The 57671-nt window shown below is 68.0% G+C and carries 49 protein-coding genes and 2 pseudogenes (2 of these 51 cut by a window edge); 20 read left to right on the top strand and 31 right to left on the bottom strand.

The window, feature by feature from the left end; genetic code table 11:
* Together BLW84_RS22705 and BLW84_RS22700 are read right to left on the bottom strand one after the other, a co-directional pair.
* Positions 1 to 875, bottom strand: the 5' portion of a protein-coding gene (locus tag BLW84_RS22705; protein WP_093268425.1) for an ABC transporter permease. Its footprint begins 49 nt before the window's first position; the window shows 875 of its 924 coding nt (coding positions 1–875); its start codon is at positions 873 to 875; its stop codon lies off the left edge, out of view.
* Positions 875 to 2173: an ABC transporter substrate-binding protein gene (locus tag BLW84_RS22700; RefSeq protein ID WP_245761315.1), complete on the bottom strand. Its 1299-nt coding sequence runs from the start codon at positions 2171 to 2173 to the stop codon at positions 875 to 877. The genes BLW84_RS22705 and BLW84_RS22700 overlap by 1 nt, the downstream gene beginning before the upstream one ends.
* 17 nt (positions 2174 to 2190) lie before the next feature.
* Here BLW84_RS22700 and BLW84_RS22695 point away from each other — a divergent pair, with 17 nt between their 5' ends.
* On the top strand, positions 2191 to 2976 hold the full coding sequence (locus tag BLW84_RS22695; protein WP_093268420.1) for a GntR family transcriptional regulator: 786 nt from the start codon (positions 2191 to 2193) through the stop codon (positions 2974 to 2976).
* A 76-nt stretch (positions 2977 to 3052) separates the two neighbouring features.
* On the opposite strand, the gene BLW84_RS22690 is transcribed toward BLW84_RS22695, so the two are convergent.
* From BLW84_RS22690 to BLW84_RS22650, 9 genes are all read right to left on the bottom strand, one after another.
* Complete coding sequence (locus BLW84_RS22690; RefSeq protein ID WP_093268417.1) at positions 3053 to 3247, bottom strand: hypothetical protein; 195 nt, start codon at positions 3245 to 3247, stop codon at positions 3053 to 3055.
* A gap of 44 nt (positions 3248 to 3291) precedes the next feature.
* Positions 3292 to 4098: a tRNA-dependent cyclodipeptide synthase gene (locus BLW84_RS22685; protein ID WP_093268415.1), complete on the bottom strand. Its 807-nt coding sequence runs from the start codon at positions 4096 to 4098 to the stop codon at positions 3292 to 3294.
* Positions 4099 to 4771: 673 nt separating this feature from the next.
* On the bottom strand, positions 4772 to 5635 hold the full coding sequence (locus BLW84_RS22680) for a class I SAM-dependent methyltransferase (RefSeq protein WP_093268412.1): 864 nt from the start codon (positions 5633 to 5635) through the stop codon (positions 4772 to 4774).
* A gap of 155 nt (positions 5636 to 5790) precedes the next feature.
* A complete protein-coding gene (locus tag BLW84_RS22675; RefSeq protein ID WP_218157426.1) occupies positions 5791 to 6036 on the bottom strand; it encodes a hypothetical protein in 246 nt (81 codons plus the stop codon).
* Positions 6037 to 6082: 46 nt separating this feature from the next.
* Positions 6083 to 7354 (bottom strand): serine hydrolase domain-containing protein, encoded by a 1272-nt coding sequence (locus BLW84_RS22670; RefSeq protein ID WP_093268410.1) that lies wholly within the window; start codon positions 7352 to 7354, stop codon positions 6083 to 6085.
* Between the two features lie 154 nt (positions 7355 to 7508).
* Complete coding sequence (locus tag BLW84_RS22665) at positions 7509 to 7835, bottom strand: DUF1048 domain-containing protein (protein WP_093268407.1); 327 nt, start codon at positions 7833 to 7835, stop codon at positions 7509 to 7511.
* A 1-nt stretch (position 7836) separates the two neighbouring features.
* Positions 7837 to 8193, bottom strand: coding sequence for a DUF1048 domain-containing protein (locus BLW84_RS22660; RefSeq protein ID WP_093268404.1), 357 nt, complete (start codon positions 8191 to 8193; stop codon positions 7837 to 7839).
* The gene (locus BLW84_RS22655) at positions 8190 to 8516 is read right to left on the bottom strand and encodes a PadR family transcriptional regulator (protein ID WP_093268402.1); all 327 of its coding nucleotides are present in this window, start codon (positions 8514 to 8516) and stop codon (positions 8190 to 8192) included. Before BLW84_RS22655 ends, BLW84_RS22660 begins: the two co-directional genes overlap by 4 nt.
* Positions 8517 to 8675: 159 nt before the next feature.
* Positions 8676 to 9392, bottom strand: coding sequence for an AraC family transcriptional regulator (locus tag BLW84_RS22650; protein ID WP_245761314.1), 717 nt, complete (start codon positions 9390 to 9392; stop codon positions 8676 to 8678).
* A 144-nt stretch (positions 9393 to 9536) separates the two neighbouring features.
* Here BLW84_RS22650 and BLW84_RS22645 point away from each other — a divergent pair, with 144 nt between their 5' ends.
* The 5 genes from BLW84_RS22645 to BLW84_RS22625 all read left to right on the top strand — a co-directional run bounded on the left by BLW84_RS22645 (position 9537) and on the right by BLW84_RS22625 (position 14001).
* Positions 9537 to 10703: a 4-hydroxybenzoate 3-monooxygenase gene (locus BLW84_RS22645; RefSeq protein ID WP_093268397.1), complete on the top strand. Its 1167-nt coding sequence runs from the start codon at positions 9537 to 9539 to the stop codon at positions 10701 to 10703.
* Between the two features lie 716 nt (positions 10704 to 11419).
* Positions 11420 to 12511 (top strand): M4 family metallopeptidase, encoded by a 1092-nt coding sequence (locus tag BLW84_RS22640; protein ID WP_218157424.1) that lies wholly within the window; start codon positions 11420 to 11422, stop codon positions 12509 to 12511.
* A complete protein-coding gene (locus BLW84_RS22635; RefSeq protein WP_093268395.1) occupies positions 12487 to 12822 on the top strand; it encodes a protealysin inhibitor emfourin in 336 nt (111 codons plus the stop codon). Before BLW84_RS22640 ends, BLW84_RS22635 begins: the two co-directional genes overlap by 25 nt.
* 352 nt (positions 12823 to 13174) lie before the next feature.
* Positions 13175 to 13543, top strand: coding sequence for an RNHCP domain-containing protein (locus BLW84_RS22630; RefSeq protein WP_245761313.1), 369 nt, complete (start codon positions 13175 to 13177; stop codon positions 13541 to 13543).
* 29 nt (positions 13544 to 13572) lie between these two features.
* On the top strand, positions 13573 to 14001 hold the full coding sequence (locus BLW84_RS22625; RefSeq protein ID WP_093268390.1) for an RNHCP domain-containing protein: 429 nt from the start codon (positions 13573 to 13575) through the stop codon (positions 13999 to 14001).
* 113 nt (positions 14002 to 14114) lie between these two features.
* On the opposite strand, the gene BLW84_RS22620 is transcribed toward BLW84_RS22625, so the two are convergent.
* From BLW84_RS22620 to BLW84_RS22605, 4 genes are read right to left on the bottom strand one after another with little or no spacing between them, the layout of a single operon-like run.
* Positions 14115 to 15197 carry an HAD-IIIC family phosphatase gene (locus BLW84_RS22620; protein ID WP_093268388.1) on the bottom strand — a complete coding sequence of 361 codons (1083 nt, stop codon included), beginning with the start codon at positions 15195 to 15197 and terminating at the stop codon, positions 14115 to 14117.
* Positions 15190 to 16311 carry an acyl-CoA dehydrogenase family protein gene (locus tag BLW84_RS22615; RefSeq protein ID WP_093268385.1) on the bottom strand — a complete coding sequence of 374 codons (1122 nt, stop codon included), beginning with the start codon at positions 16309 to 16311 and terminating at the stop codon, positions 15190 to 15192. Before BLW84_RS22615 ends, BLW84_RS22620 begins: the two co-directional genes overlap by 8 nt.
* Positions 16304 to 16570 carry an acyl carrier protein gene (locus tag BLW84_RS22610; protein WP_245761312.1) on the bottom strand — a complete coding sequence of 89 codons (267 nt, stop codon included), beginning with the start codon at positions 16568 to 16570 and terminating at the stop codon, positions 16304 to 16306. The genes BLW84_RS22615 and BLW84_RS22610 overlap by 8 nt, the downstream gene beginning before the upstream one ends.
* Positions 16567 to 17430 carry a 3-hydroxyacyl-CoA dehydrogenase family protein gene (locus BLW84_RS22605; protein WP_245761311.1) on the bottom strand — a complete coding sequence of 288 codons (864 nt, stop codon included), beginning with the start codon at positions 17428 to 17430 and terminating at the stop codon, positions 16567 to 16569. Before BLW84_RS22605 ends, BLW84_RS22610 begins: the two co-directional genes overlap by 4 nt.
* Positions 17431 to 17898: 468 nt before the next feature.
* Here BLW84_RS22605 and BLW84_RS22600 point away from each other — a divergent pair.
* The 5 genes and pseudogenes from BLW84_RS22600 to BLW84_RS49940 form a co-directional block, all read left to right on the top strand.
* Positions 17899 to 22560, top strand: a pseudogene (locus BLW84_RS22600) (type I polyketide synthase); the annotation flags it as partial.
* A gap of 232 nt (positions 22561 to 22792) precedes the next feature.
* Entirely contained in the window at positions 22793 to 26290 is a 3498-nt protein-coding gene (locus BLW84_RS49235; protein WP_093268378.1) for a type I polyketide synthase, read from the top strand.
* Positions 26291 to 26300: 10 nt separating this feature from the next.
* Entirely contained in the window at positions 26301 to 26963 is a 663-nt protein-coding gene (locus BLW84_RS22590; RefSeq protein ID WP_093268375.1) for an O-methyltransferase, read from the top strand.
* 31 nt (positions 26964 to 26994) lie between these two features.
* Complete coding sequence (locus BLW84_RS48440; protein ID WP_218157423.1) at positions 26995 to 27138, top strand: hypothetical protein; 144 nt, start codon at positions 26995 to 26997, stop codon at positions 27136 to 27138.
* A gap of 381 nt (positions 27139 to 27519) precedes the next feature.
* Positions 27520 to 27648 carry a hypothetical protein gene (locus BLW84_RS49940; protein WP_281247434.1) on the top strand — a complete coding sequence of 43 codons (129 nt, stop codon included), beginning with the start codon at positions 27520 to 27522 and terminating at the stop codon, positions 27646 to 27648.
* A gap of 808 nt (positions 27649 to 28456) precedes the next feature.
* On the opposite strand, the gene BLW84_RS22580 is transcribed toward BLW84_RS49940, so the two are convergent.
* The gene (locus BLW84_RS22580) at positions 28457 to 29425 is read right to left on the bottom strand and encodes a LysR family transcriptional regulator (RefSeq protein ID WP_093268372.1); all 969 of its coding nucleotides are present in this window, start codon (positions 29423 to 29425) and stop codon (positions 28457 to 28459) included.
* 142 nt (positions 29426 to 29567) lie between these two features.
* Here BLW84_RS22580 and BLW84_RS22575 point away from each other — a divergent pair, with 142 nt between their 5' ends.
* The gene (locus tag BLW84_RS22575; RefSeq protein WP_093268370.1) at positions 29568 to 30728 is read left to right on the top strand and encodes an iron-containing alcohol dehydrogenase; all 1161 of its coding nucleotides are present in this window, start codon (positions 29568 to 29570) and stop codon (positions 30726 to 30728) included.
* A gap of 36 nt (positions 30729 to 30764) precedes the next feature.
* A complete protein-coding gene (locus BLW84_RS22570) occupies positions 30765 to 32282 on the top strand; it encodes a CoA-acylating methylmalonate-semialdehyde dehydrogenase (RefSeq protein WP_093268367.1) in 1518 nt (505 codons plus the stop codon).
* A 388-nt stretch (positions 32283 to 32670) separates the two neighbouring features.
* Here BLW84_RS22570 and BLW84_RS22565 read toward each other — a convergent pair whose 3' ends face one another.
* Complete coding sequence (locus BLW84_RS22565; RefSeq protein WP_093268365.1) at positions 32671 to 33426, bottom strand: TetR/AcrR family transcriptional regulator; 756 nt, start codon at positions 33424 to 33426, stop codon at positions 32671 to 32673.
* Between the two features lie 249 nt (positions 33427 to 33675).
* Here BLW84_RS22565 and BLW84_RS22560 point away from each other — a divergent pair, with 249 nt between their 5' ends.
* The 3 genes from BLW84_RS22560 to BLW84_RS22550 all read left to right on the top strand — a co-directional run bounded on the left by BLW84_RS22560 (position 33676) and on the right by BLW84_RS22550 (position 37358).
* A complete protein-coding gene (locus BLW84_RS22560; RefSeq protein ID WP_093268362.1) occupies positions 33676 to 35070 on the top strand; it encodes an NAD(P)/FAD-dependent oxidoreductase in 1395 nt (464 codons plus the stop codon).
* A gap of 192 nt (positions 35071 to 35262) precedes the next feature.
* Positions 35263 to 35871, top strand: coding sequence for an IS607 family transposase (locus tag BLW84_RS22555; protein ID WP_093268360.1), 609 nt, complete (start codon positions 35263 to 35265; stop codon positions 35869 to 35871).
* Complete coding sequence (locus BLW84_RS22550) at positions 35868 to 37358, top strand: zinc ribbon domain-containing protein (RefSeq protein ID WP_093268357.1); 1491 nt, start codon at positions 35868 to 35870, stop codon at positions 37356 to 37358. Before BLW84_RS22555 ends, BLW84_RS22550 begins: the two co-directional genes overlap by 4 nt.
* A 69-nt stretch (positions 37359 to 37427) precedes the next feature.
* On the opposite strand, the gene BLW84_RS22545 is transcribed toward BLW84_RS22550, so the two are convergent.
* The 4 genes from BLW84_RS22545 to BLW84_RS22530 form a co-directional block, all read right to left on the bottom strand.
* Positions 37428 to 39116: an amidohydrolase gene (locus BLW84_RS22545; RefSeq protein ID WP_093268354.1), complete on the bottom strand. Its 1689-nt coding sequence runs from the start codon at positions 39114 to 39116 to the stop codon at positions 37428 to 37430.
* A gap of 29 nt (positions 39117 to 39145) precedes the next feature.
* Positions 39146 to 40660: an APC family permease gene (locus tag BLW84_RS22540; protein ID WP_093268351.1), complete on the bottom strand. Its 1515-nt coding sequence runs from the start codon at positions 40658 to 40660 to the stop codon at positions 39146 to 39148.
* Between the two features lie 435 nt (positions 40661 to 41095).
* Positions 41096 to 41329: a hypothetical protein gene (locus tag BLW84_RS22535; protein ID WP_093268349.1), complete on the bottom strand. Its 234-nt coding sequence runs from the start codon at positions 41327 to 41329 to the stop codon at positions 41096 to 41098.
* 364 nt (positions 41330 to 41693) lie between these two features.
* Complete coding sequence (locus tag BLW84_RS22530; protein WP_093268346.1) at positions 41694 to 43127, bottom strand: gamma-aminobutyraldehyde dehydrogenase; 1434 nt, start codon at positions 43125 to 43127, stop codon at positions 41694 to 41696.
* 218 nt (positions 43128 to 43345) lie between these two features.
* Here BLW84_RS22530 and BLW84_RS22525 point away from each other — a divergent pair, with 218 nt between their 5' ends.
* The gene (locus BLW84_RS22525; protein ID WP_093268343.1) at positions 43346 to 44746 is read left to right on the top strand and encodes an aspartate aminotransferase family protein; all 1401 of its coding nucleotides are present in this window, start codon (positions 43346 to 43348) and stop codon (positions 44744 to 44746) included.
* Positions 44747 to 44935: 189 nt separating this feature from the next.
* Positions 44936 to 45193, top strand: a pseudogene (locus tag BLW84_RS22520) (Lrp/AsnC family transcriptional regulator); the annotation flags it as partial.
* 171 nt (positions 45194 to 45364) lie between these two features.
* Here the strand turns inward: BLW84_RS22520 and BLW84_RS22515 are convergent.
* Positions 45365 to 46033: a response regulator gene (locus tag BLW84_RS22515; RefSeq protein ID WP_093268338.1), complete on the bottom strand. Its 669-nt coding sequence runs from the start codon at positions 46031 to 46033 to the stop codon at positions 45365 to 45367.
* The gene (locus BLW84_RS22510) at positions 46030 to 47208 is read right to left on the bottom strand and encodes a sensor histidine kinase (RefSeq protein ID WP_093268336.1); all 1179 of its coding nucleotides are present in this window, start codon (positions 47206 to 47208) and stop codon (positions 46030 to 46032) included. The genes BLW84_RS22515 and BLW84_RS22510 overlap by 4 nt, the downstream gene beginning before the upstream one ends.
* A gap of 832 nt (positions 47209 to 48040) precedes the next feature.
* Between BLW84_RS22510 and BLW84_RS22505 the strand changes: the two genes are divergently transcribed.
* Entirely contained in the window at positions 48041 to 48967 is a 927-nt protein-coding gene (locus tag BLW84_RS22505; protein ID WP_093268333.1) for a LysR substrate-binding domain-containing protein, read from the top strand.
* 24 nt (positions 48968 to 48991) lie between these two features.
* Here the strand turns inward: BLW84_RS22505 and BLW84_RS22500 are convergent, their stop codons facing one another.
* The 8 genes from BLW84_RS22500 to BLW84_RS22465 form a co-directional block, all read right to left on the bottom strand.
* The gene (locus BLW84_RS22500; RefSeq protein ID WP_093268330.1) at positions 48992 to 49987 is read right to left on the bottom strand and encodes an amidohydrolase family protein; all 996 of its coding nucleotides are present in this window, start codon (positions 49985 to 49987) and stop codon (positions 48992 to 48994) included.
* 2 nt (positions 49988 to 49989) lie between these two features.
* Complete coding sequence (locus tag BLW84_RS22495) at positions 49990 to 50511, bottom strand: 3-hydroxyanthranilate 3,4-dioxygenase (protein ID WP_093268328.1); 522 nt, start codon at positions 50509 to 50511, stop codon at positions 49990 to 49992.
* 153 nt (positions 50512 to 50664) lie between these two features.
* Positions 50665 to 51078, bottom strand: coding sequence for a RidA family protein (locus BLW84_RS22490; protein WP_093268325.1), 414 nt, complete (start codon positions 51076 to 51078; stop codon positions 50665 to 50667).
* On the bottom strand, positions 51075 to 51842 hold the full coding sequence (locus BLW84_RS22485) for a 2-keto-4-pentenoate hydratase (RefSeq protein ID WP_093268323.1): 768 nt from the start codon (positions 51840 to 51842) through the stop codon (positions 51075 to 51077). The genes BLW84_RS22490 and BLW84_RS22485 overlap by 4 nt, the downstream gene beginning before the upstream one ends.
* Positions 51839 to 52870 carry a 4-hydroxy-2-oxovalerate aldolase gene (dmpG, locus tag BLW84_RS22480; protein ID WP_425441736.1) on the bottom strand — a complete coding sequence of 344 codons (1032 nt, stop codon included), beginning with the start codon at positions 52868 to 52870 and terminating at the stop codon, positions 51839 to 51841. Before dmpG ends, BLW84_RS22485 begins: the two co-directional genes overlap by 4 nt.
* The gene (locus tag BLW84_RS22475) at positions 52867 to 53817 is read right to left on the bottom strand and encodes an acetaldehyde dehydrogenase (acetylating) (RefSeq protein ID WP_093268317.1); all 951 of its coding nucleotides are present in this window, start codon (positions 53815 to 53817) and stop codon (positions 52867 to 52869) included. Before BLW84_RS22475 ends, dmpG begins: the two co-directional genes overlap by 4 nt.
* Positions 53814 to 54626, bottom strand: coding sequence for a 2-keto-4-pentenoate hydratase (locus tag BLW84_RS22470; RefSeq protein WP_093268315.1), 813 nt, complete (start codon positions 54624 to 54626; stop codon positions 53814 to 53816). The genes BLW84_RS22475 and BLW84_RS22470 overlap by 4 nt, the downstream gene beginning before the upstream one ends.
* A complete protein-coding gene (locus BLW84_RS22465) occupies positions 54623 to 56098 on the bottom strand; it encodes a 2-hydroxymuconic semialdehyde dehydrogenase (RefSeq protein ID WP_093268312.1) in 1476 nt (491 codons plus the stop codon). The genes BLW84_RS22470 and BLW84_RS22465 overlap by 4 nt, the downstream gene beginning before the upstream one ends.
* Before the next feature lie 310 nt (positions 56099 to 56408).
* Between BLW84_RS22465 and BLW84_RS22460 the strand changes: the two genes are divergently transcribed.
* A protein-coding gene (locus BLW84_RS22460; protein ID WP_218157421.1) for an MFS transporter crosses the window boundary here: on the top strand, positions 56409 to 57671 show its 5' portion. The gene runs 21 nt beyond the window's last position; the window shows 1263 of its 1284 coding nt (coding positions 1–1263); the start codon lies at positions 56409 to 56411; its stop codon lies beyond the right edge, outside the window.

Here is a 57671-nt window from a genome sequence, read left to right as displayed (position 1 = left end):
ATGACGATCCCGGCCACGATGATCATGTTCATGCCGAGCGCGAGGGCGACATTGCCCTGGCCCACGAGGACGTCACCAGTCAATGCCGAGGCGATCTTCACGGTCACCAGGGGGATGGAGCTCCCCACCATGGCGGCAGCCGTCGCGTAGGCGCTGAAGGCGCTGCCGAACAGCAGAACGAAGCCGCTGAGCAGCGTCGGGAACAGGATGGGGAAGGCCACATGCCGCCAGTACTGGAAGCCGGTGGCGCGGTTGTTCTGCGCGGCCTCCCGCCATTGGGGTTTGAGGCCGTCCAGTGCCGGCGTCAAGGTGAGCACCATGAGCGGGATGAGGAAGTACAGGTAGACGATCGCCAGTCCCCAGAAGGAGTACAGGCTCCAGCCTTTGTCCGCGAGACCGAAGTATCCGGTGAGGACGCCGGCATTGCCCAGGGTGGCGACGAAGGCGAAGGCGAGGGGTACGCCGCCGAAGTTCGCGATCACGCCGGAAGCCGAGAGCACCGCTTCACGCAACCCACGGAAACGCGAGGTGACGATGGCATAGGCGATCGGCAGGCTGACGACGGTCGCGATGAAGGCGGAGAGCGCGGAGAGCTTGACGCTTCCCAGCAGGCTCTCCAGATACGGACCGTCGAAGGAGGCGGCGAAGTTGGCTCCGGTGAACTCGGTGGCGCCGGTGTCGGTCGTGATGGTGACTGAGCCGACGGCCATGGCCGCCACAGGCAGGCCGAGCACGATCACGGCGAAGGCCATCAGAGGGGCGACGCCGAGCCAGCCGGTGGCAGGCCTGCGGCCTCGGCGCCGGGGCGCCTGGGGCTCCTGGCGCCCCGACACGCTGGGCGCATCGGCGATGACGGTGGGTGTGGCAGTCGTCATCAGGAGACGGCCTTCGCCCAGTCATTGGACACTGCGGTCTTGGCCGCCTGGCCCTGAGCCTCCGTCGGGAAGGAAACCTTGTCCTCATTGACCTGAGGCAGGCGGTCGAGCGAGCTCTTGTCCACCGTGCCGTCGGCGACCATGACGGGCAGCAGCACGGGGCGGGCGTAGCCCTTCAGCCAGAGATTCTGCCCCTCGGTGCTGTACAGGAATTCCTGCCACAGGCGAGCGGCGGCCGGGTGCGGCGCCCACTTGACGATCGCCTGGGAGTAGTACTGCGCGAAAACTCCGTCTTCGGGGATGGCGACCTTCCACTCGATCCCCTTGGCCTTCAGCTCATCGGAGTAAGCCGCGTTGCGGTAGTCCCAGACGACGGCGATGGGCGTCTCGCCCTTTTCCATCGTCGCGGGTGTCGCCTCGACAGGGTTGAAGTTGCCGACCTGCTTCAGCTTCGCGAAGAAGTCGATGCCGGGCTTGATGTTGTCGAAGGACCCGCCGTTCGCGAGAGCGGCGGCGAACACGGCACCGAAAGCGGAAGCGGACTCCACCGGGTTGCCCGTGAGCGCGATCTTGCCCTTGTACTGCGGGTCCAGGAGCTCCGAGAACTTGGTGGGGCACTTCGCCACGCGACCGGCATCGCAGCCGATGGAGACATAGCCGCCCATGTCGTTGTACCAGAGACCCGTGGCCTCCTTCTGCGAGTCCGGGATCTTGCCGAAGGACGTCACCTTGTACGGGGCGAGCAGGCCTTGTTTCGCAGCAGCGACGTCGAAATCGTGCCCGACGTCGATGACGTCCGGCGAGCGTTCCTGGCCCTTGCGGGAAGACACCGCGGTGATCTCGTCCTGACTGGAGGCATCCGGGTTCTCGACCTCGACCTTGACGCCGTACTTCTTCTCGAAGGTGGAGATGACCTCGCCGTAGTTGGCCCAGTCCTTCGGAAGCGCGATGGCGTTCAGCTTCCCTTCCTTCTTCGCAGCGGCGATCAGGGCATCCATGCCGCCGCCTTCTTCGACCGAAGTCACGGTGCGCCAGTTAGTGGCGCCATCCATTGAATCCGAGGCGCCATTCCCGGACGAACACGCAGCCAGCCCGGACAGCAGCAGGGCCGCGGCACCGATGGCGCTGACGCGGCGGAGGGTCGCCTTCATCCAAGTCTCCCAAAGTTGGCTATACAAGTTGCAGCTCCCACTGTCGCCGGGCCGGGTGTCATGCCGGTGAACGGATGGGTGCGAGAGGAGGAACTGTCGGCGGGCAGTCGATGGAAAAACGTGCATCCGCAAGGCAAAGAGACACAACGGGGTACCTTGGGCGGATGGTCAGCGAAACAGCCGAAGGGAACGGCAAGCGGAGCGAGGCAGGTGCCGTTCGGTATCAAAAGTTGGCAGCCGACATGCGTCGCGCGATTGAGGCAGGAAAGTTCGGCAACGACGGGCGCCTGCCCAGCGAGGAGAGTCTCGCGGAGCAGTACGGGGTCTCCCGCGGCACCGTTCGCAATGCCCTGGCGCTGCTTCGAGCGAATGGGCTGGTCACCTCCCGCAGGGGAACCCGGCGGGTGATCCTGGGGACCGCGCGTACCCAGAGCTTCCATGAACTGCTGAGTTTCACCAACTGGGCACGCTCCCTGGGCGAGGAACCCAGCGCCCGGACCATCCATGCTCGCGTTCGCGCGGCGACTGCGGTTGAGGGAGAGCGCCTGCAGCTCGATCCGGGGAACGACATCACCGAAGTGCTCCGTCTCAGGTTCCTCGGACGCGTTCCGGTCATGCTTGAACGCACCGTCTACCCGGTACGGGTCGGTGAGGTCATCGAAACCCTGGCGCCGGATTCGCTCTCGCACACCGGCGCCCTCGATGCGTCCGGCGTCGTCTTCGCCGACAGTGAGCACACCATCGACATCGTCGCTGCCGATGAGACCGACGCCCGCCTGCTGGGCTGCGCCGAGGGCGCCGGCCTTCTCCGCGAAGTCCGCCGGGCCACCGACCCCACCGGCACACCCCTGCTGTGGTCGGAGGACCGTTTCCTCCCCGGAACCGTCTCCTTCACCGTCCACAACTCGGCCACGGTCAGCTCCCTCGCCCGACGCAGAGCACCACGCTGACCGTCAGCCGGCAGATACCCCTGTACCGCTCGAAAAGTCGTGGCGCCTGGTCAGGCCCGGGTCCTCAATGGACTCATCAACGAGTACCGGTACGCGGCTTGACGTGCAGCGATGACTTTTCGAGCGGTACCGGGTTCGAGGCCACTGCCGACCTGCTCGCCAGGTCGGATCGGACCGGTGGTTTGCGCGTCGCAGCGGGCGCCTGGGGGGCCGCCAGCAGGCCGGCGATGCCCGCCCCGATCACGACGGCGTGGTCGTGCCTCGCGCCCATCAGGCCTCCTCGATCCAGCGCCCCGACCGGCGGGCGCACCGCGTCTACGCACCGCTGACCGCCCCGGCCGCGCGGGGTTGGGCCATCGCGGCCCCGCCCGGGCCGCCGTCGGCGCCCTCCAGCGCGTCCAGGGCCTCCAGGAGCATGAACCCTTGGTGGTCGGGGCTGACGCCGCCGCTCGGGTAGAGATACGGGGCGAAGGCGGGCACCACCCGGTAGACCATGACCGACTCGGCCACGCCCAGCACGCCCGGGGTGTCGGCGAACCAGGGCAGCTCCATGTCCAGGTACTCCGCGCCGGCCGCCAGCTGCGCCGGGTCAGGTTGCCAGCCGTCGGGCATGCGGGCGGTGAGCACGTCGAGCACCATCCGGCGGCAGGTGGCCGCGAACGCGGGGTCGTCCCGCCGCGCCCGGGCGATCTCAGCGCGGACCCGCGCATAGCCGGGTTGGCCGATCGCGTGGTCGAAGTAGCGGACCCGCACGGCCGCGCCGTGGTGGTCGACGCGGGCGAGGGCACGGCCGATCCGGTTCTCCATCTGCCGCACGTCCCGCTTGGCCCGTTGCCGCGCGTGCCTCTCCGCATAGCCCCGGCCGAGGTAGGTACAGGCCACCATCGGCACATCGGCGGTGACCAGATCCACCGCGCGGAACCGCGCGCAGCCCCACTCGACCATGCTCACGATGCGGTCTTCCGAGAAGTACCCGTTGCCGGGCGACACCGCGAACGCCAGGTGCCGGCCACGCTCGATGAGGCGGGCGCAATTGCCGGTGAACGGCCGCCACCGATGACAGCCGTCCTCCTCAACCGGCAGCGCCGAGTCGTGTTCCGGGGCGAGCCTCCAGTCCCTCATCGCGTCAGCCCGGCGGATACGTCTTCGGGCCCCCACGAGCTGCACTTGCCGGGGAAGGTGACCGCGGTCTCCAGGTTGCCGCGGCTCGGCCGCTGAAGGACCGCCGAGTAGTCCGTGCCGCCATCGACACAAATTTCCACATTGCCAGTCGCAGGCGCGGCAGATGCGGTGGCAGTGGCTCCGGCCAGGACAACACCGGCGGCAACGGCGCCCACAATGAGCTTCCTCGGCATGAACGTTTGTTCCTCTCGGAAGTGTGGAGAATCAACACGCCGAGCGTCGCGAGTGCGCCGCCGCGCGGGCAAGCGGCGCCCGCATATAGGTCCCGCCGGGTCGACATGCTGCCCGAATTTCTCGCTCCCAGACCCGTGCCGACGCGCTGGGCGAGGTCCGTGGCGAGGTGTTCCGCGGCGACGCCGCCAGCGCGGACGACGTGCGCCGCGCCGTCGCGGGCGTGCAGCGGCTCTTCCTCACCTACCCGTTGTCCTCCAGCAGGACGTCCAAGCTGCCGACGACCGTCACAAGCGGAGGCAGGCCACGCAGGCCACCACAGACCGGAGAGATGTCCGCGGCGGAGCGGTCGCAGCGATTACGCGCGGCCACGGCCCCTTTCTGGCATATTCGTGCTAGCCGTCGCGACAGATGTGGTGCAAGTAGGCGCGGCAGGCAATCCTCAGCGGCTCGCGCGCAGTATGCGGATCGCGCGCAGTGCGCGGGGTGGTTCGCCCTCGAATCCTGCGGATCCGTGGAGGTAGCCGGCGACGAGGTCCGGGGCGGAGTGGTCTTCGATACCGGTGAACCCGAGGGCGTGCAGCTGTGCGGCGATGTCGTCCGGTGTGGAGTAGCTGAACAAGGGTTCGCCGGCGCCGGCCAGCCGATCGGCACGTGCCCGCTGGTACGCACGATCCTCGTCGGTGGCCGCAGGCTGCAGGTAGTCGAAGACCACCTCGACCGGCTGGGCTTGACCAGCGATGTATTCGAGGGTGGCGTGGGCGGCGTTCGGGGTCAGGTAGAAGACGACACCGAGCCACACGAATACGGCCGGGTCCGTCCGTTTGAATCCGGCGGATTCCAATCCAGCTGCCAGCGTCCGGGTTTCGAAATCGACCGGCACGAAGGTCAACGTCTCAGGGCGGTCGATCCCGGTCGTAGCAAGGCGTTCGCGTTTCCACGCTTGGGTGGCGGGGTGGTCGACCTCGAAGACGCGCAAGTCCGGGCGCGGATTGCGATAGGCGAAGGTGTCCAGGCCCGCGCCGAGGATCACGACCTGCCGCACACCAGCGGCGATGGCCGCGGCCACGGCGTCCTCGGCGAAGCGGGCACGGGCGGCGAAGAACAGGCGGCGGGGCCGATCGCTTGCCCCGGCACCGAGGAGATCGGTTGTGGACGTGCCCAATTCTGTCAGTTCCTCTGCGGTGACGCCGAGCAGACGTGCCGCCAGGGGGTCGGTGAAGATCTGTGGTCGGTCAGCGATCTGGTGATAGGCGCGGGCGTACGCGGTGACGAGCGCTGTCCGGCTGGGTCCGCCGTTCTCCATGCTCAAGAACCTACTCGCGACCGCGGCGCGGGCTCTATGAACTCACTCACGCCCACTCCACAAAGGAGCACGCGCACACGATCCGTAACACTGACTACAGCTGGCCCTCCTTCGGGGCGGTTGCCACGAGTCGACAGGCGCCGGCTCGGACCCTGCTACCGGGGCTGGGTTGATGTGTTGAACCGGGTCATGAGTTCGCGGTTGGTGGCGCGGGCGGCGGCAAGATCGTCGGCGCGTTCGTCGAGTTGCTGCTGCAGGTCGAGGTTGTGCTGCTCGAGCTGGTTGATGCGCTGGTGGAGCGTGTCGATGTCGGTGGGGGCGCCGAGCCCGGATTCGCGCCAGGTCTGTTCGCCCAGCCCTTCGGACAGACGCTTTTCCAGTTGCTGCTGGACGGTTAGCAAGATCGGAGGTCTGGCGTACTCGGTGTCCCGCCCCACGAGGGCTGTCTCAACCAAGGCAGGACCGGACGGCCTTGGCCAGGTTCGACGCCCGCGGGTCGTCGGACCGGAAGTTCCAGAGGTTCGTGACGTAGCCGAAGCCGACACCGGCATCGGGGTCGGCGAGGGCGATCGATCCGCCGGAGCCCGGGTGGCCGAACGACCCCGGCCCGATCATCGGCACCGGAGGGCATGCTCGCCAGAACCCCAGCGACATGTAGAAGGAGCGGTCGGCCGGGATGTCCAGACCCGGCGGCAGCCCGTACATCCGCGTCTTGTCGGTCTGGACGACTGCCATCCTCTCGACCGTTGACGGATCGAGCAGCCGAACCCCGTCGACGTCGCTGACCGTGGCGGCGTACATCCGCGCCAACGAACGCGCGTCCGCGAGCATGTTCGCGGCCGGGAACTCCGCCGCGCGCCAGGCACGCGTCGACATGTACTCCCCGGACGCGTTGTCCAAGGCACCGCCGAGCTCGGCGGCGCGCATCTGGATCGAGCCCGGGCTCCACATGGATTCGACCCAGGCGGTGACCGTGTCCGCATCGAGCCCAGTGACCTTGATCAGCCCGGCGAGCAGCTCCTCCACGCTGAACGCATCGGTGAAGTGGAGCTGGGACACCCGTTCCTCGTGTTCCTCGGGCAGTCCGATCCAGGCGCTCAGCCCGAGCGGGGCGGCCACCTCCTCAGCGAAGAACGTGCCGAGTGACTTGCCGGTGATCCGGCGCACGACCTCCCCGACCAGAAACCCGTAGGTGACGGCGTGGTAGACGTGCTCGGTGCCCGGCTGCCACAGCGGCTTCTGCGCCTCGAGTGCACGGATGACCGGGTGCCACGCGCACGCCTGCTCGAACGTCAGCGGTCCGTCGACGAGCGGGAGACCGGCCTGGTGCGACAGCAGCCAGCGCACTTTGATCTGTTCCTTGCCGTTAGCGCCGAACTCCGGCCAGTACCGGGCCACCGGGGCGTCCAGATCCAGCTCACCGCGCTGTGCCAGCAGATGGGCGCAGATCGCGGTAGCGCCCTTCGTCGTGGATGCGACCTTGACGATGGTGTTCTTGCGCCACGGTCGGTTCGCCTCGCGATCGGCGAGCCCGCCCCACAGGTTGGCGACGGGGCGGCCGCCCACGTAGACGCTGCACGCCGCGCCGACCTCGCCGGGGGCCTCGAAGTTCGCGCGGAACGCGTCAGCGAGCTTTCCCCAGCCTTCCTCTACACCGTGCTCGAGGTCGTCACCGCCACCGCTCACGGAGGCGTTGTCGCGGCCCTGATCGGTTGTCATTCGGATATCCATTCTCTCGTAACGGTTTGTCGCCCGGGTACCGCCATCGATGGCTCGGCGCGCGCGGCGGCAAGCAGGCTGTCGACGGTCAGGGGCCCGATGTTCTCCTTCGGCTCCCCCATCGAAGAACCCCGCCAGCACCGGTCGACGGGTGTTACTTCTCTGCCGTGCCGAGTTTCCCGCTGACGGACTCCTGATAGATGTCCGCGTAGGTGCGCGAGTCCTTGACCAGGTCGTCGCAGAAGGCAGCGACGTCGTTGCCGATGAGTTCCAGGACTCCCCTGTTGGTCGCGACGCCCTCCTCGAAGAAATCGACAACCCCCGAGAGCAGGGGCCCGTCAGGCAAGTCGATCGGTCCGACCTTGAAGAGGTACCGCTGAATCTCCTTGTAGACGATCTGGTAGTCCGGCGGGAGCGCCTTGACCCGCGCCATGTGCGCCCGCCACTGCTTCTTGCCCTCGATGATGTCCTGGATGCCCACGTCAGCCTCCTAGCCGGCCCAATTTCCTTGCGACGTTCCTGTTCAACTGCTTGCGCCACCGGTCGCGATAGTTTCGAGCCCCTTCTCCGCCGGCCAGCGCCGCGCAGAAGCCCTTGATTTCCTCGCCCAGCACCTCGTGAATGCTCTGCCCATCCGACGCTGTTTCTTCGAGCAGCCCCAGGGCACCGTCGAGGATCGGCATCAGGTTGCGACCCGTGAAGCCCGCGTAGGGAGAGAGGTGAACCTTGATCTGTTCCCACGCCGCCCGGTAGTCGGCCGGCAATACCTCGGCCCGGGCTTCGAACGCCTTCCATTCCCTGGTGAGATCGCTGCCTGTCAGGGTCTCCCAGAAGTTCATTTCCCGCCCTCCTTGAGCTGGTCGATCCGTGATGTGATGTATTCCCATTTCGCCCAGAACGCCGCGAGTTCTTCGCGCCCCGCGTCGTTGAGCGCATAGAACTTGCGCGGCGGCCCCATCCCGGATGGCCGTTTCGTCACCTGGACGAGCCCGTTCTTCTCCAGCCGCAGCAAGATGGTGTACACCGTCCCCTCGACGACGTCGGCGAAACCGAGTTCGTTCAGCCGACGCGTGATGGCGTACCCGTAGGTCTCCTCGCTGCCGATGATTTCAAGCACGCAGCCCTCAAGCGTGCCCTTCAGCATCTCCGTCAGATCGTCCATCGTGGGCCCTCTTCGATCTCCCGGTACTTCGTAGTACCGAGTACCACTACAAAGTATCACAGAGTAGTGAGCCAATATCCAGCGAGCGGCGAGCGCAGACCACGGAAGCGATTCGAACCACCGTCCTGTCGCTGGTCATCCGCCTCGCGCCGACAGGGTTTACGGCGCACCCGTGCGCCGTAGTTCGGCTTGGTAACGGCCGGGTGTTTCACCGACGACGGCGACGAACGCTTCGATGAAGCTAGTGGGATTCGCCCAGCCCAGCCGGGACGAAATGGTGGTCACCGAGTGGCCGTCTCCGAGAAGGACGAGGGCGTGCTGGACGCGGAGCATGCTCCGCCACTGCCGGAAGCTCACGCCGAGCTCGTCCTGGAAAAGCCGGCTGAGCACCCTCTCGCTGGCGCCGGCGGTCCGCCCGAGTTCGCGCAACGTCGCGGAACTCCCCGGGTCGGCGTGGAGCAGTGAGGTCACCACACGCAGCCGGTCGTCGGCCGGCTCGGGCAGGTACAGCTCCTGCGGCGGGGCGCCGGTGAGCTCGTCGATGATCAGCCCGCGGAGCCGGTGACGGGGCCCCGGACCGCGAGGGTGCCCATCGCTGAGCGCCAGGAGTGCCTCGCGCAGCAGCGGTGTCACGGCGAAGACGGACGGTCGAGCAGGGAGGAAGCGGCAGAACCGGGTAGGCAGGTCGATGCGCCTGATCTCGGTCTCGCCGAAGGCCCTGTGGGAATGCTCGAACCCCGGGGGCGTCCAGGTGATCCGGTTCGCCGGGGCGAGCCAGGTGCCCCGCTCCGTCGTGGTCGCGAGCGCGCCCGCAGCGGGGTAAAGCAGCTGTCCCTGGGCGTGGGAATGCGTCCCCACCACCTGCCCGTGGGCCATGGATCCCCGAACCGCGAGAAGATCGGCGACGCCGGACGGCGGATGTTGGCGGGATTCCAGCATAGAGCGTCAGGATACCGGTAGTACGAAGTCGCGAGCTCGGTGAGACTGAAGATGATCATTGCTTCGCCGAGGAGAAATGCCATGTCTACTGCAAACGAGCACAAGTCCATCGTGATCGTGGGAGCCGGCGTGTCCGGACTCGCGCTCGGCAACTTCCTGCTGAGCGAGGGAATCGACTGTGTCGTTGCCGAACGGCGCAGCCGCGAGTACGTCGAGCAACGGCAGCGCGCCGGGGTCATCGATACCCGGGCGGCCCGCGTGTTCCGGAAACGAGGCCTCGAAGACCGGGTCATCGGCGGCGCCCCCGTCGAGCCCAGGCTCGGCTTCCGCGTCGACGGGGAGATTCGGCAGCTGGAGTTCGCCGCGGACGACCACCGGGACGGGCGGTTCTGCCCACAGCAGGTGCTGGTCCGGAACCTCATCACCGTGTTCGAACAGGACGGAGGCGACCTGCGGTTCGATTCCGAGGTGTCCGTGGAGGACATCGATGGCGAACGCCCGCGCGTCCGGCTCAGCGACGGGTCGATCATCGAATGCGACTTCGTCGCCGGGTGCGATGGTGACCGTGGTGCGACCCGGGCTGCCATCCCCGGGGACCGGATCACCCGCCACTCGCACGAATACGGATACGGGTGGCTGGTCGTCTTGGCGGACGCACCGGGCAACCACCAGGCGATGATGGCGATCCACTCGCGCGGGTTCGCGGGCCAGTTCGCGCGCGGACCGCGGGCGAGCCGGTTCTACCTCCAGTGCCCGCTCGACGACACGACCGCGGATTGGCCGGACGAGCGCATCTGGAGCGAGCTCGAGGCGCGGTTCGGCGAACCGCTGGCCACGAAGGGCACGATCATCGAGAAGCAGGTGGTGCCGCTTCGGAGCGAGGTGTACAGCCCGCTGAGCCACGGCCGGCTCCACCTGCTCGGCGACGCCGCGCACATCGTCCCGCCGATGAGCGCGAAGGGCATGAACCTCGCCCTGCACGACGCCGACGTCTTCGCCGACGCTGTGGTCCACTACTACAAGAACGGCGATCCGAGCCTGCTCGACGGCTACTCCGCCACGCGCCTGCGCGACGTGTGGAACTACCAGGCCTTCGCGGCGTGGTGGACCGACACCGTCCACGACGCCGGTGACCCGACCCACCGAGGGGAGTTCCGGCATCAGGTGGCGCGCGCCGACTTCGAGCGCCTGTTCACTTCGAGTACGGCGAACCGCCTGCTCGGCGAGTTCATGGCCGGCCTGAACTGATCAGCCGCGCGGCCGCGACCGGATCGCGGCACGACGAGGGCCGCGCGTGGATACCCCTGGCGGCAGGCCGGTCCGAGACATTCGTTCCTCGTACACTGTGGACGCCTCTGATCCAGCGCGGGGCCTGCGTGCCGAACTTACCGACCGCACGCTGATCTGGAATCTGCCCCACCTGATGCGACTGCTCCGCGAGTACGAAGATTTTCATAACCCGCACCGCTCCCACCGCACACTTGGACAGGCCGCGCCTCTGAAACCACGGCCCGCCAACGTGATCGACTTCGAGGCGTTCCGCATGCGGGAACGCGATCGCCTCGGAGGTCGGCGCTGCACAAAGCCAGCAAAGAGGGCTGTGTTGCGCAGCGGCGGAATCCCGGCCCGGGGACGTTCGCCCCTGGTTGGGCACCTGCGCCGCCGACCACCCTGAAATCAGCGCCAGAGCGAGACGCAGCCCCGGCGGTGGACAACCGAGCAGCTTCCCGCACTCACCGCAAGGAAGAGGATATTGGCGCTGGAGGTTCTTCGCGTGATGGCACGGTAATTGCATGGGGTTCCTCGCACTTGAGCGTTCAGGAACGAGCCTGGCAGCCCCGACGACGCACCCCCAGCGCGTACTTCGGCGGACTGCTGCTCAATACCGTGGACAACGACTTCGGGCACGGTCCGTGACCGGTACAGCCGAGAGTTTCGGGCTTCGCAACCGAAGGAGCACAGCAATGAGACGAACCAGCCACCACACCGGCGCGCCATGCAGCATCCTGCCACAGTACGTGCTCGCCGACCTCGCGATGCGTGGCGACGAGGAACTGCGGGAGACCGCGCTGCGCACCATCGGGACATCGATCGCGATGCGCACGAAACGCACCGTCATCACGCAGATGTTCCAGCAACTCGGCATCACCTCGACGGACCTCGCCTCGCTGAACCCCACGACGAAGGAACGCAAAACCGTCTACGACGTGCAGCACGGCGGGCACGAAGACCTCCCCGGCGTCCTCCGGCGCAGCGAAGGCGGTCAACTCGTGGACGACGATGCCGTGAACCAAGCGTTCGACAACGCCGACCACACCCACGACTTCTATCGCGACGTGTACCAGCGCAACAGCGTCGACGGCGAGGGCATGGAGCTCATCTCGAGCGTCCACTTCGGAACCGACTTCGACAATGCGTTCTGGAACGGGCTGCAGATGGTCTACGGTGACGGCAGCGGCCTCATCATGGCCAAGGGCAGCCTGACCCGGGACATCGCGGTGGTGGCGCACGAGATCACCCATGGCGTCGTGCAGTTCACCGCTGGTCTGCGCTACAGCAAGCAGTCAGGTGCGCTCAACGAGTCCACCGCCGACGTGTTCGGGTCGATGGTCAAGCAGTACATCGCCAAGGAGACCCCGGACGAGGCCGACTGGCTGGTCGGCGAGGGCATCCTGGGCAGCGAACTGCGAGGCAAGGCGCTGCGGTCGTTGAAGGCGCCAGGCACGGCCTTCGACAACGATGGCCAACCCGCACACATGGACCAGTACGTCGACCTGCCCGACGACAACGACCCACGGCACGACCACGGCGGGGTGCACATCAATTCGGGCATCCCGAACAAGGCATTCTTCCTGGTGGCCACCAGGCTCGACGGGTACTCCTGGGAGCAGGCCGGACACATCTGGTATCACGCGCTGACCACGCAGATGCGGCCGAACACCAACTTCAAGGAGGCCGCGGAGGCGACCACGAACTCGGCGGTGGAGCTCTACGGTGCCGGGCACGACGCGGAGAAGGCGGTGCGCTCGGCATGGAAGGAGGTCGGGGTCCGCTGAGAGTCTCGATCGTACGCGGCGGTGGGCTGGCCGGTCTGGTCATCACCACCGTCGTCGACACGTCGGCGCTCACCGAGGAGGACGCCGCGACGCTGCGGAACATGGTCCGCGCCGCCGACCTGGAAAACGTTCCTCCGAGCACGACAACGGCGATGCCGGACGCCCAGTCCTACGAAATCACCGTCGAGAGCGGGGAAACCAGCAGGACGGTCGTGCTGACCGAACGGGACTTGCCGACTGCGGTGCGCTCCCTCATCACCTGGATCGAGTCCGTCCCAGGACACGAGCGCAACATCCGGCCACCCGGCTGAACCGGGACCCGGCGGCGCACGGATGCGATGACCGACGGCCAGCTGCGCCAGACCTGGCCCGACCCCTAAAAGAACTGGACCTCGCCCGGTGGCCGCGTGTTACGTTGCGGAAGTCCAGCTGACTACTTTTGTTCCGCCTTGCCCTGGAAGAGGTGTTTTTGTGCCCCGGACCGCGCCGAGCGCGCCTCGCCGCACCGCGTAGCCGTCCCCGATGCCGTGACGCCACGGCGTCCTACCGGGACGGAATCCCGGTGCCTTGCTCCAACCCGTATCCACAATGGATTGCGGGTGCTCCGAGGCCGCTCGGCCTGCTCTTGCTGTCATCTCGTACCTCTCAGCAAGGAGCATCCGGGTGTCCAGCGACGACATCAATCACCACCAGAGCACCATCAACACCTTCACCTGCGTACGGTGCGGACTGACCGTATCGACCCTGGTTCCTGACGGCGGCCGGCGCAACCACTGCCCGGCCTGCCTGCACTCACGGCACGTCATCGACCAGGTCGAGGGCGGCCCGTCCGACTGCGGCTCGCGGATGAGCCCGATCGCCATCGCGGTGCTGCGCACCGGCGACTGGATGCTCATCCACCGCTGCGCGCGCTGCGACGAGCTCACCTCGAACCCGGTGTGCGCGGACGACAACCAACTCATCCTGATGCGCATGGCCGTGCGCCCCCTGGCGCAGCCTCCGTTCCCGCTCGAAGCGTTCGGCACGCTCTGAACGCCCGCTACGGAAAGGAGGCTTCAGCCATGCCACGCCGCACACAACCGAGCAGCCGCAGGCAGCGGCACCGTCCGCAACGGCACAAGGACGTGCTGCACGGCAATGGCGGTCACCGGGCGCATGACTTCCGGTGCGTGGGCTGCCGGCTCGACGTATCCCTCGTCGCGCCTGGTACCGCGCACCGCAACCATTGCCCGCACTGCCTGGTCAGCCGGCACGTCGACCACCGCATCCCGGGCGATCGCGCGGCCGGCTGCCACGGGCGCATGGAGGCCCTGAGCCTGACCGTCCGCGCGGACGGCGAATGGATGATCATCCACCAGTGCCTGTCCTGCGCCGAGCTCAGCGCCAACCGCATCGCCGGTGACGACAACGCGCTCGCCTTGATACGCCTGGCTCTCAGGCCGCTTCAGGACAACCGTGCCACGGGCAGCACCCTGCTCGCCGCACTGTGACACCGCGACCGCGACCCGCGTAGTGCCGGGGCGGATTCCTCCGCCCCGGCACTCAATACTCGCCCCCTTTTGTGGGGACTACCCGAAGGCTCCGTAGGCCGGTCGGCGGGCGGTCACGTGGTCGACAGGTCCTCCGTGATCAGCCGCATGGTGCCCGGCTCGTTTCGCCGGTCCGGTACCAGGTGCATTCGCTGGATGTCCGCGTTCGGCGGCAGACCGGAGGCCGCCAGGCAGGCGCACGGGTCGGTGGTGAATCCCGCGAACCGGTAGGCGATTTCCATCATCCGGTTGCGATCGGTCGGCCGGAAGTCCGCGACGAGGTGGACTCCTGCCGTGTGGGCCTGGGTGATCAGCCAGTTCAGGATCACGGCACCGGCGCCGAACGACACCACCCGGCAGGAGGTGGCCAGCAGCTTCAGATGCCAGAACCCGGCGTTTCTCGCCAGCAGCAACACTCCCACGGCACCGTGCGGACCGAACCGGTCGGCCATGCTGATCACCAGGACGTCGTGCGCGGAGTCCTCACACAGGTCGCGCAGCACCGCGTCGGAGTAGTGCACGCCGGTCGCGTTCATCTGGCTGGTGCGCAGGGTCAGTTCCTCGACCCTGGCCAGGTCCTCCTGCTCGGCACGGGCGATCCGCATGACCAGGTCCAGCGAACGCAGGAAGTCCTCGTCCGGGCCGGTGAAGGCGGCCTGCGCGGCTTCCCGCCGGAAGTTCGCCTGGTACATCCGGCGCCGCTGCCGGGAGTCCTCGGTCACCGTGGCTGGTGCGAACTCGGGCAGGACAGACAGGTCGAGCAGCTGCTCGGGCGAATAGCAGCGCACGTCGGGCAGGTGGAACGTGACTTCCGCGTGCTCAGCGGGCAAGTCGTCGATGAAGGCGATCGTGGTGTGCGCGAACCGCAGCTGGTCGGCGATCCGTCGCACCGAATCGGACTTCGGCCCCCAGCCGATCTCCGGCAGCACGAAGTACTCGGCGACACCGAGTTGCTCCAGCTTCTGCCAGGCCATGTCGTGGTCGTTCTTGCTGGCCACCGACTGGAGGATGCCGCGCGAGTCGAGCATGGCGAGCACGTCGCGCACCTCGTCCGGCAACCGGACCTCATCGCCTTCCAGCAGGGTTCCCTGCCACAGGGTGTTGTCCAGGTCCCAGACGAGGCACTTCACCGGTACCGGTGGCGTCCGGTCAGTCACGACTTCTCCCGCTGCCGGCCATCGCGTGCTGAGCCAGCACGATCTGGCAGATCTCGGTGGTGCCTTCGATGATCTCCATGAGCTTGGCGTCCCGGTACGCGCGCGCGATCACGGTGCCGTCGTGCGCGGCGCGGGAAGCCAGTAGTTGCATCGCCGACGCGGCGCCCTGGGTCGCGTTGCCCGAGCTGACGTGTTTGGCGAGGATCGCTTCCACCGCCAGGTCGGGGTCGCCCGAGTCCCAGCACGCGCTGGCGTGTTCACAGGTCCGAGTGGCCACCCGTTCGGCGACCAGGAGTTCAGCGAGGCGCCTGGCCACGAGTTGGTGTTCGGCGAGTGGTTTTCCGAACTGCACGCGGGTTCCCGTGTGGACGGTGGCTTCACGCAGGCAGGCACGCAGGATGCCGACGCATCCCCAGGCCACCGACATCCGCCCGTACGTCAGTGCCGTCGTGATCACCATCGCCAGTGACTGCCTACCGCCCCCGAGCACCGCGCTCGCGGGCAGGCGGACCGAGTCGAAGCGGACGTCGGCGTGGCCAGCGGCCCGGCAGCCGACCGGGTTCGGGACGCGCTCAACGTGCACGCCCGCCGCTGTGCTGGGCACCACGACCACCGCCGCATCCGTCCCGAATCGGCCGACGACCACGATCAGATCGGCGTAGGCCGCGGCGGTGATCCACACCTTCCGCCCGGTCACGACGACCTCGTCGCCGTCGGGTTCGATGCGGGTCCCGACGGCGGACAGGTCGCTGCCCGCGTCCGGCTCGCTGAAGGCCATGGCCGCGAGCCCACCGCTCGTCAGCTCGGTCAGGTAGGCGCGTCGTTGCTCGGCGGTGCCCAACCGGCCGATCGTCCAAGCCGCCATCCCCTGCGAGGTCTGCACACTTCGCACGGAACTGCACAGGCTGCCGGTGTGTGCGGTGAGTTCGCCGTTGTCCGCGCTGGTCAGGCCGAGCCCGCCGCAGTCGGGAGACACCTGCGCGCACAGCGCTCCTCGGGCACCCAACTCGCGTAGTACCGGGAGCGGCAGGTGGCCTGCCCGGTCCCAGGCGTCCGCCCGGTCGCCGACGAGTTCATCGACCAGTGCACGGGCGTCGGCAAGGTGTTCAGCCATCGCTGCCGTCTCGCAGCGTCCGCACGAGCGCAGCCATCGACTGGATCGTCCGGAAGTTGTCCAGCCGCAGGTGTTCGCCGATGATCGCCACCTCGAACGTCTTCTCCAGGTAGACGACCAGCTCCATCGCGAACATCGAGTTCACCAGGCCGGACGCGAACAGGTCCTGGTCGACGAGCACGTCGGCCTTGAGCCTGTCCGTCAGGTACGACCTCAACACCTCCTCCGCGGCCGAGTCCGTCTGCTGCTCTGCGGTCACAGTGCCTCCCCGTAGTCGTAGAAGCCGCGGCCCGACTTGCGGCCGAGGTCGCCATCGCGCACTTTCGCCAGGAGTTGTTCGCATGGTCGGTAGCGCTGCTCACCGGTCCGCTCGTACAGCGCTGCCAGCGAATCGACGAGGTTGTCCAGACCGATCAGGTCGGCGGTGCGCAGCGGCCCGGTCCGGTGCCCGAGGCACCCCACCATCAAGGCATCGACGTCCTCCGCCGTGGCCACTGCCTCGCCGACCAGTCGCGCGGCGTCGTTGAGCATCGGGTGCAGCAGCCTGCTGGTGACGAATCCGTGGGAGTCGCGTACCACGACTGCGCGGCGGTTCAGGTCCGTCAGCAACGAGGTCAACCCGGTCACCGTCGCCTCGTCCGTGCGCGGTCCCCTGATCACCTCGACCAGGTCGATCAGGTACGCCGGGTTCATGAAGTGCGTGCCGATCAGCTGGCGCGGCCGGGGCAGGGCGTCGGCGAGTTCGTCGATCGGGATGCCCGACGTGTTGGAGATCAAGGGGGTGCTCGGGTCGACGACGGCGGCCACCTCGGTGAGGACCTCGGCCTTGGTCGCCTGGTGTTCGACGACGGCCTCGATGACAGCGCGAGCCCCGGCCAGCGCACGCACCGAGGTGGTGGTGACGAGCCGGCCCGGCGTGCGGTCCGGTGGCAGCGCGTCCATCATCCGCGCGTGCCGCAACTGCAGTTCGATCGTGCGCTCGGCCCGGTCCAGCGCGGCGCGGTCGATGTCCAGCAGCACGACCGGCAGACCGCTGCCCAGCACAGTTGCCGCAATGCCCATCCCCATCACACCGGCACCCACCACCGCGACCGGACATTCCTGACGATCAGCCGCCACACGCAACTCCCTACGTTTTGGTTTACCACCATTACAGGAGTGGGTTAGCGCAACGCTAGCAGCAGCAGAGGCGGATGGACCGGTCGCCGGCTCGCCTGCACCTTTATGCTTTGACGCTGCACTTTCGCGCACTGTACGCAAAGCGTGGTGATTCTTGCCGAGGATGCGCGGTACGACTGTTTGACGTGATCGCTATTTGCTGGCAGACCGGGCCCGAGGACACCGGGATTGTTCACTCAGCGAGTTCACCTGCGCCGACATCCCCCCTGTGCATGGGCATGGGATCGCCGCGGTCATCGACCACATTGGATTCTTCGCTGCGGCGCGCGTGCGAGACGGAGGTCAAGGCACTGGGACTTTCACCAGTCGACCGCAGGCCACGCCGGTCACATCGCGGCGTCGAATTCTTTTGCGCGTGAAAACTGTGCGGCAACGGCACAGCGACAACGCTGCCAATGTCTCGCATCCGTGGCGTGGGTGTTTTGTTCGCATTTTCCGAGGAGGGCCCGGATGGTAGGCAACGACAAACTGCTTGACTATCTCAAACGGGTCACCGCGGAACTCGATCTGACCACCGAACAGCTCCGGGCGACCGAGGACCGCCAGCGCGAACCGATCGCGATCATCGGTATGAGTTGCCGTTTCCCCGGCGGAGTGAACTCACCGGAAGACCTGTGGCGGCTGGTGGCCGAGGGCCGGGATGTCGTGACGGACTTCCCGAGCGATCGCGGCTGGCGGTTCGCCGCTTCCGGTGCCGCCGCCCAAGGCGAACCCGCGACTGCGTACATCCGCCGTGGCGGGTTCCTGACCGGTGCCGACGAGTTCGACGCGGACTTCTTCGGCATCGCACCGCGCGAGGCGCTCGCGACGGATCCCCAGCAGCGGTTGCTGCTGGAAATTGCCTGGGAGGCCTTCGAACGAGCGGGCATCGACCCCGACTCGCTGCGCGGCAGCCGCACCGGGGTGTTCGCCGGGATGGGCGGCTCGGACTACGTCCTGTCCGGGCTCCCGGTGCCGACCGCACTGCAGGGGCACCTCGTCACCGGCATCTCGGGCAGTGTCGCTTCCGGGAGGATCTCCTGCACCTTCGGACTACGCGGTCCCTCGATGACGGTGGACACCGCGTGTTCCTCGTCCTTGGTGGCGTTGCACCTGGCGGCGCAGTCGCTGCGTGCGGGTGAGTGCGACCTGGCGCTGGCCGGCGGTGTGTCCGTGATGTCCACTCCGGCCACTTTCACCGTGTTCGCCCAGCACGACGGCCTCGCGGCGGACGGGCGTTGCAAATCCTTCGCGGCCGCGGCAGACGGGACCGGCTGGAGTGAGGGCGTCGGAGCGCTGCTGGTGGAACGGCTGTCCGACGCGCGACGCAACGGACACCGGGTGCTGGCCGTAATTCGCGGCTCGTCGGTCAACTCCGACGGCGCGTCCAACGGCCTGACGGCTCCGAGCCGGACGGCGCAGCAGCACGTCATCGACACGGCGGTAGCCGCGGCGGGCCTGTCGGTGCACGAGGTCGACGCGGTGGAGGGGCACGGCACCGGCACCAGGCTCGGCGACCCCATTGAGATCCAGGCGCTTCAGGCCAGCTACGGCCGCAACCGGCCCGCCGACCGGCCGCTGTGGCTGGGTTCGATCAAGTCGAACCTGGGGCACGCGCAGGCGGCGGCGGGGGTGGCCGGCGTGATCAAGATGGTGCTCGCGATGCGGCATGGCGTGCTGCCTCGCACGCTGCACGTGGACGAACCCAGCGATCAGGTGGACTGGTCCGGCGACGCGGTCCGCCTGCTCACCGAATCGCGGCCATGGCCGGAGGTGAACCGGCCGCGGCGGGCCGGGGTGTCGTCGTTCGGGGTCAGCGGCACCAATGCGCACGTCGTGCTCGAACAGGCGCCGACGGACCGTGCCGAGGAACGGCACGCGCCGGATGTCGCTGTGCCGGTGGTGCTTTCGGCTCGATCCCCAGCGGGATTGCGCGCCCAGGCGGAGCGTCTGCGTGCGCATGTGCTCGAGCACGACCCGCGCCCGGCCGATGTCGGCCATTCGCTCGTGGTCACCCGCGCGGTCCACGACCACCGCGCTGTGGTCGTCGGGTCCGGCCGATCGTCCATTTCGGATGGTCTGGGCACGTTGGCCGGGCAGTCCGGGCCTGCCCGCAACGTGGTCTCGGGTCGCCGGACGGATGCGGCGCGGCGGCTGGTCATGGTCTTTCCCGGCCATGGCACGCAATGGACGGGCATGGCCCGCGAACTACTGGACACCGAACCGGTGTTCGCCGACCGGATGGCCGAGTGCGCGGACGCACTCGGCAGGCAGGTCGACTGGTCGTTGCCGGACGTGCTGCGGGGTGTTGCCTGCGCGCCGGGACTGGATCGGGTGGACGTGGTTCAGCCGGTGCTGTTCGCGGTCATGGTGTCCCTCGCCGAGCTGTGGCGCTCGTACGGCGTGACGCCATCGGCCGTTGTCGGGCACTCGCAGGGGGAGATCGCGGCCGCATGCGTGTCGGGTGCGTTGTCGCTGCAGGACGCCGCGCACGTGGTCGCGTCGCGCAGCAAGTCGCTGCGCCGGTTGTGCGGCCTCGGCGGGATGCTGTCCGTAGTGGCGTCGGTTGCCGAGGTCACGGATCTGCTGGAGCCGTGGCGTGGCCGTCTGTGGGTCGCGGCGGTCAACGGCCCGGCGGCGGTGACGGTCTCCGGTGACCTCGACGCCCTCGACGGGTTCGAACGCGAACTTTCCCGCCAGGGCATGCTGCGCTGGCGCGTCCCCGGAGCGGACTTCGCCGCGCACTCCGAACGCGTCGAAGAACTCCGAGAAGAGATCGAAGCCTCTCTCACGACCGTCACACCCGGCTCGGCAGCCGTTCCCTTCTACTCCACGGTCACCGGTCGCCGGCAGGACACGACGACTCTCGATGCCGCCTACTGGTACCGAAATCTGCGCGAGCCGGTCCGGATGGACGCCGCCGTGCGTGCCTTGCTCGACGCGGGGCACGGTCTGTTCGTGGAGGTCAGCCCGCAGCCGGTGTTGACGATGGGCCTGCAGGAGCTGATCGACGAGTCCGGCCAGGACGCCGCCGTCACCGGCACGTTGCGGCGCGATCACGGCGGTCGCGAGCAGTTCCTGTCCGCTGTCGCCGAGGTCCACGTGCGCGGGGGTGCCGTCGACTGGCGAGCCGCCTTCACCGACGCCCGAGTCGTCGACCTGCCCACCTATGCCTTCCAGCACAAGCGTTACTGGCTGGCCGACGAGATCGAGCAGGAGGGGACCGCGGCAACGGTTGCGGACGCGGCGGCCCAACCGTTCTGGGGCCCGGTGGACCGCGGCGACGTGGATGCACTGACCCAGCTGCTCGGTGTCCCCGGCGACACCCCGCTGCAAGCGGCTCTGCCCGCCATCGCCGCCTGGCGCCGACAGGCCGAGGAGACGGCCACCGTCGACTCGTGGCGGTACCGAGTCGCCTGGACACCGTTGGCGCTGCCCGGAACGCAGGCGCTGCCAGGCATCTGGGCGGTCATCGTGCCCGAGACGCACGAGCAGGACGAGCGCGTCCACGCGGTTCGCACGCACCTGGCGGCCAGCGGCGCGGACATCCGGACGGTGACGTTGTCGGCGAGCGACGCGGACCGCGACCGAGTCGCCGAACTGCTGCACGGCACGGTGAGCGACACGCGGACGGTCGCCGGGGCGGTGTCCTTGCTGGCCTTGGCCGAGGAGCCGCACCCTGACCACCGGTCGGTTCCCGTCGGTGTGGCGTTGACGCTGGCCCTGGTGCAGGCCATGACCGCGGAGGCGGCGGGGACGGCGAAACTGTGGTGCCTGACCTGGGGCGCGACAACGGCGACCTGCCGGACGCCCTCCCCCGCCCAGGCCCAGGTCTGGGGCCTCGGACTGGCGGTGGCGCAGGAACATCCGAGGTTGTGGGCGGGCCTGCTCGACCTGCCTCCGATGCCCGGCGCCGCCGAGGCGCTGCTGGCCGGCGTGCTGTCGAGCGGGACCGGTGAGGACCAGATCGCGCTGACCGCCTCGGGCGCGCTGGCCCGTAGGCTGGTCAGGGCTGCGGCCCCACGCCGCGGTGGCGCACCCTGGCGCCCGAGGGACACCATCCTGGTAACCGGTGGCACGGGCGCGCTGGGCGCACAGATCGCCCGGTGGGCCGCCCGCAACGGCGCGCGGCACGTCGTACTGCTGAGTCGAAGGGGCGCCGAGGCGCCGGGCGCCACCGAACTGGCCGAGGAACTCACCGAAGCCGGCGTCACCGTCGCGTACGAAGCCTGCGACACGGCAGATCTCGCGGGCCTCACCGGGGTACTCGCCCGCGTCCCCCCGGAATTCCCGCTCCGTGCGGTGGTGCACGCCGCCGCCGTGAGCGGAAAGTACGCCCCGGCCTCCGAAACCACGCTGGCGGAATTCGCCGAGGTGGTTTCGGGCAAGGTCGCGGGCGCGTCGAACCTGAACACCCTGCTGGCGGACGTCCCGCTGGACGCGTTCGTATTCATGGCATCGCTGTCCGGGGTGCTTGGCGGAGCGGGCCATTCCGCCTACAGCGCGGCGAACGCCTACCTCGACGCCCTGGCGGCCGGGCGCCGGGCGGACGGCCTCGTGGCCACGTCGATCGCCTGGGGTGGCTGGACCGAGACCGGGCTGTCGGACACGCCGCACGAACTGCGGGAACTGTTCAGCAGGCTCGGAGTCCGCGCCATGGCCCCCGGACCGGCGATCACCGCACTTCGCCGGGCCGTCGACGACGGCGAGGCGGCCTCGGTGGTGGCGGACGTGGACTGGTCGCTGTTCATCCCCGCGTTCACCGCCCTGCGGCCGAGCCCGTTGCTCGCGAACCTCTCCGGCAGCGACCGGACCGAGGAAGAGGACCGATCGGCGCCGTTGCGGGAGCGGCTGTCCGGGCGCGCACTCGCCGACCAGGAGAACATCCTGGCCGGCCTGGTGCGTGAGCTCGCCGCGGGCGTGCTGAGGCAGCCGGGAACGGACGCGGTCGAGGTCGACCGCACCTTCCGCGAGCTGGGGTTCGACTCGCTGATGGCCGTTGAGCTGCGCAACCGCCTCAACGCCGCCACCGGCCTGCGGCTGCCGGTCACCGTGGTCTTCGAGCACGCGACCCCGCAGGCGCTCGCGCGCAAGCTGCACACCGGATCGAGCCGATCTGGCGGACGTCGCCTTTTCCCTGATCAGCACGCGGTCGGCGTTCGAACACCGCGCGGTGGTGATCGGCGACGATCGCGCGGAGTTGCTGGCCGGCCTCACCGCGCTCGCGGACGACGCCCCCACGCCACGGACGATCGTCGGAGCGACCGGATCCGACGGCCCGACCGCGTTCGGGTACCCCGGGCAGGGATCGCAGCGACTGGGCATGGGCCGCACGCTGTACGAGGCCTTTCCGGTGTTCGCCACGGCGTTCGACGAGGTCACCGCCGAGCTGGACCGATACCTGTCCCGCCCGCTGCGCGAGGTGATCTGGGGCGAGACGCCCCATCTGCTCGACCAGACCGAGTTCACCCAGACCGGGCTGTTCGCCGTCGAGGTGGCGTTGACCGCGCTGGTCCGGTCCCTGGGAGTGCGTCCGGACGTCGTCCTCGGACACTCCGTCGGCGAGCTGGCCGCGGCGCATGCCGCCGAGGTGCTGTCCCTGCCCGACGCGGCCCGGCTGGTCGCCGCCAGGGCAAGGCTGATGCAGGCATTGCCCACCGGCGGGGCGATGGTGTCGATCCGGGCCGGGGAATCGACGGTTCTGCCGTATCTGAACGACCAGGTCGCGATCGCCGCGGTGAACGGACCTGACGCCGTGGTGCTCTCCGGCGCCGCGGAACCCGTCCTGGCAGCCGCCGCGGGACTGGCGGCCGGCGGCGTCCGCACGACCCGGCTGCCGGTCAGCCACGCATTCCACTCGCCGCTGATCACCGGAATGCTCGCGGAATTCCGGGCTGTCGCGCGGACAGTGGACTTCCGACCGCCGGCGATCCCGTTCCTGTCCGGTGTCACCGGCACGCTGGTGTCGGCGGCGGAGCTGTGCTCGCCGGACTACTGGGTCGCGAACATCCGGGACACGGTCAGGTTCGGCGACTGCGTGAACAGCCTGGTCGCCCAGGGCGTGGCACGCTGCGTGGAAATCGGGCCCGACGCGGTGCTTTCCGGCATGGCGCAGGACACCGTGCCGTGGATACCCGTGCTGCGCAAGCAACTCACCGAGCCGGCTGCCTTGCTCACCGCTCTCGCCCGGCTGCACGTGACGGGAGCGGCGGTGGACTGGCCGGCGTGGCTCGGCGGCGCCGGGCACCGGATCGAGCTGCCGACCTACGCCTTCCAGTCGGAGCGGTACTGGGTCAGCGCGCGCACCGGGGACGCGCACCGGAGCACGGGCGCTCTCGAACACGGCATCCTCCGCGAAGTGGTCGAGTCCCCGGACTCCGACCGGCTGGTGGTGACCGGGCTGCTGAGCCGGCAGGCCCAGCCGTGGCTGGGCGACCACGCCGTCGGTGGCGTCGTCCTGTTCCCCGGCACCGGATTCGTGGACTTGGCGGTCACCGCGGGACAACTGGCTGGTTGCCCGGTGCTGGCGGACCTGACCATCCAGGCGCCGTTGGTGGTGCCGGAGCACGACGAGGTGCACCTGCAGGTCGTCCTCGAGCCGGCTGAGGCGGGTGACCGAACGGTCAAGGTGTACTCACGTGACCAGACCGGCTGGACCTGCCACGCGTCGGGCAGCGTGTCGGCCGGCGAGGCCGAACCAAGCGCGGGCGTGACCCGCTGGCCGCCTGCGGGCGCCACCGAGATCCCGCTGGCAGGCACCTACGAAAGGATGCGCGAACTGGGCTTCGAGTACGGCCCGGCGTTCCAGGGGCTGCGCTCGGCATGGCGGACCGAAGACGCGGTGTTCGCCGAGGTGGGCGTTGACGACGACGGTGCCTATAGCCTGCACCCGGTCCTGCTCGACGCGACCTTGCACGCGGCCGCGTTCCTGCGGACGGCCGATGAGAAGGGCGGGCTGCCATTCGCGTGGACCGGGGTCTCGGTGCACGCACCAAGCGCCTCGGTCCTGCGCGTACGGCTGACCCGCAGGGGGCAGGACGTGCTGACGCTCGTGGCGAGCGATCAGACCGGCAACCCGGTGTTCTCGGTGGAGTCGTTGACCGTGCGGCCGGTGACCGCCGCACCGGCAGTGGACCAGGCGATGTTCACGCTCGACTGGCAGCCCGCGGCAACGGCCGACGGCACGTCCGGGCTCGCTTTCGTGACGCACCGCTGTGGCGGAGGCCCGGAACCGGCCGAGGCGGGCCGGGTTCTGCGGCTGCTGCAGGAATGGCTGGCAGGCGAGCGGTCCGAACACCAGCGGCTGGTGATCACGACCAGCGGGGCGGTCGCGGTGACCACCGACGAGGACGTACTCGACCTGGCCGCCGCGGGGGTATGGGGGCTGGTGCGCTCGGCACAGGCCGAACACCCCGACCGGTTCGTGCTCGTCGATACCGACGGCACGCACGATGAGCCGGCGCTCCTGGCCGCGGTGGCCGCCGGGGAGACCCAGGTCGCGATCCGCGCCGGCCGCATGCTGGTGCCACGTCTGGTGCGAGCCGCGGCAACGCCGATCAGCACGGCCACTCCCCTGGTGGATCCCGAGGCGACGGTGGTGATCACCGGCGGCACCGGCGTCCTGGGTGGTCTGGTGGCTCGGCATCTGGTGGCCGAGCACGGTGTTCGGAACCTGCTGTTGCTCAGTCGCCGGGGAATGGCTGCTCCGGGAGCCGCCGACCTCGCCGCCTTGGGCGCGCGAGTGGCCGCCGTCGACGTGTCCGACCGGGATGCCTTGGCCGAGGTGCTGACGGATGTCCGCGTCGGCGGCGTGATCCATGCAGCGGGTGTCCTCGACGACGGAGTCCTCGAGTCGTTGACGCCGGATCGGATCGAGCGGGTGATGCGGTCCAAGGCGACGGCGGCGCTCGCATTGCACGAGCTGACCGAGGATCAGCCCCTGTCGTTCTTCGTGATGTTCTCCTCGGCGGCCGGGATCCTGGGCAGCCCTGGTCAAGGGGCGTATGCCGCGGCGAACGCGGTGCTCGACGGTTTGGCTGCACAGCGGCGAGCGCAGGGATTGCCGGGGCAGTCGCTGGCATGGGGACTGTGGGAGCACGCCGAGGGGATGATCGCGGGGTTGAGCGCCATCGATCGGGCCAGGCTGGCCAGGGCGGGCGCGGTGGGCCTGTCGGCGGCCGAAGGGCTGGCGCTGCTGGATGCCGCAGTCCGGCTGGACAGTGCGCTGCTGGTTCCGGCGCGGTTCGCCTTGTCCCCCGGCCAGGACGTACCGCTGTTGATGCGCGGACTGGTCAAGCGGCACGTACGTCGTGGGCCGGAACGTCTGACGCATCGGTTGGCCGGACTGTCCGAAGTGGAACAGCAGGGCGTGGTGCTGGATGCGGTGCGCAGCCACGCGGCAGCGGTGCTGGGGCACACCGGGATGGAGTCCGTGCGCCCGCAGCAGGCGTTCAGCGACCTGGGTTTCGACTCGCTGATGGCGACCGAGCTGCGCAACCGGCTGGGCGTCGCGACCGGATTGCGGCTGCCACCGACGTTGATCTTCGACCAGCCCACGCCCACCGACCTGGCGGCACACCTGTGCACCCTGCTCGGGCCCCCGAGTACCGCGGCACCGTTGATCGAAGCCCTGGACCGCCTGGAGTCCTTGCTGCCCGCGCTGAAGCCGGATGACGCGACCAGAGCGGAGGTCAGCGGCCGATTGCAAGGGCTGCTGTCGAACCTGCGGGAACGTCCGGCGACGGAGGCCCTCGACCTCGCCGACGCTTCGGCGCAGGAAGTTCTCGACCTGATCGACAGCAAGTTCGGCCTGTCCCACTGATTGGAAGAAGATGGCACAGCAAACTGAGTTCTCGCCCGCGTTGCTGGACTACGTGCGAACGGTGTCTCTGCGGGACGACGAAATCCTCAGCGACCTGAGGAAAGAGACCGTCGAGCTGCCGATGGGCCGGGCCATGCAGGTGATGGCCGAGGAAGCCCAATTCCTCGCCTTGCTGGTCGCGTTGATCGGCGCCAGGACAGTCGTGGAAGTCGGCACGTTCACCGGTTACAGCACGCTGTGCATGGCCCGCGCCTTGCCCACCGGCGGACGACTGATCACTGTGGACATTTCCGAGAAATGGCCGATGATCGCGAAACCGTACTGGCAGCGGGCCGGAGTGGCGGACCGGATCGATGTCCGGATCGGGGCGGCGACGGACGTCCTGACCACACTGGCGACCGAACTCGCCCCAGCCGGAGCTGACCTGATCTTCGTGGACGCGGACAAAGCCGGCTACCCGGCCTACTACGAGAAAGCGCTACAGCTGGCACGGCCAGGCGGGCTGATCGCGATCGACAACACGGTGTTCTTCGGACGTGTCGTCGACGAGCACGCGTCCGATGCGGACACTGTCGCCGTGCGAGAACTGAACGCCGCCCTGCTCGAGGACGATCGCGTCGACCTGGCGATGCTGTCGATGGCCGACGGCCTCACCTTGGCCCGCAAGAGGTGAGGCCGGCCCGACCGCCGAACACGGATGTTCCATGACATCTGACGAGCATGCGCCGCGCGGGCCGTTGATCGTCACGCGGTCGACGAACCATGCGATCAGAACGTCGGCGCCCTGCGGCGGGGCGGTGAACGCCTCGGCCGACGCCGCCGACCTGTCATCTGCCCAGCACGAGTGATTTGAGCCCCACGGTTTCAGGTTGCCTGGGCTGTGGTTCAGCAGATCTCGTTGTCGATGTTGCCTCTGGTGGCCGACTGTTCGTAGCGCAACGCTCTTTCCTTCGCGTCGGTGAATCAGCGGGTCCGCCGACTACTCAGTGGCCACGGAACGTGCGCGGGGCAAAGGTCCCCTTTTTCTCACCGGAGTCCAGCACTACTATTGGAAACGCAGTACATGAGAGCCATCGGTGATGCCTTTCCGCCGATGGCTGGGGGATAATCGCGCACTCCCGCCCATTCGCCATCAGGAGCGCGCCTGGTGTTGTCACTGCGCACAGCACGATTTTGAACCAGAGATCCACTGAAACCATGACACCCAACAGCGACGATGAGGAACAGCCATGAAGATCAGCAATGTCTTCGGTCGTCAGCGCACCAACTGGGGAGGTTGGGGCGGCTGGGGCTGGGGCTGGGGCTGGGGTGGCTGGGGCTGGGGTGGCTGGGGCTGGGGTGGCTGGGGCGGCTGGTAACCAGGCCCTAGTACTCCCAGAGACCGCATCTAGATCAGCCAATTCCTAGCTAGCGAGCTCTACCCGTTGCTCCCACCCAGAAGCAGTCACACCCTGCTGCCGACTGGAAGCAAACAGATATGGGCGGTTGTGCTGTCGTTTCCACTGGACAGCGCAACCGTCGTTTTCGTGCCTCAAGGTCGGCCGCCGGTGGCCGGGCTCGCGCACAGCGGCAGGCGGGCCCGGCGGGATCACCCTTGATGTCCTTGCCTCTGCCGATAACCTCATCCTGTACGTGCCGAGAAATACGTCCATGCAGGTCAACAACTTTCGGCACATGACCGCTCACCGTCCGGGCCTGAGGGCAGAACGTTCCTAGCCGCGCTCCTCGTACCGCTGGCCCGCACGACGCTTCGCCGACTTCGGCTCCCGATCAGCCCGGACACGGGAAGGGGATGCGCCGGCCCACGCGTCGAAGTGCTCCTGCGCCAGTAGCAACAGCAGGAGGTACTGCTTGTCGAAGACGATGGCGGCGGCAGCGGTGCAGAGGAAAAGTCGTACCGCTCAGAGGCGTTGCCGACGAGTGCTCCGACCGCGACCTTCGACGCGGTCTTTGTCATCGAGAACAGGAACGGGAACTGTCTTCGGGATTTCGAGGGAGGGCGTGACGTTGTCCATGTGCAAAGGGGACCTTCCGGCTTATGCCTCAGCGGGATGGCTGGACGCCAAGCCTTGCCCTCAGAGGCAACATCAACGGGCGTGCGGGGAATAACGCGTCGGAAATAGGCTCGTGAGCGGCGGGCCCATGCGGCCGGGAAGCCGGCCGAGGTCATTCCGGGAGAAGCTCTGCGGTGCGGTCAGCGACCTCCTGCCGTAGGGCGTCGCGCACGGCCCGGACGGCGGGGTGGGTGGCCGCTTCCCGCCGCACGGCCAGCGTGATCGGCAGTCGGATGTCGACCTCGTTGGCCAGCAGCCGCCGCAGCTGGGCCCGGTGGGCCAGGAACGCCGGCAGCACGCCGATGCCCGCCCCCAGGCGGGTGGCTTCGAGCTGGGCGAAGACGTTCGTGGAGGAGAAGGCGGGAGTGAATCCCGGCAGATGGCGTTCGATGTCGAGGTCGCCGACCTGGAGCATCGACTCGATGTAGAAGATCAGCACGTGTTCTCGCAGGTCGGAAAGTGTCCCAGGGGACCCGCACCGGGCGAGGTACTCGTCGCTGGCGTACAGCCCCAACGTGTAGTCGGTGAGGTGTTCGGTCTCCAGGCGGCTCCCCGACGGTCTGCCGATGGCCAGGGCGAGATCGAAACCGGACGCATGTAGGGCCAGCTGCCGGGTCGCCGTGATCAGTTCAGCCTGGAGACCGGGGTGGCGTCGGCGTATCCGGGTCAGGGCGGGCGTGGCGACGACGGTGCCGAAGCCGTCCGGGGCGCTCACCCGCACGGTGCCGTGAAGTGACGGCGCGTCCTGACCGGACACTGCGTCGACGACGCGCGCGAGGGCCTCCTCGATCGCGCGTGCGTTCTCCGAGACGGCCCTACCGGCGTCCGTCAGGGCCCAGCCCTCCGAACCGCGCTCGATCAGCCGCAAGCCCAGGCTCTTCTCCAATGCCGCGACACGGCGGGACACGGTGGTGTGGTCCACGCCGAGTGCGTCGGCCGCGGCCACCAGACGCCCCGTGCGGGCGACCGCGAGCAGGTAGCGAAGATCGTCCGCGCGGATCAAGCGCGGATCAAGCCTGCTGCGGTCCGCCGGCGGAGGCGGGGCCGGATCCCCGGCGGCTGGGCGGGAACGGGGGTGCACGGGAACACCCTATCTGCATTTCTGCACATCGCGTCTGCGTCATTGGCGATTGAACGCACATCGCCGCGGGTGTCACAGTCGAACAGCCCCGGCCGGAGCACCAAGCCACCCTCCCCTTCCTCCCACCGTTGAGAGGTTCTCCATGGTTGCCAACCTGTCTCTGCCACGGATCATGCGCGTCGGCCGCGGCGCCGCCGACGAGTTGGGCGACGTCATCATGGGACTGGGGCTGAACCGCCCTCTCCTCGTGACGGATGCGTTCCTGGTCGGGACGGGCGCGGCGGAACACCTGAAGGCGACGCTGCTGAAGGCCGGGCTACGCCCGCGGCTGTTTTCCGACACCGTGCCCGACCCGACGACCGACTCCGTGGCCTCGGGCTTGAAGGCGTTGCACGACCACGACGCGGACTCGGTGATCGGGTTCGGGGGCGGCAGCCCGATGGACACCGCCAAGGCCCTCGCCCTGCTCGGCGTGCAGGGCGGTCACATGCGCGAGTACAAGGCGCCGCGCGTCAACCTCGGGCCGGCGCTCCCGGTGATCGCGGTCCCCACCACCGCCGGCAGCGGATCGGAAGCAACCCAGTTCACCGTCATCACCGACAGCACCACGGACGAAAAGATGCTCTGCCTGGGCCCGGCGTTCCTGCCGCTCGCCGCCGTGGTCGACGTCGAACTGACCATGTCGATGCCACCCCGGCTGACCGCCGACACCGGCATCGACGCGCTCACCCACGCCGTCGAGGCGTACGTGAGCCGCAAGGCCAACCCCTTCTCCGACAGCCTCGCCCTCACCGCGATCGGCACCATCGGCCGCCATCTCCGCCACGCCTACGCCGACGGCGGGGACGCCCAGGCCCGCGAGGCCATGATGCTCGCCGCCACCCAGGCCGGCATCGCGTTCTCGAACTCCAGCGTGGCCCTCGTGCACGGCATGAGCCGCCCGATCGGCGCCCACTTCCACGTCGCCCACGGCCTGTCGAACGCCATGCTGTTCCCCGCGGTGACCGCCTTCTCCGTGCAGGCGGCGCCCAGCCGGTACGCCGACTGCGCCCGCTCCCTGGGAGCCGCGGCCACCACGGACAGCGATGCCGTGGCCGCCGACAAGCTCGTCGACGCCCTCCGCAGCCTGTGCCGTGACCTGGAAGTACCCACGCCCCGTAACTACGGCATCGACCAGGACGCCTGGAACCGCCTGACGCCCCTCATGGCCGAGCAGGCGCTTGCTTCCGGCTCGCCTGCCAACAACCCCGTCGTGCCCACCACCGACCAGATCCAGGACCTCTACTCCCGGATCTACGCCTAGAAATGGGTCTGATTCCCAGCCACTCGAGGAGCCGCGATGACCACGACAGCAACCGCCCCCGCACACATTGACCACTACATCGACTGCCGCCTCGACGACCGCGACGCCCAGCACCGCAGCGAGGTGTACAACCCGGCCACCGGCCAGGTGACAGGCCTCGTCGCCCTGGGAACGGCCGCGGACGTGGACGCCACGGTCCGGGCCGCCGCCGAGGCGTTCGAAACCTGGTCCGTCACCCCGCCGCACATCCGCGCCCGCATCCTGTTCCGGTTCCGAGACCTGGTGGAACGCGAGACGGACCGCCTGGCCGCGATCATCACGGCCGAGCACGGCAAGGTGCTCGACGACGCCAAGGGCGAGATCGTCCGCGGGCTCGAAGTCGTCGAGTTCGCCTGCGGCATCCCCCAGCAGCTGAAGGGGGAGTTCTCCGAGAACGTCGCCCGCGCGGTGGACGCGGTGTCCCTGCGCCAGCCACTCGGTGTGGTCGCGGGCATCTCGCCGTTCAACTTCCCCGCCATGGTGCCCATGTGGATGTTCCCCGTCGCGCTCGCCTGCGGGAACACCTTCGTGATGAAGCCGTCGGAGAAGGACCCCACCCTGAGCGTTGAACTCGCCAAGCTGCTCGCCGAGGCCGGACTGCCCAAGGGCGTGTTCAACGTCGTCCACGGCGACAAGACCGCCGTGGACGCGCTCCTCGCGCACGACGACGTCGAGGCGGTCAGCTTCGTCGGCTCGACTCCCATCGCCGAGTACGTCCACAAGACGGCTTCCGCCAACGGCAAGCGGGTCCAGGCGCTCGGCGGCGCCAAGAACCACATGCTCGTCATGCCCGACGCCGACCTCGACCAGACCGTCGCCGCGCTGATGGGAGCCGCCTACGGCTCGGCCGGCGAGCGGTGCATGGCGATCTCGGTCGCCGTCCCCGTCGGTGAGGAGACCGCGAACGCCCTGCGCGAGCGCCTCATCGCGGCCCTCGCCGACCTCAAGGTCGGCCCCGGCACCGAGGACGGAGTCGAGATGGGCCCCCTGGTCACCAAGGCTCACCGGGACAAGGTGGCCGGGTACCTCGACGTGGGCACCGAAGAAGGAGCCGAGCTGGTCGTCGACGGCCGCCAGACCCCGTTCCCCGGGCACGAGGGCGGCTTCTTCATCGGCGGGTCGCTCTTCGACCACGTCACTCCGGACATGCGGATCTACCGCGAGGAGATCTTCGGCCCGGTACTCGCGATGGTGCGCGCCCAATCGTTCACCGAGGCTCTGAAGCTGGTCAACGACCACGAGTTCGGCAACGGCACGGCGATCTTCACCGCCGACGGCAACACCGCCCGCACCTTCCTGGCCAAGGTCAAGGCGGGCATGGTCGGCGTCAACGTACCGATCCCGGTGCCCATGGCCTTCCACTCCTTCGGCGGCTGGAAGCGGTCGCTCTTCGGCGACCACCACGTCCACGGCCCCGAAGGCGTGCGGTTCTACACCCGCTACAAGACCGCCACCACCCGCTGGCCCAACGACAGCCAGGTGCGCGCGGAATTCGCGATGCCGACCCATTCCTGAGGTGCTATCCGATGACGCGCAAGGCCGTTCCGACGCCTTTCCAAGGCGTCGGAACGGCCTTGCTCTCTGCTGCCACTTCAACCGGTTCCCGGCGCGGCGCAGGCTCGCCTCGCCGACGATCGCCAGCGCTCGACCACCAACCCCTGCCCGAAGGCCCGGCGCCGGTTCTCCATGAACCCGCGCCGGGCCCAGTAAGCGCTCACTGATAGCCATGCGTTCGGCGACATATCTTGATGTTTGGCTTGGGGGCAGGCTCGAAGCCTGGAGCTGCGGGCTGAGTTGCGGCGGGAAGCCGCGCGAAGTCCTCGCGCCAGGGAACCCAAAGCTCTGACCGTTGTGCCGGGACCTCACGTACTGTCCGGCAATATCACCCGACAGCCTGGAAATCCTATTTGGACTTCCTGCTGGCACGGTCTGCCGCGCGCATGTTCCCCCTCGGCCGGACCTTGGTGGCCGGGACTTGCGCGGCTATGGCCGAGATCATCAGGTCGACTGCGTTGTCGAACGAACTGCCCGCCATCCTGGGCAGTTCGTGCCGTACCGCGGCGATCGCGGGATAGGTCTCCGCGGGCAGGGCTTGGTAGGCATTCGTCCAGGCTTGCGCGTCCGCTTCGTACTTGTCCTTCGGCAGGGTCAGGGCGGCCACGTCCAGAGCCGCGTGGCCGAGGACCGTGTCGATGAAGGCGTGGTAGTGCTGGACCGCGGTGCGGGCATCGAATCCCGCCCGCAGGAGCAGGGAGACACCGGTTTCGACCGCGCGGAACTCGTTCTCGCGGCGGGTGACGCGGGATGCGACGAGCACGGCCACCCGGGGTTGGGCCTGGTAATTGTCGCGAATCCGGTGCGCCATCTCACGCAGCCCGGCCATCCAGTCGTCGCCGACCTGGAGGCCTTCCACAGCTCGGCCGACCAGGCGGTCCGCGATGGCGAGCAGAAGGTCGTCTGTGTTGTGGAAGTAGCGGTAGATCGCGCTGGGGTCGCAGCCGAGCGCGGCACCCAGGCGGCGGACGCTGAGGGCGTCGGGCCCGTGCTCGTGGCTGAGCCGCAGAGCGCAGTCGATGATCGTGTCGGTGGAGAGCAGCACGCCGCTGCGCGTGCGGCGCCGTCGTTGCCGTTCATGTGCAACTCGCTGCGTGCTCGCCATCAGGACCTCCGGTGCTGGCTCGTGCGGTACTCCAGTATTGGCGTCCCCGCAAAATTACGTCAACACCGTTGACTCGGTGGACCCACCAGCACTCCCGGCTGTCATCGCGTTCCGCGGCGGCGCCTCCGGCCGCGCCTGCCGGCAGCAAATCCGCATCGGCCCACCACCGCCTTATGACAACACCATTGACGTTATCTGTGCCCAGCTGTGTCATGGAGATCCACCGAGCACAGAAGGAGTGCTACCCGCATGGATCCCGTGCGATCCCTCCAAGACGCCAAGCCCGCCCCCTTCTGGCTGGACGACCCCGGACGACCGCAGGCCGCCTCCGCGCTGGTCTCCGACACCTGCTGCGACCTGCTGGTGGTGGGTGGCGGGTACAGCGGCCTGTGGACCGCGTTGCTCGCCAAGGAACGCGACCCCTCGCTGGACGTCGTGCTGATCGAGGGCCGGGAGTCCGGCTGGGCCGCCTCCGGGCGCAACGGCGGCTTCTGCGCGGCCAGCCTCACCCACGGCCTGGGCAACGGCCTGCGGCGCTGGCCGGGCGAGCTCGCCCGGCTGGAACGACTCGGGCGGGAGAACCTGCAGTCCATCGAGGACACCGTCCGGCGCTACGACATCGACTGCGACTGGGAACGCCCCGGCGAACTCGTCGTCGCGACCGAGCCGCACCAGGTCGACGAACTGCACGAGCTCCCCGGGATCGCCGCGCGTTACGGCAGCGAACTGATCGCCCTGGACGCCGAGGCGGTGCGCGCCGAGATCAACTCGCCGACCTTCCTCGGCGCGGTCTGGGACCGGGACGGCGTCGCGATGGCCAACCCGGCCCGCCTCGCCTGGGGACTCAAACAGGCGTGCCTGGACACCGGCGTGCGCCTCTTCGAGCACACCTCTGCCACCGACATCGCCGAGGACGGCGCCCAGGTCGTCGTCCGCACTCCCTACGGCAGCGTACGGGCGCGCCGGGTCGCGCTTGCCACCAACGCCTTCCCCTCCCCGCTCCGCCGCCACCGCCCCTACACCATCCCGGTGTACGACTACGCCCTGATGACCGAGCCCCTGGCCGACGACCGGCTCGCCTCGCTCGGCTGGCGCAACCGGCAGGGCTTTTCCGACAGCGGCAACCAGTTCCACTACGTGCGGCTCTCGGCGGACAACCGGATCCTGTGGGGCGGCTACGAAGCCGTCTACCACTACCGCGGCCGGGTACGCGCCGAGCACGACCAGCGCCCCGAGGTGTTCCGCATCCTGGCCGAGCACTTCTTCCAGACCTTCCCGCAGCTGGAAGGAGTTCGCTTCACCCACGCATGGGGAGGTGCGATCGACACCTGCGCCCGCTTCTCGGTCTTCTTCGACACCGCCTACCACGGCAAGGTCGCCTACGCGGCCGGCTACACCGGGCTCGGTGTCGGCGCGAGCCGCTTCGGCGCGCAGGTGATGCTGGACCTCCTCGCCGGCGAGCAGACCGAGCGCACCGCGTTGGAGATGGTCCGCCGCAAGCCGATGCCCTGGCCGCCGGAACCGATCCGCTCGGCCGGGGTCTCGCTGACCAAGTGGTCCATGGCGCGCGCCGACCGCAACGCCGGTCGCCGCAACCTCTGGCTCCAGACCCTCGACCGGCTCGGCCTCGGCTTCGGCAGCTGAGGATCCGCGACCCGAGGCCGCACAGCGTCACCCGCTGTGCGGCCTCGGCGTCGTCGGCGAGCTGCGCACGAAAGTCCACAGTGGTCATCGCGAGGTCGTGGAGCGAGCCGCGGGCCTTTCCGGTGGACGACTCGCTGAATCGGTCTCGCTACATGTGCGGCATCTTCTGGAAATGTATGGCAATCTTTCCATGTGAAGTTGTCGGAGTACGCGCGTAGGAACTCGGTGACCTACCGGACCGCTTGGAACCGGTACAGGGCCGGGAAGATCGAGGGCGCCTACACCGACGAGCACGGCTTCATCCACGTCCCCGAAGACATCGACGTTGACCTGAGCAGAGCAGCCATCTATGCACGGGTGTCAGACCCGCGTATACGAAAAGACCAGCTGCTCACGCAGGAACAGCGCGTGCAGGACTGGGCCGTGGCTAACGGCTACCAGGTCGTTGAATCGGTGCGCGAGGTCGGCTCTGGGGTGAACGACAAGCGCAAAGCCCTCACCGCGCTGCTCAAGCGGGACACGTGGGGAACGTTGATCGTGGAACACAAGGACCGGTTGACTCGGTTCGGGTTCCGCTGGTTTGAACTGTTCGTCACCGCCCAGGGCCGCCGGATCATCGTCGTGAATGAGGCCGCCGAAGGAACCGACGACCTCATTCACGACCTGGTAGCGATCATCTATTCGTTTTCCGCGCGCCTGTACGGTCAGCGGCGTTCGCAGCGTGCGCAGGAGCTGTCCCGCTTGGCCCGTGAACCGATGGATGTTGAGGAAATAGATGACGTCGGGACCGAGTCGTCATGAGCGGGACGGCATCGCGTGCGTTCCGTCTGCGCAGCAGCTCGCACCGGATCAAGGATGAGCGGGTAGCCGAGATCCTGCCGGTGTGGCAGGCCGGTCTTGGCCGCATGCAGGCTGAGGTTGCTCGCCTCATCTTCACCACCGGCGAGCTCCCTAAGTGGGTGGACGCCAAGGGCTGGGATGGTGGGCTGTCGCAACGCCAGTGGGACTCGGTTCGAGCTCAGTCCATTGCCCAGCACAAATCGTGGTTGGGCAACTGCGAACGCGTCTTCCGTCGGACCGTCGCTGCGTCCGCAATCACCGGTCAGGTGCGTAAGGACTTGTTCTATGTCAACAAGTCCCGCGCCTGGTATCTCCCGGTTGAGGGCGACGGCGTGGCGATCACCAGCAAACGCAGCATCCCCGCTGAGACCATGCGGCTCGCTCGCCGCATCATGAAGCACGTCCGCACCCGGGTTGGTCGGCCGGACATGCGTCGGCTGCGGACGATGGTGATGGATGGCAAGGTCGCCAAGGTCGAAACACCCAACGGTCATCACGGCGACTACTGGGTCCGCATCGCCACCCTCATCGCCGGTAAGCCCGTTGTGATCCCGTTGCACGCGCACCGCGCGTTCCTTGACCGGCTCGCGCAGCCGGGCGCGAAGCTGGCCAACCACTGCCAGGTGCATGTCAACACTGACGGCACGGTGGACTACCGGCTCGTCATCCACACACCCAAAAATCCAGCCCGTACCGGTGGACGTGAGGTAGGTATCGACTGGGGCATGTCCACCCTGTTCGCCACCAGCGACGGGCATCTGCACGGACGCGGATTCCTCGACCGGCTCCGCGCCTACGACGCGCGTCTGCAACCACTCATGGCCGCGTTGCAGCGCAACGGAATCAAACTCCGTGACTCGCGGCGCTATCGGGCGCTGGTGCAGGACGTTCGCGGGTTCATCACCAACGAAGTCAACCGCTGCCTTAACCGCATCATCGCAGACGACTCGATCGACACGCTCGTAATCGAAAAGCTGAATTTCCAGGGCATGGCCCGCGAAGGCCGCCTGTCCAAGCGCATGCGACGCCTGCTGTCCAACACCGGACGCGGCGCCGTCAACACCAAGCTTGCTTCCCTTGCGGAAGACCAAGGGGTCGCCACTGTTGAGGTCAACCCCGCGCACACCAGCCGGGAATGCACCGGCTGCGGCTACACCAGCAAGACCAACCGCACAACCCAAACCAAGTTCCGGTGCGGGTTCTGCGGTAAGACCGTTCACGCCGACATCGGTGGTGCCCGCACGGTACTGGGACGTTCCCAGAACAGCAGGCATTGGACCGACCGGAACCGTGGACAAATCCTGACCATGCTCGACGAGGAATTCCGGTCCCGGTGGGGCTTGGGGTTCGCCGACGTGGATCAGCGACGCAACACCAGGGGGTCACGAGTCGCCCCCACGTCGGCTACCCCAGCGACGCAAGCAAACGCGTTCCCACGCTCAGCGTGACTCTTCGAAACCAGCAGACGAGGAACGCGGCCCGGCTACGGGTAGCCGAGCCGCGTGGTGGACCCGCCGTCAGCTCAGGATGTCGTGGACCACCGCGCCTCCCGCCACGGTCAGCAGCACCCGGGCATCCGCCAGGGGTGCCTTGTCCGCGGTGACGAAGCCCGGGGCACAGATGTCCGTGTCGAGCAGGGCGAGGTCAGCGCGGCGACCGACCTCGACCGCGCCGCCGTGGGCATCGTGGTTGACGAAGGCGGACCCGGCCGTGAAGGCGTCGAGGGCATCGTCGAGGGTGAGCCGCTGGCTGGGCAGGAACGGGGCGTTGCCGCGGTTCTCCGGGTCGATCCGGGTGACCGCGACCTCCATCTGATCCAAGGGGTTCGCCGTCGTCACCGCCCAGTCGCTGCCCATCGCCAGCCGCGCCCCCGAGGCCAGCAGGTCCGCGAACGGGTACTGCATCGCCGCACGCTCCGGCCCCAGCACCGGGACGGTCAGCTCGTCCATCTGCGGTTCGCTCTGGGCCCAGTACGTCTGGCAGTTGGCGACGACGTCCAGCTCCGCGAAACGCCTGACGTCCTGCGGCTGCACCACTTGGATGTGGGCGATGTGGTGCCTGCGGTCGGACGGGCCGTTGGCCGTGCGAGCCGCTTCGACGGCATCCAGCGCGTTGCGCACGGCGTGGTCCCCGATGGCATGCATGTGGACCTGGAAGCCCGCCGCGTCCAGTTCGGTGAGAGCTGCGGCGAGCAACTCTGGGTCGATGAAGTTGATCCCGCGGTTGTCGGTGTGACCGCCGCAGCCGTCGCAGTAGGGCTCCAGCAGGGCGCCGGTGCGGTTCTCCAGCACCCCGTCGGTCATGATCTTGACGGTCCGCGGGTGGAAACCCGAACCCGGTCCGCCGCTCGGGGAAACGCCGGCCTTCGACCCGAGCTCACGGCGTGCCAGCAGCTCCGGGATCTGCTCCAGACCCTGGTGCCGCTCCCACCACAGCGCCCCGACCACACGGGCGGTCAACCGCCCGTCAGCGGCCAGCACCTGGTACGCCTCCTGGGTCTCGGGACTGACCCAGGCGTCCTGCCAGCCGGTGATCCCCAGCGAGTGCAGGTACGCCTGGGCGTCCAGGATGGCCGCCTCCCACTCGGCCCGGGTGGGCGCCGGTATGAGTTCGTCGTTCACGCGGTAGGCGGCTCCCTCGTGCAGGGTGCCGGTGGGCTCGCCGGTGGCGGGGTCCCGCTCGATCCGGCCGTCGGCGGGGTCGGCGGTGTCCCGGTCGATCCCGGCGACCTGCAGGGCCCGGGAGTTCACCCACGCCCCGTGGACGTCCCGGTTGAACAGGAAGACCGGCCGGTCCGGCACGATCGCGTCCAGGTCCTCCTTCCGCGGTGTGCCGCCGGGAAAGTGCTCCATCGACCAGCCGCCGCCGAGGATCCACGGTTCCGCGGGATGCGCCCGGGCGTACTCGGCGATCGCGTCGAGGTAGGCGTGGCGCCCGGTCAGGTCGTACAACCACAGCCGCCGACGCTCGCGTCCCGCGAACGGAGCGTGGACATGGCTGTCCTGGAAGCCAGGGACGACCAACCCGCCCCTGGCTGAGACGACCCGGGTGCGGCGGCCGGCCAGGTCGAGCACGTCGGATTCGTCGCCGATCGCGGCGATGATCCCGTCCCGGACCGCCACGGCACCGGCCCAACGGCCGGAGCCGAGCCTGATCCGGGCTCCGGTCAGGACGAGGTCTGCGTGGCGGTCGGTCGCCGTTGTCATCGTGGGAATTTCCTTCCGTGTTGGAGTTTTCAGTGCTGCGGTGGATCGACGCGTTCCGCGCCGGGGATGAAGTACGGCGACTTGCGCACGTACTTCTTCCACATGCCCATCGGGATTCCCAGCACGAGAATCACGACGGGCAGCAGGGTCAGGAACCGCCCGTTGGCGGCGTCGAAGGCGAAGCTGTCGGTGCTGGTCCAGTTCAAGTACGCGAGGTAGCCGCCGAGCCCGGCGAGCACGAGGCCCGACAACAGCGGAACGATGACCGCGGTGACGAGCATGCGCAGGTTGCCGAGGGCGCGGCGGAAGAAGAGCACGGCAGACGCGATTCCGGTGAGCGCGTAGTAGAACGAGACGAGGATGCCCACCGCGGTCACCGATCCGACGATGATCGTGTTGACCGTCCCGAGTCCCAGCGAGACGAAGGCGAGTACGCCCGAGATCAGCGTGATGACGGCGGTTCCGTGAGCCGGCGTCGCCCGCCTGGGGTGCAGCTTCGCCCAGACAGGTCCCAGCACCCCATCCCGTCCCATCGCCAGCGCCCCACGCGCCGCCCCGATGAGGACGGACTGGATGCAGGACACGATGCACAGGAACAGCACCCCGGTCGCCACGGCCGCGCCCACCGGCCCCGCGAGCTTGCCGCCGAGGTAGGGCAGCGCGGAGGCCCCGTGCTCCACGAGTTCTTCCGGCGTGGTCGCCTTCTGGAACGAGACGGAGGCGAACAGGAACAGCGCGAGCACGATCAGCAGCGTGGTGAAGCCGGCTCTGGACGAGGTGCGCCGGCCCACGGTCTCCTCCGTGACCGCGAAGGCGGCCTCCCAACCCCAGTACATGTAGACCGACAGCACCAAGCCCGTCGCCAGCACCGATGGCGAAGGGAAGACGGCCGGGGAGAACCAGGACCAGCTGAACTCCGCCTCCGCCCCGTCCAGTAGCGCCCAACCGCAGAAGAAGGCCACGGTGCCGGCCTCGACGACGACGAGCACCTTCTGGTATTTCGCGCAGATGTCGACACCGCACACCGCGAGCCACGCCAGACCGGCCAGCAACGCCACACCCGCGACGGTCGCCACGAGCTGGTACGAGCCGGGGCGCAGGGCCCCGACGCCGTCGACTCCGAAGGCGACCAGGGTCTGCAGGCCGTAGTCCCCGGCGAGCGGAGCCGCATAGGCGAGGAAGATGATGTTGGAGGCCATCAGCAGCCAGCCGATGAGGTATCCCCACCAGGGACCGAGCACCTTGCCGACCCACACGTACGCGGTACCGCAGTTGCGGTCGTACTCGTTGAGTTTGGCGAAGGCGAACGCGATACCGGCGATCGGCAGGAACGCGAGCAGGAACGCAGCCGGCAGCCCGGCGACGCCGATGGCCGCGCCGATGGTGCCGAGGCCGACGCCGATCGACACGACCGGGCTGACGTTCGACAGGGTGATGGCGATGCCATCGGCGACGCCGAGGATCTTGGGCAGGGCAATCGATTTCGGGGCGGCCGATTCCGGAGCGGTTGGGCCGCCAGGGTGCCTGGGCGAGGACGTGGACATCACGTGACTCCTGGCAGGTGTGGGGATGGCAACAGGCGTGTTGCGCGGTGCCCGACATCACACCTGACCCTGACATCCGCGTCAACGGTGTTGACATAAGACGCGAATCTTCCGCGACCGCCAGAAGCACCTGATGACAAAGAGGAGCGGCGCGGCGCAGACCGATCCGGAAGCCGTTGGCTGGGGCCAGAACTGCATCCGCAGGACTGCCGCGGAATCGATGAGACCTTCGGATGCATCGGAGGCTTCTCGACCGTCACATATCGGCCGCATCGACCGAAAATGCAAGCCCCGCTCGTCGGGTGGCCACAGCGCGCTCGACGCGCGGGGAGGTCGCCCGGCACCCGTGACGGCGGTGATCTTTGCCAGCGCGGCGGCCAGGTCGGGCTCGGACACCAGACCGAGTGCACCGGAGCACCAACTGATCCACTGTGGTCACGACGGAGGCGGAGCGCCCAACAGCCAGGGATTCGCGAAGATCGCGAGGAAGGAGGACGCCTCCGCCCAGCTGTGGGCGAGCTGCGGCGGCACGGAGACCAGTTCGCCGAAGGCGTTGAACACGACATCCGTCGACACACCGCCTGCATTGTGCGAGGCGAGGGTGCCGACGAGACGCTCGGAGGCGAGCAGGTTGTCCTCGTAGTAGGTGAAGGCGCGGGTGCGTCCCATCGCGTCGGTTAGGCCGTCGTCCTCGGCGCATCAGTGCCGACGGCGCCGTCCACTGTGGTCTCTTTGACCGTGCGGTCGGCGTTGCAGACGTGCGTGGTCCGCCGTTGGTGCTGCTGTCCGCACCGCATCGGCCACAACGGGCTCGACGACTTCGGTCAGACGAGAGACGTCGTCGTAGCCGAAGGTCGTGGTCACGCCGTCCGGGGCCGTCTTCGAGATTACCGTCTCGCTGCTCCTACGACCCGCGGTTCGCTCGCCGACTTCCCGCGTGTGTGGGGCCAACGCCGGCGGAACCGTCTCGCCGGATACCGGCCGATCACCGGACAAGCCGTCGCACTCATCGGCCGCTGGGCCGCCAGCGGGGTCAGCTCAGGCTCGACATGACGTGCTTGATGCGCGTGTAGTCCTCCAGGCCGTACATCGACAGGTCCTTGCCGTAGCCGGACTGCTTGAACCCGCCGTGCGGCATCTCCGCGACCACCGGGATGTGCGTGTTCTGCCAGACCGTGCCGAAGTCGAGTTCCAGGGCAGCACGCATCGCGCGGCCGTGGTCGGCTGTCCAGACCGAGGAGGCCAGGCCGTACCGGACGTCGTTGGCCTTGTCGAACGCGTCCTGCTCACCCGAGAACGACTGGACGGTGATCACCGGCCCGAACAGCTCCTCCTGCACGATCTCGTCCTCCTGCCGAACGCCGGAGACCACCGTGGGCGCGTAGAAGAACCCGCGATCCCCGACCCGTGAACCTCCGCAATGGACAGTTGCATAGCCGGGCAGCCGGTCCACGAACCCCGACACCTTCTCCAAGTGCGCGGCGTTGTTGAGCGGGCCGTACAGCACATCGGTGTCCTCCGGCGGCCCGGTCCGCGTGTTGCGTGCCTGTTCGGCCAGTGCCGCGACGAACTCGTCGTGCAGACCGTCCTGAACCAGCACCCGGGTCGCCGCGGTGCAGTCCTGACCGGCGTTGAAGAACCCGGCGGCCGCGATTCCTCCGGCCGCGGCAGCCACGTCGGCGTCATCGAAGACCAGCACCGGCGCTTTCCCGCCCAGTTCCAGGTGGAGGCGTTTGAGGTCTCGGGCCGCGGACCCGGCCACCTCCATGCCAGCCCGCACCGATCCGGTGATCGAGGCCATCGCCGGAACCGCGTGCTCGACGAGCCGGCGTCCGGTGTCCCGGTCGCCGGTGACCACGTTGAACACCCCGGCGGGCAGGTGTTCGGCGGCGATCTCGGCCAGCAGGAGCGTGCTGGCGGGTGTCGTCTCGGACGGTTTGAGGACGACGGTGTTTCCAGCGGCCAGCGCGGGGGCGATCTTCCAGATCGCCATCAGCAGCGGGTAGTTCCACGGGGTGACCTGTGCGCACACCCCGACGGGTTCGCGGCGTACGTACGAGGTGTGGCCGGCCATGTATTCGCCCGCGGCACGCCCTTCGAGCACTCGTGCGGCTCCGGCGAAGAAGCGGAGGTGGTCCAGGACCATGGTCATTTCTTCGGAGTGCATGACCGCCACGGGCTTGCCGGTGTTCTCGCACTCCACGCGGACGATCTCGTCCGCCCGCGCCTCGATGTCATCGGCGATGCGGTTCAACGCGATTTGACGCTGCGCGGGAGTGGTCCGCCGCCAGTCCCGGAATGCCTTGGCCGCGGCTGCCATCGCGTTGTCCACATCGATCGCGCCGGACAGCGCTTGTGCGACGTAGGGATCGCCGGTGCAAGGGTTGATCACGTCGAGGGTCCGGCCGTCCGCTGCTGGAACCCTGCGGCCGCCGATGAAGTTGTCGAGCGTTCGCCCACTGGACACGAGACACCTCTTCTACCTAGCAAGACAACTGAATCAGTTGACCAACATGCTCTCTTGCTATGGTTTCCATCGTCAAGTCGTGATCATACGAGTTTTTTCGTTGTACACTCGTCCGTGGCCTACGGAGTCGTCCCTCCAGCGGGACGCCCGTGCGAACGGTCGTCGCTGCGCAGGATTCACCTGAGCCAGCCCGCATCCACCAGAACGTGAGGTTGACCATGACCGCGACGGAGAGGCCCGCCGCACCGCAGAGCACGCCCACCCGCCCCCTCGGCGACCGGGCACGCGACCACCTGTGGCTGCACTTCGCGCAGCACGCCAGCTTCGCCGACAGCGACATCCCCGTGATCGTCCGCGGCGAGGGCACTCATGTGTACGACGACCGCGGGAAGCGGTACTTCGACGGGCTGGCGGGCCTGTTCGCCGTTCAGGTGGGCCACGGCCGGGAGGAGCTGGCCCAGGCCGCCGCCGAGCAGACCAGGCGGCTGGCCTACTTTCCCCTGTGGTCGCACGCCCATCCCAGCGCGGTCGAGCTCGCAGAACGCATCGCCGTGCAGGCTCCCGGCGACTTGAACCGGGTGTTCTTCACCAGCGGCGGGGGCGAAGCGGTGGAAACCGCGTGGAAACTCGCCAAGCAGTACTTCAAGAAGACCGGGAAACCCAACAAGCACAAGGTGATCAGCCGATCGCTGGCCTACCACGGCACCTCGCAGGGAGCACTGTCGATCACCGGGATCCCAGGCGCCAAGCAGGACTTCGAGCCGCTGGTGCCCAGTGCGATCAAGGTGCCCAACACCAACTTCTACCGCGCACCGGAGCACGCCGATGACTACCAGGCGTTCGGGCGGTGGGCCGCCGACCAGATCGCCGCGGCCATCGAGATGGAAGGCCCGGACACCGTCGCGGCGGTTTTCCTGGAGCCGCTGCAGAACACCGGCGGCTGCTTCCCACCGCCCCCGGGGTACTGGCAGCGGGTCCGCGAGATCTGCGACGCCTACGACGTCCTGCTGGTCTCCGACGAGGTGATCTGCGCGTTCGGGCGGCTCGGCTACGACTTCGGGGCCCAGCGCTACGGCTACCAGCCCGACATCATCACGGTCGCCAAGGGGCTGACGTCCGGCTACGCACCGCTGGGCGCGATGATCGCAGACGAGCGCCTGATGCAGCCTTTCCTGGCCGACGGCAGCAGCTTCGCCCACGGCTCCACCTACGGCGGCCACCCGGTGTCCTGCGCGGTCGCGATGGCCAACCTGGACATCGTGGAGTCGGAGGATCTTTACGGTCACGTGCGGGCGAACGAGCAGGCTTTCCGCGCCACGCTGGATAAACTGCTCGACCTGCCGATCGTCGGTGACGTGCGCGGGCAGGGCTACTTCTACGGGATCGAGCTGGTCAAGGACAAGGCCACCAAGGAGACCTTCAGCGCCGACGAGGCTGAGCGCGTCCTGCGCGGCTTCGTCTCGCCCGCACTGTTCGACAACGGGTTGTACTGCCGGTCCGACGACCGAGCCGAACCCGTCATTCAGCTGTGCCCGCCACTGATCTCCACGCAGCAGGACTTCGATGAAATGGAGCAGATCCTGCGCTCGGTGCTCACCGACGCCTGGACCAAGCTCTAAACGCGAGGAGCCTGCAATCGGCGACCGCTCACTCAAGCCGAAGTGCAGTGGTTGCACGTTCCCGCGGTGGAAGGACTTGCACGCCCGGCGCCGGCCAAGGCGAACTGGAACATCTCGTGGAGCTCCAGTGTCGGCGTGGCCGGCACCGGCAAGTCGTGAGTGTCGAGCTTGCAACCTGAACGATCAACGATGACGATACGTTGCTGTGACGCCAAAACCATTGACGGGGAGCAAGAGTTCTCCGGCAGCACGGCGAAAACGCCCGTCGTGGTGGACGATCTGTCGAAGCAGATCATCGAGCAACTGCAGCAGGACGGACGTCGCTCGTACGCCGCGATCGGCAAGGCGGTGGGACTGTCGGAAGCGGCCGTGCGCCAGCGGGTCCAACGCCTGCTGGACTCCGGCCTGATTCAGATCGTGGCGGTCACCGACCCGCTGCAACTCGGCTTCCTGTCGGCTCCGCCCCGATTGCTTGATCAAGTCACCGAACAGCTCGAGCCGCTCAACATACGACGACACGATCGACTGAGTGGCATCCTCCACGAGTACCAACGCGCAGCATGAACTGCACGGATGCGGTTTTCGGCAAGGGCACGGTCAGGTGATGTGGCGTTCCCCTTAGACCAGCCCGTGTTCGTGGGCGAAGACGACGATCTGCACTCGGTCGCGTAGACCCAGTTTTCGCAGGATGGCGCCGACGTGGGTCTTCACGGTGGACTCGCTGGCGAAGATGAGGCCGGCGATATCGGCGTTGAAGTGGCCCTTTGCGACGGCGAGGAATGCTTGCTGTTCTTTTTCGGTCAGGCTGCTGTAGGCCGCTGGCGCAGGTGCGCGGGTGCGGAATTGGCCGTCGAGCAGTGTGGAGAGGTCGTGCGGCGCGAGCACGGCGTTGCCGGTGTAGACGGTCCGAATCGCGTCACACAGCATCGCCGGGGTGGTGTCTTTGAGCAGGAATCCGCTGGCGCCGTAGCGAATCGCGGTCGCGGCCCGGTCGTCGAGGTTGAAGGTGGTCAGTACCAGCACTCGCAGCGGTCTGGTACGCCGGCTGGCGCGTTCAGGGGAAAACAGCTGCCGGGTCGCCTCGACCCCGTCCATCTCCGGCATCCGGATGTCCATCAGCACGACGTCCGGCTCGAGTTCCTCGACACGGTTGAGTGCCTCGAACCCGTCGCCCGCCTGCCCGGCGACCCGCAGTCCCGGCGCAGCGTCGATGATCACCGCGAGGCCGGCGCGGAAGAGCTCCTGGTCGTCGGACAGGAGCACTCGGATCTCGTCGGTGTCGCTCACGGGGACAGCGTACGTACGGGGACCCAGGCGGTTGCGGTGAAGGTGGCCGCAGGGACCTCGTCGTGGACGTTCTCGGGGATCTGGCGGCGTATGTCGAGTCGGCCGCCGACCGACTCCAGCCGTCGCCGCATCCCGGCGAGTCCGTGGCCACCGTGGCGGGTCTCGGTGTCGTTCTCGCCGGTGATGGTGTTGACGGTCTCGATCCGTAGTTCCTCCGCCCACCGCAGTCCGACGGCGATCGGCGTATCGCGGCTTCCGTGCCGCATCGCGTTGGTGAGCATCTCCTGCAACACCCGATAGGCGACCGTGGCCAGTTCGGGGGGCAGTGGCCGGGCGGTCCCGGTCTCGTCGAAGGTGATCTCGTGGCCGCTCGCGCGAGCCCTCTCGACCAAGTTGCGCAGCTCGCCCGGGACGGGGTCGGATGGTTTGGTCGAGGTGAGGACCTGGCGGACGTCCTGCAGAGAGGAGCGGGCCAGGTTTGCGATATTGGTCATCGAGAGCCGCAGTGCGGAGGTATCCGCGTTGTCGACGAATTGGGCGGATTCGGCCTGCGCCAGGATGACGGCTAGCGAGTGCCCGACCACGTCGTGCACGTCTCGGGCGAGCTGAGCCTGCTCCTCGCGCAGCCGCGCGATTTCCTTGGCCTGCTCGCTGTCGCGGTGCGCTCGCGCGGCGTCTTCCTCGGCTGCACGCTGGGACACCACAGACTGGGCCGCACGGTCGGAGAGGCGACGCAGCGCCAGCCCGGCCATCCAGGAGACACCGAAGAGGGCCGCAACGAAGACCCCGCCGTACCTGCCCACCGACACCGCCACCGGCACCGCGACCGCGGGAACCGACCCGATGCCCGCCACCATGGTCACGGTGCTGCCCCAGCGGGAAGTCCCGTACACCACCGCCGCCGCCAATGCCAGCTGCACCAACAGCACCGGGGCGCTCATGACGACCTGGTATCCGCCGATCAACCAGGCCAGGGCCAGGGCAACACCGGGCCACCGCCGACCGAGACCAACCGCCACCGCGGTGCCGGCGACGATGGGGACGATCGTGCCGCGATTAGGGAATATGTCGTAGTGGGCGCTGATCAGTGCCTCGACGGCCCCTGCGATCAGCACGACCAGCGCTGCCGCCCCCTCGGGGATCCAGACACGCCAGCCGGCACGGATGGCACTCACCTGACCTCCTGGACCCACATCCGGGCTTGGCCGTCGCGCGCACTCGTGTGGCTCGGGACCATCTCCTACGGCGCCTACCTCTGGGACTACCCGATAACTCTGTGGCTGCGCGCCTATCTCCCCGGCATCGGCGGCCTGCTCGCCATCGCACCGACGATCATCGTCGCGGCACTAAGCCGACGATATATCGAAAAGCCATTCGAACGACGGCGCGCACCCGCAGCGGCATCCCCACCCCCACCCCAGCGAAACCTCTGACTCGGCGTGTTCCCGCCCCGGGTGGAGCGGGAACACGCCACAACCACCCACAGCGATCGCCGACCAGAATCGCTGCCGATCCTCACGCCGTGCCACCGAAGGACGACCGGGCGAACGCATCGGAGCCCTGCCCGTCGCAGCCGCTGCCCAACCCCGTGATCGAGGTGTTGCGGCGATCAGTTGAATCTGCCCAGTACACATCGGCTGAGTTTTCCCGTTTCTGCAAGGACAATAGCGTTCGTACCAGCGTCGGTCGCACTGGTTCACGCCTTCAGCTTGATCGGCATCCCAGCCGCGGCCGGCGTGGTGAACTCGTGTTGACCACTGCGGCGCTGTCTTCCTGCAACAGCGGTATTTACCCGACTTCCCAAGCCCGGTCTACTTCACGATATGACGTCCAAAGAGGACGAATCGGGTTGGCGTTGACCGGGCAAGGCGGTTTCCGGCCCGAGCCGCGACGGAACCCTTGACGCATAGCCTTTCAGGCATACATAGTCGACGCATTCGTCGACTCCGGGCATTGCGCGGCAGGCGGCGCCGCCACCGATCCCGAATGCCTCCGGTAGGACTTCTGATGGACTTGCCCCGACTCCTCGACGGCCGACTCAAGCTTCGACACCTCGTCCTCATGGACGCTCTGAGCAAGCAGCGGAGCGTGGTGGGTGCGGCGGCCTCGCTGCACGTTACGCAACCGGTGGCGACCAGGAGTCTGCACGAACTCGAGGAGATCCTCGGGGTGCAGCTCTACGAGCGGGGCCCGCGGGGCGTGACGCCGACCGTGTACGGCGAGGCGTTCACCGAGCACGCCCGCGCTGTGCTCGCCCAACTCAACCAGGCCAGCCGCCACGTCGGCGAGCTTGCCGACGCAGCCCGGGGCACGGTGGTCGTCGGCACCCATCTGGCCGGATCGAACGTGCTGCTGCCAGCGGCGATCGCCAGGCTGAAAGCAGAACGGCCGCTGCTCACCGTCGTGGTGCGAGAGGGCACCCCGGAGAGCCTGCTGATCGAGCTCGAAGCCGGGCGGATCGACCTGATAATCGGGCGCCTGACCGCGCCGAGCAGCGAATCGGTGACCCGCACGCCGCTCTACCACGAGTCGGTCCAACTCGTCGTCCGCGCGGAGCACCCGCTCGCCGCCAAGCGCGAACTGGGCCTGGGTGAGCTGTTGGACTACCCGTGGATCCTGCCGGGAGTCGAGACGGCCCTGCGCCGCGAACTGGAGGAGTTCTTCACCAGGCACGGCGTGCCCCTGCCAGAGAACCGCGTCGAGTGCACCTCGTTCCTCACCGTGCGCCACCTGCTGCTCGAAACCGATGTCATCGCCGCCCTGCCGACGCTGATCCCGCGCGAGGACATGCGGCTGACCACCCTGCCGGTCACGCTGGAGCACGTCGGCCACAGCGTGGGGATCACCCTCTCGGCCGGACGGCGGCTGAGTCCGTCCGGCCTCGCGTTGGTGACGGAACTGCGCAGCGTGTCGGCGACCATGGCCGACAAGTAGGCCCCACCCCTGCGATTGCGTCGGCTAGGAAATCCCGAGGAATCGCTCGGCGTTCTGCCTGACGATCCGTTCCCGCGCCGCGTCGTCGAGGAACGCGCTCTTGCGCACGACGTCCCCCACCGGGCGCTCGCCCAGTGGGTACGGGTAGTCGCTGCCCACCATGACCCCGTCCGCGCCCAGCGTGTCGACCAGCAACCGCAGCGCGCGCTCGTCGAACACCACCGAATCGACGGAGAACCGGTCCAGGTAGTGCGTCGGCGGGAATTCCGACGTGCCGATGATGTCGTTGCGGCCGTGCCAGGCGTTCTCCATCCGGCCGAGCCAGAACGCGAAGGACCCGCCGCCGTGCGCGAAGCAGATCTTCAGGCTGTCGTCGATCCTGTCGAAGACGCCGCCGAGGATCAACGCGAGGATGGACAGGTGCGTCTCGGCGGGCATCGCCGTGAGCCATTGCGCCATCCAGCGGTCCAGCCGCGGCGAGCTGGCCATATCCCACGGGTGCACGAACACTGGAACGTTCAACGAGGCGCAGTGCTGCAGGAACGTGACGACGCCTTCGCTGTCCAGGTCGAGATCGCCGACGTGGTTGCCGATCTCGACGCCGCGGTGCCCGTTCGCCACGGAGCGTTCCAGTTCCCTGCAGGCCGCGTCGGTGTCCTGCAGGGGAACTTGGCAGAACGGGATGAGCCGGTCAGGCGCGGGCGCGACGATGTCCAGGGCCAGGTCGTTGAAGATGCGGGAGATCTTCGCGGCTTGCGCACCGGTGCGGCCGTAGTTGAAGAACGCCGGGGTCGGAGAGACCACTTGCGCCTGCACGCCGTCGGCGTCCATGTCGGCCAGCCTCCTCCCGGCATCCCAGCAGTCGGACTGGATCCGGCGGAACTCCTTGGTCCCCATCATGATCACCGCCTCGGACTCCGATTCGACCTTCAGCCAGGGCGCAACCGGGCCGGCTTCGGTCGTCAGATCCGGCCACCCGTTCGGGACGTAGTGGCTGTGCACATCGATGATGCCGTCCACGATCAGCCCTTACCCGGGTGCAGCGCGCCGCACTTCTGGCAGGTCCGCGCCGTCTCGTCAGCGTAGAACTCGGCGAACACCGGAGGCAGGTCCTCGACGATGTCCCGGACCTGCAACTCGATCTCGTGGAGCAACGAGTCGCATTCGAGGCAGTACCACTGGAAGCGTTCGAGCGTTCCTTCCTCCCGAACCCGTTCGATGACCAGTCCGATCGAGTCCGGGTCGGGCCGCTGCGGCGAGTGCGGGACGTTTCCAGGAAGCAGCCAGGTCTCGCCCTCCCGGATGTGCACCGTCTCCTTCCCGTCCTCGGTCATGACATCGACGTGCATGTCGCCCCTGACCTGGAAGAACCATTCCTCGTACGGGTCGAAGTGGTAATCCGTCCGCTGGTTCGGGCCGCCGACGATCTGAACGATGAAGTCGTTCCCGAGCGCCATCGTGCGGTTGTTCACCGGCGGCTTGAGCAGGTGTTCGTGCTCAGTGATCCACTCTTGGAAGTTGATGGTCCGCGGCAGTCTCGTCATAGCGATCTCTCCTCATCGAGCCTTTTTCAACCTGGTCAGCCCGCAGCCGCGAGCCGCAAAGCTGCACGTCGATGGGGTACCGCATGCGCCGCAGGCGCATACCCCACCTGTTCCGCTACCCGCACCGCCACGCAAATCGAGGTTGGAAAAACCTCATTGCTTCCGGCGTGCGATGGCCTGGATCTCGATCAGCAGGTGCGGGTGCGGCAATTGGTGCACGGCCACCGTCGTGCGGGTGGGGCCCTGCTCGTCGAAGTACTCGCCGTAAACCTCGTTGTATCCGCCGAAGTCGTTCATGGAGACCAGGAACGTGGTGATCTGTGCGATATCGGACAGATCCGCCCCGACGTCGCGCAGGATCTCGCGGACGTTCTCGATCACGGCTCTCGTCTGCTCGCGGATGTCCAGGTTGGTCGTGCCGAATTCGTCCACCTCGACGCCGGCGAACGTGTTGTCCGGTCGCCTGGAGCTCGTGCCGGAGACGAAGATCAGGTCTCCGACGACCTTCACGTGCGGAAAACGTCCCCGCGGTGTGGCACGTCCTTCGACAACGCGTGCGGTGTTCATGCTCGTCCCTTCACCGATACCGATCCGATTCCCGCAACCCGGCATTCCGCGAATCCCGCCGTGAGCGTTGCTGCCGCGGTCGCCGCCCCGGCGAGCACGACCTGCCCTGCCCTCAGCGGGATCCGGCGACGGCGGCACATGTCCAGCAAGGCATGCAACGCGCGGACAGGGTTCCCGAGAACGGCGGCGGTCGATCCGACCACCTCGGTGTTCCCCACCCGCAGTTTCACGGCGCGGTTCGACACGTCTTCGAGCGGACGCCAGGGCCCCACCGCATAAGCCGAGGCCGAGGTGTTGTCGGCGACCACGTCGGTGTAGGTGAACCGGAAATCCCGGTAGCGGGAATCGATGATCTCCAGTGCGGGGGCGAGCGCGTCCACACAGGACTCGATGTCCGTCGTCGGGTCGTCCACGTCGACGTCACGGCTCAGCCGGTAGGCGATCTCGGGCTCGATCTTCGGGTGAATGAAGCGGGAGAGGTCGACATCGGCACCGTCCGCGATGCGCATGGCATCGGTGAGCCTGCCCACGATCACGTCGGAGACGCCCATCTGAGCCATCTTGGCCTTGCTGGTGAAGCCGAGCTTCACTCCGACCGCTCGTTCACCTCGCACCTCCCGGCGGGCGATCAGCGCGGCCTGGATCGCGTAGGCCTCCTCGATGCCGAACTCGTGGTCGTCCGCGAGACTCGGCGTGTCCTGGCGGTTCGCCTCCGCGGCGTGCAGTCGATCGGCCAGTGCCTCGACCTGCTCGGTAGAGATCATTCGTTGCTCCCCACTGCTGCTGCGTCGCGCCGCGCGGCGAGATCGAGCGCGATGTCGACGATCATGTCCTCCTGGCCACCGACCATGTGTCGTCTGCCGACCTCGAGCAGGATCTCCCTGGCATCGAGCCCGTAGCGCCTGGCCGCCCGCTCTGCGTGCAGCAGGAAACTCGAATAAACACCGGCATATCCCAAGGTGAGCGTTTCGCGGTCCACCTGCACGGGTCGGTTCCGCAACGGCCGGATGATGTCGTCGGCTGCGTCCTGCAGCGCGAACAGATCGCAGCCGTGTTCCCAGCCCAGCAGGTCGGCGACCGCCACGAACGCCTCCGCCGGGCAGTTCCCGGCACCGGCCCCCTGCCCGGCCAGGGCGACGTCCACCCGGTAGGCGCCGTGTTCGACCGCGGTCACGCTGTTGGCGACCGAGAGGGAGAGGTTCTCGTGCGCGTGAATGCCGATTTCCGTGCGGTCATCGAGAATCTGGCGGTATGCGTCGATCCGCTCGGCGACGTCGGACATGGTCAGCCGCCCGCCGGAGTCGGTGACGTACACGCAATGCGCGCCGTAGGACTCCATCAGCGCCGCTTGCTCGGCGAGCTTGGCGGGCGAATTGAGGTGGCTCATCATCAGGAAGCCGGACACGTCCATGCCGTGTTCCCGCGCCCACGCGATGTGTTGCGCGCTGACGTCGGCCTCGGTGCAGTGCGTTGCCACCCGAACGCTGCGGACACCCAGCGCGTGCGCCCGGCGCAGGTGCTCGATGGTTCCGATTCCGGGCAGCAGCAAGGTGGTCAGCGTCGCGTTCTCGACGGCCTCTGCCGCCGCCTCGATCCACCGCTCGTCGGTGTGCGCACCGAATCCGTAGTTCGCACTCGATCCGCCGAGGCCGTCGCCGTGCGCCACCTCGATGGCCGCGACCCCGGCGGCGTCCAACGCGCGGACGACCTCCCGGACCTGGTCGACGGTGTACATGTGGCCCATGGCGTGCATCCCGTCGCGCAGGGTCACGTCTTGCACGTAGATCTTCACGCGCGCACCCATCCTCGGAGTTCGGCGATCCGCTCCGCGGTGCGAAGCGCAGCGGAGGTCATGATGTCGAGGTTCCCGGCGTAATCGGGCAGGTAGTGGCCGGCCCCGAGCACTTCGAGGAAGACCGAGACCTTGACCCCGGTGACCGTTCGCCCGAGGGCGGGGACGAAGGCGTCGATCGCGTCGAATTGCACTTCCTGCTTGAGCCGGTACCCGGGCACGTACTCCCGCACGGACTCGGCCATTCGTTGCACCGAGGCGGCGATCTCGTCCTCGTCGATGCCTGCATCGACTCCCTCGACGAGGCAGAACACCGTGTCGCGCATGACGATCGGCGGGTCGGCCGGGTTCAGCACGATGATGGCCTTGCCGACCTCCGCACCGCCGACCAGTCTGATGGCTTCGCTGGTCGTTTCAGTGAACTCATCGATGTTGGCGCGGGTGCCCGGTCCTGCCGACTTCGAGGAGATCGACGCGACGATCTCGCCGTAGGCGACCGGCGCGACCCTGGCGATCGCCGCGACGATCGGGATGGTGGCCTGGCCACCGCAGGTGACCATGTTGACGTCCGGGGCGTCCAGGTGCTCGTCGAGGTTCACCGGGGGCACCACGAACGGGCCGTGGGCGGCCGGGGTCAGGTCGACCATCAGCTTCCCGTGCTCGCGGGCGATCTCCGCGTTGCGCACATGCGCCTTGGCCGAGGTGGCGTCGAAGATCACCTTGATGTCGGCGAACTCTGGCAGTTCGACCAGTCCGTCGATGCCACGATGCGTGGTCGCGATCTTGAGGCGCCCGGCGCGGGCCAGTCCGTCCGACTTCGGATCGATCCCGGCCATCGCGCCCATGCGCAATTTCTCGGAAACCCGCATGACCTTGAACATCAGATCCGTTCCGATGTTGCCGGATCCGATGACGGCCACCGGGATGCTGCCAGCGTCGATGCTCATTCGCCTTCCTCTTCGATCACGGCCTCGACCTCGCCCAGCCCGTCCAGCTTCAGCCGGAACCGCCCCGGCTCGTCGATCGGCACCATGGGGCCGATCGCACCGGACATGACCACATCACCCGCGCGCAACGGCTGTTCTCGCCGGACCAGCTCGCGGGCCAGCCATGCCACGGCCACAACCGGCGAACCGAGGCAGGCGTGTCCAGCACCGAACGAGACCGGCTCCCCTTCGCGCTCAAGCGTCATGCCCACCTGCGACAGGTCCTTGCCCAGCAACGGAAAGGGCGTGGTTCCGAGCACGACGGCTCCGCTCGACGCGTTGTCGGCCACGGTGTCGGTGATGGTCAGATCCCAGTTCGCGATCCGCGAGTCCACGATCTCGATCGCGGGAAGCACGAATTCGGTTGCCCGCAACACGTCCGCGACGGTCGCGCCGGGAAAATCGATTCCCCGGCCGAGGACGAAGGCGATCTCCCCCTCCGCTCGTGGTTGGAGGAAACGACTTCTCGGCAGCGGCTGCGCGTGGGCGAACACCATGTCGTCGAGCAGCACGCCGAAGTCCGGCTGGAACACGCCGAACTGCTGCTGCACGGCCGCGGCCGTGAGACCGATCTTGGCCCCTACCACCCGGGCACCGGCGTCGACCTTGGCATCGACCACCCGGCGCTGCACCTGGTAAGCGGCGTCGACATCGGTGTCGCCGACCAGGTCGCGGACCGGCGAACACGGGGTCCGGGTTTCGGCCGCGGCGATCAACCGCGTTGCGGCCGCGTCGATCCGTTTGTCGGTCGCGGCATGGAGAACTGTCATAGCTGCACGCACACATTCGTCGGTTCGGTGTAGAAGTGGAGGGAGGATTCGCCACCTTCGCGGCCGATGCCGGAAAGGCCGACACCGCCGAAGGGCGACCGGAGATCGCGCAGGAACCAGGTGTTGACCCAGGACATGCCGACGTTCATCCGTTGCGCGACCCGATGTCCACGGCGCAGGTCGTTCGTCCACACCGAAGCCGCGAGACCGTAATCGGTGTCGTTGGCCAGCGCGATCGCTTCCTCCTCGGTGCTGAAGGGAATCAGCGCGGCCACCGGCCCGAAGATCTCCTCCCGCACGGGACGATGGGCATTGGTCAGCCCGGTCCAGATGGTCGGCTCGATCCACGATCCCCCACCGAGTTCGGTGCCGAGCGCGGGCACCCCTCCGCCGGTGAGCACGGTGGCGCCGTCCTGTTCGGCCAGTGCGAAGTAGTCGAGCACCTTCTTGCGGTGCGCCTGCGAGATCAACGGGCCGGTGGTGGTCTGCGGGTCCTCCGGCGGCCCCAGCCGCAGCCCTCGGGCGCGCTCGACCAGTCCGGCCGCGATGTCGTCGAAAACGCCTCGCTGGACGTAGACCCGTTCGGTGCACAGGCAAACCTGACCGGTGTTGGTGAACACCGACTTGGTCAACCCGGTCAACGCCTCGTCGAGATCGACGTCGTCGAACACGATCGCGGCGTTCTTCCCGCCGAGTTCGAAGGACACCGGACGCACCCGTGGCGCAACCGTCTTCATCACGTGCGAACCGGTAGCCGATGATCCGGTGAAGGTCACGCCGTCGATGCCGGGGTGCGTGACGAGGTGCTCGCCGGCGGAGTCCTGGCCGAAGCCGTGCACCACGTTGTAGACGCCCGGCGGCAGTCCGACCTCGGCGAGGACCTCGGCCAGCAGCGTCGCCGTGGCAGGGGTCTCCTCGCTCGGCTTGACCACGACCGCGTTGCCGCACGCCAGCGCCGGCGCGACCTTCCAGGTCAGCAGCAGCAGCGGCAAGTTCCACGGCACGATCACCGCAACCACGCCCAGCGGCTTGCGCACCGCGTAGTTGAGCGCCTGCCTGCCGCCCGCCAGATCGGTGAGGAAGGATTCCAGTCCCGCCGCGGCCACCACGTCGGCGAAGGTCCGGAAGTTGGTCAACGCGCGTGCGACGTCCAGTTCTCGCGCCTGCGTGACGGGCTTGCCGGTGTCGGCGACTTCCGCGGCGACGAACTCCTCGAACCGTTCCTCGATCCGGTCGGCGGCGCGGCGCAGCAGCGCGGCCCGCTCGCGCACCGCGGTGTCCGCCCAACCGTTGGCCAGGGCCCTGCGAGCGGCCTGGACCGCGCGATCGACGAGCGCGGCATCCGCCTCGTGCACGCGGGCGATCAGCCGCCCCGTCGCCGGATCGACCTGCTCGAAGCCCCGATCGGTGTCGGGTTCGACGAACTGCCCGTCGACGAAGTTGCGCGTCCAGAGCCCGTGCTGTGCCGTCATGCGTTCCAATCTGACCGCCGCGCCGATAGCGATCAAATGCGCTTTTCAGCGCGAGCCATACCCAGTCCGCATAGCCGGAAGTCAAGCCGCCACGGCAGCCCCCGGGAGCTCCGACAACATCGTCGCGACCTGCAGCTATGCATCCACCACATGGCCCCGGACGAGATCGGCATTCGCTTCCGCCAGATCCTCAGCACATCCTCGACGCAACCCGGCGACGCCCCCTGATCCCGGCTCGTCACCACGGAGGTTCCTGGAGATGTGTTCGGCAACACCAGATCCCGGCCGCTCGACATCGCGGAGCGGCTCAGTGCGGAAGGTCGCCTGGGCATCGGCGATCGGCAGCACCATCGAGTGGTACGACTTCTTCCTCTACGGCACCGCGGCCGCGCTCGTGTTCGACAGCCAGTTCTTCCCCGGGCTGGATCCCGCAGTGGGCACCATCGCCGCGTTCGGCACGCTCGCCGCGGGATTCCTGGCTCGCCCGTTGGGTGGCGTGATCTTCGGCCACTTCGGAGACCGCGCAGGCAGGCGCAACACGCTGATCGTGTCCCTGCTGCTCATGGGCCTGGCCACCACGCTGGTCGGAGCGTTGCCCACCTACGCCGACGTCGGCATCTGGGCTCCGGTCCTCCTGGTGCTCCTGCGACTGCTCCAGGGGATCGGCCTCGGCGGCGAATGGGGCGGAGCCATCGTGCTCACGCTCGAACACGCCCCCGAGGACAAGAAGGGTTTCTACGGCTCGTTCCCGCAACTGGGCACCCCGGCCGGGCTCATCCTCGCCAACGGCGCGTTCCTCGGCTGCCTCGCAGTCGTCGGGAAGGAGGAATTCGTCCAATGGGGATGGCGCATCGTCTTCCTGATCAGCATCGCGCTCGTGGCCGTCGGTCTCTACCTCCGCGTGCACGTCCAGGAGAGTCCGGAGTACGTGCGGACCGCGCAGCGCAAGCAGGTCGACCGGGCACCGGCAGCGGTCGTCTTCTCCCGGCACTGGAAGCCGCTCATCCACGCGACCCTCGTCATCGTCGGCAACAGCACCGCTGCGTACATCTTCATGGTCTACGTGCTGTCGTACGGCACGACTGTGCAGAACCTGAGCCGGCCGTTCGTGCTTGGGTGCGTGATCCTCGGCTCGGCCGCGTGGCTGGTGTCCGTGCCGATCTGGGCGCGCCTCGGTGACAGGTTCGGCCTGCGGGCCGTGTTCGTGCACGGATCGGTCATCCGCCTCGTCTGGTGCCTGGCCTTCTTCCCCATCATCAACACCGGGAACGAGCCGGTCATCCTGCTGTTCATGGTGTCGATGGGGCTCGTCCTGTCCGTGACCAACGCACCCATCGGCACGTTGACCGCGGGGTTCTTCCCCGTGGAAGTCAGATATTCCGGTGCCTCGATCAGCTATCAGATCGGTGCGCTGCTCGGCGGCGGCATCACGCCGTTGGTGGCCTCCGCGCTGTTCGCGACGACGCAATCGTCGTGGTCGGTGACGGCCTACCTCCTGGCGATCTCCGTGGTGAGCCTCGCGGCGTCGAGCGCGATTCCGCGCCGGGATGCCGCACCCGTCCACGAAGCGAGC

Origin of the sequence: Saccharopolyspora shandongensis, assembly GCF_900106995.1 — a bacterium.
GTDB lineage: Bacteria > Actinomycetota > Actinomycetes > Mycobacteriales > Pseudonocardiaceae > Saccharopolyspora > Saccharopolyspora shandongensis.
The sequence above is the reverse complement of the archived record's forward strand: the minus strand, read 5'-3'. Positions and strand labels throughout refer to the sequence as shown.

Bases quoted from the DNA above. Each gene is read 5' to 3' on its own strand.
- BLW84_RS49235 (WP_093268378.1), top strand. From the start codon at position 22,793: ATGGGCCGCACGCTGTACGAGGCCTTTCCGGTGTTCGCCACGGCGTTC.
- BLW84_RS22575 (WP_093268370.1), top strand. From the start codon at position 29,568: ATGGTTGCCAACCTGTCTCTGCCACGGATCATGCGCGTCGGCCGCGGC.
- BLW84_RS22485 (WP_093268323.1), bottom strand. From the start codon at position 51,842: ATGATCTCTACCGAGCAGGTCGAGGCACTGGCCGATCGACTGCACGCC.
- BLW84_RS22505 (WP_093268333.1), top strand. From the start codon at position 48,041: ATGGACTTGCCCCGACTCCTCGACGGCCGACTCAAGCTTCGACACCTC.
- BLW84_RS22690 (WP_093268417.1), bottom strand. From the start codon at position 3,247: ATGGGCGCGAGGCACGACCACGCCGTCGTGATCGGGGCGGGCATCGCC.
- BLW84_RS22470 (WP_093268315.1), bottom strand. From the start codon at position 54,626: ATGACAGTTCTCCATGCCGCGACCGACAAACGGATCGACGCGGCCGCA.
- BLW84_RS22615 (WP_093268385.1), bottom strand. From the start codon at position 16,311: ATGGCTGAACACCTTGCCGACGCCCGTGCACTGGTCGATGAACTCGTC.
- BLW84_RS22540 (WP_093268351.1), bottom strand. From the start codon at position 40,660: ATGTCCACGTCCTCGCCCAGGCACCCTGGCGGCCCAACCGCTCCGGAA.
- BLW84_RS22640 (WP_218157424.1), top strand. From the start codon at position 11,420: ATGAGACGAACCAGCCACCACACCGGCGCGCCATGCAGCATCCTGCCA.
- BLW84_RS49940 (WP_281247434.1), top strand. From the start codon at position 27,520: ATGAAGATCAGCAATGTCTTCGGTCGTCAGCGCACCAACTGGGGAGGT.
- BLW84_RS22660 (WP_093268404.1), bottom strand. From the start codon at position 8,193: ATGAACTTCTGGGAGACCCTGACAGGCAGCGATCTCACCAGGGAATGG.
- BLW84_RS22625 (WP_093268390.1), top strand. From the start codon at position 13,573: ATGCCACGCCGCACACAACCGAGCAGCCGCAGGCAGCGGCACCGTCCG.
- BLW84_RS22680 (WP_093268412.1), bottom strand. From the start codon at position 5,635: ATGGAGAACGGCGGACCCAGCCGGACAGCGCTCGTCACCGCGTACGCC.
- BLW84_RS22490 (WP_093268325.1), bottom strand. From the start codon at position 51,078: ATGAACACCGCACGCGTTGTCGAAGGACGTGCCACACCGCGGGGACGT.
- BLW84_RS22465 (WP_093268312.1), bottom strand. From the start codon at position 56,098: ATGACGGCACAGCACGGGCTCTGGACGCGCAACTTCGTCGACGGGCAG.
- BLW84_RS22685 (WP_093268415.1), bottom strand. From the start codon at position 4,098: ATGAGGGACTGGAGGCTCGCCCCGGAACACGACTCGGCGCTGCCGGTT.
- BLW84_RS22565 (WP_093268365.1), bottom strand. From the start codon at position 33,426: ATGGCGAGCACGCAGCGAGTTGCACATGAACGGCAACGACGGCGCCGC.
- BLW84_RS22670 (WP_093268410.1), bottom strand. From the start codon at position 7,354: ATGACAACCGATCAGGGCCGCGACAACGCCTCCGTGAGCGGTGGCGGT.
- BLW84_RS22550 (WP_093268357.1), top strand. From the start codon at position 35,868: ATGAGCGGGACGGCATCGCGTGCGTTCCGTCTGCGCAGCAGCTCGCAC.
- BLW84_RS48440 (WP_218157423.1), top strand. From the start codon at position 26,995: ATGACATCTGACGAGCATGCGCCGCGCGGGCCGTTGATCGTCACGCGG.
- BLW84_RS22545 (WP_093268354.1), bottom strand. From the start codon at position 39,116: ATGACAACGGCGACCGACCGCCACGCAGACCTCGTCCTGACCGGAGCC.
- BLW84_RS22570 (WP_093268367.1), top strand. From the start codon at position 30,765: ATGACCACGACAGCAACCGCCCCCGCACACATTGACCACTACATCGAC.
- BLW84_RS22535 (WP_093268349.1), bottom strand. From the start codon at position 41,329: ATGGGACGCACCCGCGCCTTCACCTACTACGAGGACAACCTGCTCGCC.
- BLW84_RS22650 (WP_245761314.1), bottom strand. From the start codon at position 9,392: ATGGCCCACGGGCAGGTGGTGGGGACGCATTCCCACGCCCAGGGACAG.
- BLW84_RS22590 (WP_093268375.1), top strand. From the start codon at position 26,301: ATGGCACAGCAAACTGAGTTCTCGCCCGCGTTGCTGGACTACGTGCGA.
- BLW84_RS22560 (WP_093268362.1), top strand. From the start codon at position 33,676: ATGGATCCCGTGCGATCCCTCCAAGACGCCAAGCCCGCCCCCTTCTGG.
- BLW84_RS22525 (WP_093268343.1), top strand. From the start codon at position 43,346: ATGACCGCGACGGAGAGGCCCGCCGCACCGCAGAGCACGCCCACCCGC.
- BLW84_RS22495 (WP_093268328.1), bottom strand. From the start codon at position 50,511: ATGACGAGACTGCCGCGGACCATCAACTTCCAAGAGTGGATCACTGAG.
- BLW84_RS22695 (WP_093268420.1), top strand. From the start codon at position 2,191: ATGGTCAGCGAAACAGCCGAAGGGAACGGCAAGCGGAGCGAGGCAGGT.
- BLW84_RS22655 (WP_093268402.1), bottom strand. From the start codon at position 8,516: ATGGACGATCTGACGGAGATGCTGAAGGGCACGCTTGAGGGCTGCGTG.
- BLW84_RS22475 (WP_093268317.1), bottom strand. From the start codon at position 53,817: ATGAGCATCGACGCTGGCAGCATCCCGGTGGCCGTCATCGGATCCGGC.
- BLW84_RS22635 (WP_093268395.1), top strand. From the start codon at position 12,487: ATGGAAGGAGGTCGGGGTCCGCTGAGAGTCTCGATCGTACGCGGCGGT.
- BLW84_RS22645 (WP_093268397.1), top strand. From the start codon at position 9,537: ATGTCTACTGCAAACGAGCACAAGTCCATCGTGATCGTGGGAGCCGGC.